The sequence below is a fragment of the Bradyrhizobium sp. USDA 372 genome (genome assembly GCF_053629095.1).
Genome location: NZ_JBRJHR010000001.1, coordinates 3,323,386 through 3,379,247, shown reverse-complemented (window position 1 = coordinate 3,379,247; position 55,862 = coordinate 3,323,386). Strand labels below are relative to the sequence as shown.

General features: G+C 65.3%; 55 protein-coding genes and 1 pseudogene (2 of these 56 only partly in view). 25 read left to right on the top strand and 31 right to left on the bottom strand.

Annotated features, from left to right (window positions below):
- The 4 genes from AB7M16_RS16070 to AB7M16_RS16055 form a co-directional block, all read right to left on the bottom strand.
- Positions 1–97: the 5' portion of a nucleotidyltransferase family protein gene (locus tag AB7M16_RS16070; protein ID WP_453944451.1), read on the bottom strand. 470 nt of this gene lie to the left of the window's left edge; the window shows 97 of its 567 coding nt (coding positions 1–97); the start codon lies at positions 95–97; its stop codon lies beyond the left edge, outside the window.
- A 121-nt stretch (positions 98–218) separates the two neighbouring features.
- Positions 219–995, bottom strand: a complete 777-nt coding sequence (lepB, locus tag AB7M16_RS16065) for a signal peptidase I (protein WP_172786072.1) — start codon at positions 993–995, stop codon at positions 219–221.
- Positions 992–2,419 carry a metalloprotease TldD gene (tldD, locus tag AB7M16_RS16060; RefSeq protein WP_275516303.1) on the bottom strand — a complete coding sequence of 476 codons (1,428 nt, stop codon included), beginning with the start codon at positions 2,417–2,419 and terminating at the stop codon, positions 992–994. Before tldD ends, lepB begins: the two co-directional genes overlap by 4 nt.
- Before the next feature lie 112 nt (positions 2,420–2,531).
- The gene (locus tag AB7M16_RS16055; protein WP_172786070.1) at positions 2,532–3,065 is read right to left on the bottom strand and encodes an invasion associated locus B family protein; all 534 of its coding nucleotides are present in this window, start codon (positions 3,063–3,065) and stop codon (positions 2,532–2,534) included.
- Positions 3,066–3,524: 459 nt separating this feature from the next.
- On the opposite strand from AB7M16_RS16055, the gene coxB reads away from it, so the two are divergent.
- The 9 genes from coxB to AB7M16_RS16010 all read left to right on the top strand — a co-directional run bounded on the left by coxB (position 3,525) and on the right by AB7M16_RS16010 (position 10,642).
- Positions 3,525–4,379, top strand: a complete 855-nt coding sequence (gene coxB, locus AB7M16_RS16050; RefSeq protein ID WP_172786069.1) for a cytochrome c oxidase subunit II — start codon at positions 3,525–3,527, stop codon at positions 4,377–4,379.
- Between the two features lie 87 nt (positions 4,380–4,466).
- Positions 4,467–6,092 carry a cytochrome c oxidase subunit I gene (gene ctaD, locus AB7M16_RS16045; protein ID WP_453944450.1) on the top strand — a complete coding sequence of 542 codons (1,626 nt, stop codon included), beginning with the start codon at positions 4,467–4,469 and terminating at the stop codon, positions 6,090–6,092.
- Positions 6,093–6,154: 62 nt separating this feature from the next.
- Positions 6,155–7,099: a heme o synthase gene (locus AB7M16_RS16040; protein WP_172786067.1), complete on the top strand. Its 945-nt coding sequence runs from the start codon at positions 6,155–6,157 to the stop codon at positions 7,097–7,099.
- On the top strand, positions 7,096–7,272 hold the full coding sequence (locus AB7M16_RS16035; RefSeq protein WP_212256145.1) for a CoxF protein: 177 nt from the start codon (positions 7,096–7,098) through the stop codon (positions 7,270–7,272). Before AB7M16_RS16040 ends, AB7M16_RS16035 begins: the two co-directional genes overlap by 4 nt.
- Positions 7,273–7,277: 5 nt before the next feature.
- Positions 7,278–7,931, top strand: coding sequence for a cytochrome c oxidase assembly protein (locus AB7M16_RS16030; protein ID WP_453944449.1), 654 nt, complete (start codon positions 7,278–7,280; stop codon positions 7,929–7,931).
- Between the two features lie 79 nt (positions 7,932–8,010).
- The gene (locus AB7M16_RS16025) at positions 8,011–8,907 is read left to right on the top strand and encodes a cytochrome c oxidase subunit 3 (RefSeq protein WP_172786065.1); all 897 of its coding nucleotides are present in this window, start codon (positions 8,011–8,013) and stop codon (positions 8,905–8,907) included.
- A 97-nt stretch (positions 8,908–9,004) separates the two neighbouring features.
- On the top strand, positions 9,005–9,406 hold the full coding sequence (locus AB7M16_RS16020) for a DUF983 domain-containing protein (protein WP_172786064.1): 402 nt from the start codon (positions 9,005–9,007) through the stop codon (positions 9,404–9,406).
- Positions 9,403–10,167, top strand: a complete 765-nt coding sequence (locus tag AB7M16_RS16015) for an SURF1 family protein (protein WP_212256147.1) — start codon at positions 9,403–9,405, stop codon at positions 10,165–10,167. The genes AB7M16_RS16020 and AB7M16_RS16015 overlap by 4 nt, the downstream gene beginning before the upstream one ends.
- Positions 10,168–10,276: 109 nt before the next feature.
- Positions 10,277–10,642: a nuclear transport factor 2 family protein gene (locus AB7M16_RS16010; protein ID WP_172786062.1), complete on the top strand. Its 366-nt coding sequence runs from the start codon at positions 10,277–10,279 to the stop codon at positions 10,640–10,642.
- A 1-nt stretch (position 10,643) separates the two neighbouring features.
- On the opposite strand, the gene AB7M16_RS16005 is transcribed toward AB7M16_RS16010, so the two are convergent.
- A complete protein-coding gene (locus tag AB7M16_RS16005) occupies positions 10,644–11,984 on the bottom strand; it encodes a histidine kinase (protein ID WP_453944448.1) in 1,341 nt (446 codons plus the stop codon).
- An 86-nt stretch (positions 11,985–12,070) separates the two neighbouring features.
- On the opposite strand from AB7M16_RS16005, the gene AB7M16_RS16000 reads away from it, so the two are divergent.
- The 5 genes from AB7M16_RS16000 (at position 12,071) to AB7M16_RS15980 (ending at position 17,355) form a co-directional block, all read left to right on the top strand.
- On the top strand, positions 12,071–12,715 hold the full coding sequence (locus AB7M16_RS16000; RefSeq protein ID WP_453944447.1) for a response regulator transcription factor: 645 nt from the start codon (positions 12,071–12,073) through the stop codon (positions 12,713–12,715).
- 539 nt (positions 12,716–13,254) lie between these two features.
- Positions 13,255–14,673, top strand: coding sequence for a threonine synthase (gene thrC, locus AB7M16_RS15995; RefSeq protein ID WP_453944446.1), 1,419 nt, complete (start codon positions 13,255–13,257; stop codon positions 14,671–14,673).
- The gene (locus AB7M16_RS15990) at positions 14,670–15,959 is read left to right on the top strand and encodes a M16 family metallopeptidase (RefSeq protein ID WP_172786058.1); all 1,290 of its coding nucleotides are present in this window, start codon (positions 14,670–14,672) and stop codon (positions 15,957–15,959) included. Before thrC ends, AB7M16_RS15990 begins: the two co-directional genes overlap by 4 nt.
- Positions 15,960–15,998: 39 nt before the next feature.
- Positions 15,999–16,586, top strand: coding sequence for a GNAT family N-acetyltransferase (locus tag AB7M16_RS15985; protein WP_035996611.1), 588 nt, complete (start codon positions 15,999–16,001; stop codon positions 16,584–16,586).
- 118 nt (positions 16,587–16,704) lie between these two features.
- On the top strand, positions 16,705–17,355 hold the full coding sequence (locus AB7M16_RS15980; protein WP_172786057.1) for a hypothetical protein: 651 nt from the start codon (positions 16,705–16,707) through the stop codon (positions 17,353–17,355).
- 212 nt (positions 17,356–17,567) lie between these two features.
- On the opposite strand, the gene gspM is transcribed toward AB7M16_RS15980, so the two are convergent.
- The 6 genes from gspM to AB7M16_RS15950 all read right to left on the bottom strand — a co-directional run bounded on the left by gspM (position 17,568) and on the right by AB7M16_RS15950 (position 20,582).
- A complete protein-coding gene (gspM, locus tag AB7M16_RS15975; RefSeq protein ID WP_172786056.1) occupies positions 17,568–18,053 on the bottom strand; it encodes a type II secretion system protein GspM in 486 nt (161 codons plus the stop codon).
- Between the two features lie 5 nt (positions 18,054–18,058).
- On the bottom strand, positions 18,059–18,625 hold the full coding sequence (locus AB7M16_RS15970) for a F0F1 ATP synthase subunit B (protein WP_172786055.1): 567 nt from the start codon (positions 18,623–18,625) through the stop codon (positions 18,059–18,061).
- 62 nt (positions 18,626–18,687) lie between these two features.
- Positions 18,688–18,915 carry a F0F1 ATP synthase subunit C gene (locus tag AB7M16_RS15965; RefSeq protein WP_018643436.1) on the bottom strand — a complete coding sequence of 76 codons (228 nt, stop codon included), beginning with the start codon at positions 18,913–18,915 and terminating at the stop codon, positions 18,688–18,690.
- A 53-nt stretch (positions 18,916–18,968) separates the two neighbouring features.
- Complete coding sequence (locus AB7M16_RS15960; protein WP_439364827.1) at positions 18,969–19,718, bottom strand: F0F1 ATP synthase subunit A; 750 nt, start codon at positions 19,716–19,718, stop codon at positions 18,969–18,971.
- A 111-nt stretch (positions 19,719–19,829) separates the two neighbouring features.
- Positions 19,830–20,204 (bottom strand): AtpZ/AtpI family protein, encoded by a 375-nt coding sequence (locus tag AB7M16_RS15955; protein WP_025033499.1) that lies wholly within the window; start codon positions 20,202–20,204, stop codon positions 19,830–19,832.
- 45 nt (positions 20,205–20,249) lie between these two features.
- Positions 20,250–20,582, bottom strand: coding sequence for a hypothetical protein (locus tag AB7M16_RS15950; protein WP_172786053.1), 333 nt, complete (start codon positions 20,580–20,582; stop codon positions 20,250–20,252).
- On the opposite strand from AB7M16_RS15950, the gene AB7M16_RS15945 reads away from it, so the two are divergent.
- The gene (locus tag AB7M16_RS15945; protein ID WP_409241877.1) at positions 20,557–21,075 is read left to right on the top strand and encodes a hypothetical protein; all 519 of its coding nucleotides are present in this window, start codon (positions 20,557–20,559) and stop codon (positions 21,073–21,075) included. The two genes, AB7M16_RS15950 and AB7M16_RS15945, sit on opposite strands and share 26 nt — an antisense overlap.
- Positions 21,076–21,241: 166 nt before the next feature.
- A complete protein-coding gene (locus AB7M16_RS15940) occupies positions 21,242–21,715 on the top strand; it encodes a secondary thiamine-phosphate synthase enzyme YjbQ (protein ID WP_212256163.1) in 474 nt (157 codons plus the stop codon).
- A 64-nt stretch (positions 21,716–21,779) separates the two neighbouring features.
- Here the strand turns inward: AB7M16_RS15940 and AB7M16_RS15935 are convergent, their stop codons facing one another.
- Positions 21,780–23,405: an MFS transporter gene (locus AB7M16_RS15935; RefSeq protein ID WP_172786051.1), complete on the bottom strand. Its 1,626-nt coding sequence runs from the start codon at positions 23,403–23,405 to the stop codon at positions 21,780–21,782.
- 333 nt (positions 23,406–23,738) lie between these two features.
- Here AB7M16_RS15935 and AB7M16_RS15930 point away from each other — a divergent pair, with 333 nt between their 5' ends.
- Positions 23,739–24,410, top strand: a complete 672-nt coding sequence (locus tag AB7M16_RS15930; RefSeq protein ID WP_172786050.1) for a response regulator transcription factor — start codon at positions 23,739–23,741, stop codon at positions 24,408–24,410.
- Positions 24,411–24,414: 4 nt separating this feature from the next.
- On the opposite strand, the gene AB7M16_RS15925 is transcribed toward AB7M16_RS15930, so the two are convergent.
- On the bottom strand, positions 24,415–27,246 hold the full coding sequence (locus AB7M16_RS15925) for an ATP-binding protein (RefSeq protein WP_453944445.1): 2,832 nt from the start codon (positions 27,244–27,246) through the stop codon (positions 24,415–24,417).
- Between the two features lie 194 nt (positions 27,247–27,440).
- Here AB7M16_RS15925 and AB7M16_RS15920 point away from each other — a divergent pair, with 194 nt between their 5' ends.
- The 3 genes from AB7M16_RS15920 to AB7M16_RS15910 all read left to right on the top strand — a co-directional run bounded on the left by AB7M16_RS15920 (position 27,441) and on the right by AB7M16_RS15910 (position 29,555).
- Positions 27,441–27,860, top strand: coding sequence for an organic hydroperoxide resistance protein (locus AB7M16_RS15920; protein ID WP_453944444.1), 420 nt, complete (start codon positions 27,441–27,443; stop codon positions 27,858–27,860).
- Positions 27,861–27,895: 35 nt separating this feature from the next.
- Positions 27,896–28,924, top strand: a complete 1,029-nt coding sequence (locus AB7M16_RS15915; protein WP_453944443.1) for an alpha/beta fold hydrolase — start codon at positions 27,896–27,898, stop codon at positions 28,922–28,924.
- Positions 28,925–28,994: 70 nt separating this feature from the next.
- Positions 28,995–29,555, top strand: a complete 561-nt coding sequence (locus AB7M16_RS15910) for a cytochrome P460 family protein (protein WP_453944442.1) — start codon at positions 28,995–28,997, stop codon at positions 29,553–29,555.
- A 594-nt stretch (positions 29,556–30,149) separates the two neighbouring features.
- On the opposite strand, the gene AB7M16_RS15905 is transcribed toward AB7M16_RS15910, so the two are convergent.
- Positions 30,150–33,659, bottom strand: a complete 3,510-nt coding sequence (locus tag AB7M16_RS15905; RefSeq protein ID WP_453944441.1) for a PAS domain-containing hybrid sensor histidine kinase/response regulator — start codon at positions 33,657–33,659, stop codon at positions 30,150–30,152.
- Between the two features lie 405 nt (positions 33,660–34,064).
- Positions 34,065–35,294: a 5-aminolevulinate synthase gene (gene hemA, locus AB7M16_RS15900; protein WP_212256174.1), complete on the bottom strand. Its 1,230-nt coding sequence runs from the start codon at positions 35,292–35,294 to the stop codon at positions 34,065–34,067.
- Positions 35,295–35,573: 279 nt separating this feature from the next.
- Here hemA and aroQ point away from each other — a divergent pair, with 279 nt between their 5' ends.
- Complete coding sequence (gene aroQ / locus AB7M16_RS15895; protein WP_011084019.1) at positions 35,574–36,005, top strand: type II 3-dehydroquinate dehydratase; 432 nt, start codon at positions 35,574–35,576, stop codon at positions 36,003–36,005.
- A 169-nt stretch (positions 36,006–36,174) separates the two neighbouring features.
- Here aroQ and AB7M16_RS15890 read toward each other — a convergent pair whose 3' ends face one another.
- The 4 genes from AB7M16_RS15890 to AB7M16_RS15875 all read right to left on the bottom strand — a co-directional run bounded on the left by AB7M16_RS15890 (position 36,175) and on the right by AB7M16_RS15875 (position 41,116).
- On the bottom strand, positions 36,175–37,236 hold the full coding sequence (locus tag AB7M16_RS15890) for an MBL fold metallo-hydrolase (RefSeq protein ID WP_453944440.1): 1,062 nt from the start codon (positions 37,234–37,236) through the stop codon (positions 36,175–36,177).
- Positions 37,237–37,525: 289 nt separating this feature from the next.
- Positions 37,526–39,670 carry a methyl-accepting chemotaxis protein gene (locus AB7M16_RS15885; RefSeq protein ID WP_453944439.1) on the bottom strand — a complete coding sequence of 715 codons (2,145 nt, stop codon included), beginning with the start codon at positions 39,668–39,670 and terminating at the stop codon, positions 37,526–37,528.
- Between the two features lie 163 nt (positions 39,671–39,833).
- Positions 39,834–40,559: an outer membrane beta-barrel protein gene (locus tag AB7M16_RS15880; protein WP_439401677.1), complete on the bottom strand. Its 726-nt coding sequence runs from the start codon at positions 40,557–40,559 to the stop codon at positions 39,834–39,836.
- A gap of 224 nt (positions 40,560–40,783) precedes the next feature.
- A complete protein-coding gene (locus AB7M16_RS15875; RefSeq protein WP_453947195.1) occupies positions 40,784–41,116 on the bottom strand; it encodes a hypothetical protein in 333 nt (110 codons plus the stop codon).
- A 175-nt stretch (positions 41,117–41,291) separates the two neighbouring features.
- Here AB7M16_RS15875 and AB7M16_RS15870 point away from each other — a divergent pair, with 175 nt between their 5' ends.
- Positions 41,292–41,576, top strand: a complete 285-nt coding sequence (locus AB7M16_RS15870; protein ID WP_453944438.1) for a hypothetical protein — start codon at positions 41,292–41,294, stop codon at positions 41,574–41,576.
- Positions 41,577–41,611: 35 nt separating this feature from the next.
- Here the strand turns inward: AB7M16_RS15870 and AB7M16_RS15865 are convergent, their stop codons facing one another.
- The 8 genes from AB7M16_RS15865 to AB7M16_RS15830 all read right to left on the bottom strand — a co-directional run bounded on the left by AB7M16_RS15865 (position 41,612) and on the right by AB7M16_RS15830 (position 50,550).
- The gene (locus tag AB7M16_RS15865; RefSeq protein WP_453944437.1) at positions 41,612–42,415 is read right to left on the bottom strand and encodes an AEC family transporter; all 804 of its coding nucleotides are present in this window, start codon (positions 42,413–42,415) and stop codon (positions 41,612–41,614) included.
- Between the two features lie 302 nt (positions 42,416–42,717).
- Positions 42,718–42,927, bottom strand: coding sequence for a hypothetical protein (locus AB7M16_RS15860; RefSeq protein ID WP_080133401.1), 210 nt, complete (start codon positions 42,925–42,927; stop codon positions 42,718–42,720).
- A complete protein-coding gene (locus AB7M16_RS15855; protein ID WP_453944436.1) occupies positions 42,924–43,100 on the bottom strand; it encodes a hypothetical protein in 177 nt (58 codons plus the stop codon). Before AB7M16_RS15855 ends, AB7M16_RS15860 begins: the two co-directional genes overlap by 4 nt.
- Positions 43,101–43,468: 368 nt before the next feature.
- A complete protein-coding gene (locus AB7M16_RS15850; protein WP_453944435.1) occupies positions 43,469–45,088 on the bottom strand; it encodes an ABC transporter ATP-binding protein in 1,620 nt (539 codons plus the stop codon).
- 2 nt (positions 45,089–45,090) lie between these two features.
- The gene (locus AB7M16_RS15845; RefSeq protein WP_260372967.1) at positions 45,091–45,930 is read right to left on the bottom strand and encodes an ABC transporter permease; all 840 of its coding nucleotides are present in this window, start codon (positions 45,928–45,930) and stop codon (positions 45,091–45,093) included.
- Positions 45,927–46,898, bottom strand: a complete 972-nt coding sequence (locus tag AB7M16_RS15840) for an ABC transporter permease (RefSeq protein ID WP_453944434.1) — start codon at positions 46,896–46,898, stop codon at positions 45,927–45,929. Before AB7M16_RS15840 ends, AB7M16_RS15845 begins: the two co-directional genes overlap by 4 nt.
- 239 nt (positions 46,899–47,137) lie before the next feature.
- Positions 47,138–48,688, bottom strand: coding sequence for an ABC transporter substrate-binding protein (locus AB7M16_RS15835; protein ID WP_439364816.1), 1,551 nt, complete (start codon positions 48,686–48,688; stop codon positions 47,138–47,140).
- Positions 48,689–49,002: 314 nt separating this feature from the next.
- Complete coding sequence (locus AB7M16_RS15830; RefSeq protein WP_453944433.1) at positions 49,003–50,550, bottom strand: winged helix-turn-helix domain-containing protein; 1,548 nt, start codon at positions 50,548–50,550, stop codon at positions 49,003–49,005.
- Between the two features lie 133 nt (positions 50,551–50,683).
- Here AB7M16_RS15830 and mddA point away from each other — a divergent pair.
- Both mddA and AB7M16_RS15820 read left to right on the top strand, forming a co-directional pair.
- Positions 50,684–51,471, top strand: a pseudogene (mddA, locus tag AB7M16_RS15825) (methanethiol S-methyltransferase).
- A 92-nt stretch (positions 51,472–51,563) separates the two neighbouring features.
- Positions 51,564–51,986 (top strand): GFA family protein, encoded by a 423-nt coding sequence (locus tag AB7M16_RS15820; protein ID WP_453944432.1) that lies wholly within the window; start codon positions 51,564–51,566, stop codon positions 51,984–51,986.
- Between the two features lie 79 nt (positions 51,987–52,065).
- On the opposite strand, the gene AB7M16_RS15815 is transcribed toward AB7M16_RS15820, so the two are convergent.
- On the bottom strand, positions 52,066–52,290 hold the full coding sequence (locus tag AB7M16_RS15815) for a hypothetical protein (protein ID WP_036020653.1): 225 nt from the start codon (positions 52,288–52,290) through the stop codon (positions 52,066–52,068).
- Between the two features lie 236 nt (positions 52,291–52,526).
- Here AB7M16_RS15815 and AB7M16_RS15810 point away from each other — a divergent pair, with 236 nt between their 5' ends.
- On the top strand, positions 52,527–52,826 hold the full coding sequence (locus tag AB7M16_RS15810) for a hypothetical protein (RefSeq protein WP_453944431.1): 300 nt from the start codon (positions 52,527–52,529) through the stop codon (positions 52,824–52,826).
- A 141-nt stretch (positions 52,827–52,967) separates the two neighbouring features.
- Here AB7M16_RS15810 and AB7M16_RS15805 read toward each other — a convergent pair whose 3' ends face one another.
- The 3 genes from AB7M16_RS15805 to AB7M16_RS15795 form a co-directional block, all read right to left on the bottom strand.
- Complete coding sequence (locus AB7M16_RS15805) at positions 52,968–54,914, bottom strand: sensor histidine kinase (RefSeq protein ID WP_453944430.1); 1,947 nt, start codon at positions 54,912–54,914, stop codon at positions 52,968–52,970.
- On the bottom strand, positions 54,911–55,594 hold the full coding sequence (locus AB7M16_RS15800; RefSeq protein WP_453944429.1) for a response regulator: 684 nt from the start codon (positions 55,592–55,594) through the stop codon (positions 54,911–54,913). The genes AB7M16_RS15805 and AB7M16_RS15800 overlap by 4 nt, the downstream gene beginning before the upstream one ends.
- A 264-nt stretch (positions 55,595–55,858) precedes the next feature.
- Positions 55,859–55,862: the 3' end of an ABC transporter substrate-binding protein gene (locus tag AB7M16_RS15795; protein ID WP_172786027.1), read on the bottom strand. 851 nt of this gene lie beyond the right edge of the window; only the last 4 of its 855 coding nucleotides appear in the window; the start codon falls outside the window, past its right edge; its stop codon occupies positions 55,859–55,861.

Below are 55,862 nucleotides of genomic sequence, written 5' to 3'. Positions count from 1 at the left end.
GCCACGCATCCGCTAGTGCAAGCCGGTGCAGCTCGTCGAGGATCGCGGCGTTGACCGGATTGCGTAAGGCGAGCGCGAGGAATTCGTCGCGGGTCATCGGAAATCGTAGGGTGGGCAAAGGCGCGCTCTTCGCGCGTCGTGCCCACCATCTCTCCACGTTACGACAGATGTGGTGGGCACGCTTCCGCTTTGCCCACCCTACCGATCTACGTTACCGCTCAGTGCACGGCGGTGAAGAACCGCGCCAGCCTGAATCCGGACAGCCAGGTCCACACCGGCTGGCTACGCATGCCGAGATCCCAGGAGCCGACCACTGCGTCCGCACGGCCGATCAGATTGTCGATCGGCAACAGGCCGACGCCGCCGGAGCGCAGCGGCACGCGGCTGTCGGCCGAATTGTCGCGGTTGTCGCCGAGCACGAACAGATGCCCTGCCGGCACCGTCACCTCGGGCGTGTTGTCGAGCGGACCGCTGTCGCGCATCTTGAAGATCAGATGCGAGACGCCGTTCGGCAGCGTCTCGACATAGCGATAGGCGGGCTCGCTGCCGCCATGGTCGTCCTCGGCGGCGCCGACGCCATCGGGCTTCAGCTCGGCCGGACGGTCGTTGATGAAAAGCTGGCCCTGCCGCATCTGGATGCGGTCGCCGGGCAGACCCACGACGCGCTTGACCCAGGCCTGCGAGCGATCGCCGGGCCAGCGGAACACGACGACGTCGCCGAGCTTCGGCGTCTCCGCGAAGACGCGGCCGCTCTCGGGCAGGCTGATCTGAATCGGCAGCGACGAGGTGCCGTAGCCATAGGGGAATTTCGAGGCGAGCAGCGCATCGCCGATCAGAAGCGTCGGCTCCATCGAGCCCGACGGCACGTAGAACGGCTCGGCGAGCGCGCCCTTGGCGATGAACACGGCGGCGACGATGCCGGCGAGCTGCACGAGTTGGCCACCCCAGCCGCTAGTCTTCCGCTTCGGGGTGACCGTTGCCTTTTCAATGCTCATGCGCCCGTTCCACCCACCGTGATGCGCTCCATCAGCAGCGACGGCTGGCCGACGCCGACAGGCACGCCCTGGCCATTCTTGCCGCAGGTGCCGATGCCGGTATCTAGCGCGAGGTCGTTGCCGATCATGCGGATGCGATGCAGGTCGGTCGGCCCGTTGCCGATCAGCATGGCGCCTTTGAGCGGCGCTCCGATCTTGCCGTTCTCGATCTTGTAGGCCTCGGTGCACTGGAACACGTACTTGCCCGAGGTGATGTCGACCTGACCGCCGCCAAAATTCGCGGCGAACACGCCGTTCTTCACCGAGGCGATGATCTCGGCCGGGTCGCGGTCGCCCGCGAGCATGTAGGTGTTGGTCATGCGCGGCATCGGCACATGGGCATAGCCCTGGCGGCGGCCGTTGCCGGTCGGCTTCATGTTCATCAGCCGCGCGTTCTGGCGGTCCTGCATGTAGCCGACCAGGATGCCGTCCTCGATCAGCACGGTGCGGTTGGTCGGCGTGCCCTCGTCATCGATCGAGAGCGAGCCGCGGCGCGAGGCAATGGTGCCGTCATCGACCACGGTGACGCCCTTGGCCGCGACCTGCTGGCCCATCAGGCCGGCAAACGCAGACGTCTTCTTGCGGTTGAAGTCGCCTTCGAGGCCATGGCCGACGGCTTCATGCAGCATCACGCCGGGCCAGCCGGCGCCCAGCACGACGTCCATCTCGCCGGCGGGAGCCGGAATCGATTCCAGATTGACCAGCGCCTCGCGCAGCGCGCCGTCGGCGGCCTCGCGCCAGTTCTTGCTCTCGATGAATTCGGCATAGCCGGCGCGGCCGCCATAACCCTTGCTGCCGCTCTCCTGGCGATCGCCCTGGCCGGCGACGACGGAGATGTTGACGCGTACCAGCGGACGAATGTCGCGATAGCTCTCGCCGTCGGGCCGCAGGATCTCGACGACCTGCCAGGTCGCGCCCAGGCTGACGCTGACCTGCCGTACCCGCGGATCCTTGTCGCGCAGGTAAGCGTCGATCTCGGCGAGCAGTTTTACTTTGGTCTCGAAGCCCGGCGCGTCCAGCGGATTGTCGTCGCCATAGAGGCGGACATTGGTATGCGGGGGCGGCGCCGAGAAGCTGCCGGAGTAGCCGCCGCGCACGGCCGCAACCGCGTCCGCCGCGCGAATCAGCGCCGGCAGCGACACGTCCGAGGAATGCGCGTAACCGACCGCGTCATCCTTGACCGCGCGTAAGCCAAAACCCTGCGAGGTGTCGTAGGTCGCCTGCTTCAGCCGCCCATTGTCGAACATCAGCGCTTCGGTCTGGCTGTATTCCAGGAACAGTTCGCCGTCGTCAGCGCCCGAGAGCCCGCGCGCGACCTCGCTGCGAACCTGGTCGCGGTCGAGATTGGCGCGGTCGAGCAGGGAGGTCGTGGCAGGATTGGTCATGCGTCCGTCCATTATCGGAAGATGTGGGGCAAGATAATGGTTTTGGATCGGTTCCGCGAGGGCGCGAAGCCTCACATTACGGAAACAAAAGGGTTGCCAAGACTAGCCGCCCCTACGGCAGCTTGTCATAGCCCTCGCCGAGCCCGTTCAGGCTGAGCGGGAAGCCGATGCCTTCTTCCGGGGTCTCGAAGATGATGAAGGTCGCGGTCTTGGCGCCGCGGAGCTGGCCGAGCAGCTTGTCCTCCAGGACGACCTCGGCGACGCAGCCGTTGGGCAGGCAGCGGACGAAGCCGGCGCGGCCGACGTCCTGGTTGTCGAGCTTGAGCCCGAGGCCGGAGGGCAACAGCACCCCGAGCGGGGCGACCACGCGCATCAGGCGGCTCTTCTGGTCGGCGGTCTTGAGCACGATCACGGTCAGGCCGGCATTGGAGCGGTCTTCGGCCACCACGCTCTGGATCAGGGCGCATTGCTCGGTCTGGGCGCCCGGCGGGGTGTCGCAGCGGATCTGCCAGTCGCCATGGACGGAGCGCACCGCGCCCTGCGCATGGGCGAGCCCCGGAAGCGCCAGCAGGACGATCGCAGCCAGGAGGGCGGCGAGCGCCGGGAGGCCGTTCGCCGGCCTTGCCATCGATCTCGAAAGCCCCATCGGGTCGGTCCCTCTGCTCGCCTGGGTTGCTCGCGCTTGGCGGACTGATCTGGCGGACTGATACGGAAATGACGGCGTCTTGAAGGCGATTCCCAAGCAAATTCCGCGCCGCCCACACCGCCATTGCCGGCACGAATCAGGTTCCTGCCTGGCTGTCTGCAAGTGCCTACCGCGGGCAATTCCGCTGTCAAGCCGCAGCGTCCCGGGAAACGGTATTTTTGTCTGATCTTGCTGGGAAATATCTTGCCGGTGATGCCTGGCAGACGGGGCTCAAGACTGCATTGCGATAGATCAAGAATTATGGTTTGAGAGGCTTGATTTCGCGTTCTAGCGATCTGGCCCCGATTCCTCTTAGAGGTATTCTTGCGTGGCGGTTTGTCGGACTGGCGGATCGAATAAGCGTTTCCCGGAAGCAGGGGAATGCACTTGGGGTGATTTCGGAAGGGGAGCGCGAACGACATGAGGATGTCGATGGGTCGGGTGGGCCGGCAATTGCTGGGATTGGCCACCATCGCCGTGGTGGCGGCTGGCGTCACGTTGGCGACGGGTGGTGCGGCATTGGCCGAGCTCGGGCAGCCGGCACCGTGGGAGTGGACGCTCCAGCAGTCCGGTTCCCCGGTGATGGACAACATCGTCTGGTTCCACAACTTCCTCTTCGTGCTGATCACCCTGATCACGCTGTTCGTTCTCGCGCTGCTCGTGATCGTGGTCGTCAAGTTCAACGCGAAGGCCAATCCGGTGCCGTCGCGGACCACCCACAACACGCTGATCGAGGTAGCCTGGACCCTCGTTCCGGTGCTGATCCTGGTCGGCATCTCGGTGCCGTCGTTCCGGCTTCTGTTCCTGGAGCTCGACGTGCCGAAGGCGGATCTGACCATCAAGGCGACCGGCAAGCAGTGGTACTGGTCCTATGCCTATCCGGATAACGGCAAGTTCGAGTTCGACTCGCTGATGGCGCAGGACAAGCAGCCCCGCCTGCTCGGTGTCGACAACGAGATGGTGGTGCCGGTCAACAAGGTGATTCGTGTCCAGACCACTGGCGCCGACGTCATCCATGCATTCGCGGTGCCGGCTTTCGGCATCAAGATCGACGCCATCCCGGGCCGGCTGAACGAGACCTGGTTCAAGGCCACCAAGACCGGCATGTACTACGGTCAGTGCTCTGAACTCTGCGGCAAGGACCACGCTTTCATGCCGATCGCCGTGCGTGTGGTGAGCGACCAGGAATTCGCCTCCTGGGTCGAGACGGCGAAGAAGAAATATGCGAGCGGCGGCACCAGCACCTACGCCTCCGCGGCCGGCCCGACGCAGTAGGCGACGGGTGACGGCTTTCAGGGACTGAAAGCGATAAAAGGGCGGGACCTCCAAAGGTCCGAATGGGACGCAAGGCAGGATTTGAAAATGGCAACGAGCGCAGCGGCACACGGCGATCACGCGCAAGCCCACGGACATGACGAGCACGCCCATCCGACCGGGTGGCGGCGCTACGTCTATTCGACCAACCACAAGGACATCGGCACGATGTACCTGGTCTTCGCGGTCATCGCCGGCATCATCGGTGCCGCGATGTCGATCGCGATCCGGGCCGAGCTGATGTATCCGGGCGTGCAGGTCTTCCACGAGACCCACACCTACAATGTGTTCGTGACCTCGCATGGCCTGATCATGATCTTCTTCATGGTCATGCCTGCGATGATCGGCGGCTTCGGCAATTGGTTCGTGCCGCTAATGATCGGCGCGCCGGATATGGCGTTCCCGCGCATGAACAACATCTCGTTCTGGCTGCTGCCGGCGTCCTTCGCGCTGCTGCTGATGTCGACCTTCGTGGAGGGCGAGCCCGGCGCCAACGGCGTCGGCGCCGGCTGGACCATGTACGTGCCGCTGTCGAGCTCCGGCCATCCGGGGCCGGCCGTCGACTTCGCGATCCTGTCGCTGCATCTCGCCGGCGCCTCGTCGATCCTCGGCGCCATCAACTTCATCACCACGATCTTCAACATGCGCGCGCCGGGCATGACCCTGCACAAGATGCCGCTGTTCGTGTGGTCGATCCTGGTGACCGTGTTCCTGCTGCTGTTGTCGCTGCCGGTGCTCGCCGGTGCGATCACCATGCTGCTCACCGACCGCAATTTCGGCACGACCTTCTTCGCGCCCGACGGCGGCGGCGACCCCGTGCTGTTCCAGCATCTGTTCTGGTTCTTCGGCCACCCCGAGGTCTACATCCTGATCCTGCCCGCCTTCGGCATGATCAGCCAGATCGTCTCGACCTTCTCGCGCAAGCCCGTGTTCGGCTATCTCGGCATGGCCTACGCCATGGTCGCGATCGGCGGCATCGGCTTCGTGGTGTGGGCGCACCACATGTACACGGTCGGCATGTCCTCGGCGACGCAGGCCTATTTCGTCGCGGCGACGATGGTCATCGCGGTTCCGACCGGCGTGAAGATATTCTCCTGGATCGCCACGATGTGGGGCGGCTCGATCGAGTTCCGGGCACCGATGATCTGGGCGGTGGGCTTCATCTTCCTGTTCACGATCGGCGGCGTGACCGGCGTCGTGCTGGCGAACGCCGGCGTCGACCGCGTGCTGCAGGAGACCTACTACGTCGTCGCGCACTTCCATTACGTGCTGTCGCTCGGCGCGGTGTTCGGAATCTTCGCCGGCTGGTACTACTGGTTCCCGAAGATGTCGGGCTACATGTACAATGAAGCGCTCGCGAAGGCGCACTTCTGGGTCACCTTCATCGGCGTCAACCTGGTGTTCTTCCCGCAGCACTTCCTCGGCCTGTCGGGCATGCCGCGCCGCTACGTCGACTATCCCGATGCCTTCGCGGGCTGGAACCTGGTCTCATCGATCGGCTCCTACATCTCCGGCTTCGGCGTGCTGATCTTCCTCTACTGCGTGCTCGACGCCTACATGAAGAAGGTGCCGGCGGGCGACAATCCGTGGGGTGCCGGCGCGACCACGCTGGAGTGGACGTTGTCCTCGCCGCCGCCGTTCCACCAGTTCGAAGTGTTGCCCCGCGTGCAGTAAGCAATCCCACGCGGCGCCCGTGACGGGCGCCGCGGCGCTATAACGAAGCGAGTTGAATTTAAGTGTCCGTCCTCGACCACCACGCCGCCGACATCAATCCCCGCATCTCCGAAGCGGAGGTGGGCGACTACATCGCGTTGCTCAAGCCGCGGGTGATGTCGCTGGTGATCTTCACCGCGCTGGTCGGGATGGCGATGGCGCCGGGGCATTTCCATCCCGTGCTGGCAATCACCTCGCTGCTCTGCATCGCGGTCGGCGCCGGCGCCTCCGGGGCGCTCAACATGGCGCTCGAAGGCGACATCGATTCCAAGATGTCGCGGACGGCGAACCGGCCGATCCCGCGCGGCCGCATCACCCGCCCTGAAGCGATGGCGTTCGGCATGACGCTCGCCTTCTTCTCGGTGATGACGCTCGGCATTCTCGTCAACTGGGTCGCGGGCGCGCTGCTCGCCTTCACCATCTTCTTCTACGTCGTGATCTACACGATGTGGCTGAAGCGCTGGACCGCGCAGAACATCGTGATCGGCGGCGCCGCCGGCGCGCTGCCGCCGGTGGTGGCCTGGGCCGCGGTGACGGGTACGGTCGACGTCGAGCCGCTGCTGCTGTTCGCGATCATCTTCTTCTGGACCCCGCCGCATTTCTGGGCGCTGGCGCTGTTCCGCTCCGACGATTACGCGCGCGCCGGCATTCCGATGCTGCCCAACGTCGCCGGTCCCGATGCGACGCGCCTGCAGATCCTGCTCTACACCATCGTGCTGATCGCGGTCGCGGCCGCGCCCTGGGCGCTCGGCTATTTCGACGCCGTCTACGGCGTGGTCTCGCTGATCCTCGGTGCCGGCATGCTGGTGCTCGCCATCAACGTCTATCTGCGCCGCGAGCGCAGCCAATCGCTGCGCGCGACGCGCAAGCTGTTTGCCTTCTCGATCCTGTATCTGTTCGCGCTGTTCGCGACCCTGCTGGCCGAGGTCGTGTTCCGCGCGCTGGCTCCGATGGTTGGGGGCGCATGATCACCGCGATGGCCGACAAACGCGAGCCAGAAGGAATCGTCCTCACCGAGGCGCAGCAGAAGAGCCGCCGTCATCGCTCCATCGCCATCGCTTTGGCGCTCGGCGTGCTGGTGGTGCTGTTCTTCGCCGTCACCATGGTCAAGGGGCCGGCAGTGCTCGTGCGGCCGATGTAGGAAACATGGATCACGAGCGGACCATATCGCAGGACGTCAGCGCCAAGCCGGGCCCTCGCAAGCCGGGCAAGACACGCGGGCTGGGCCGCGATGTGGTGGTTGCTTCGATCTGCGGCGGCGTGGTCGCGCTGATGGTCGGCGCCTCCTACGCGGCGGTGCCGTTCTACAACTGGTTCTGCCGCGCCACCGGCTTCAACGGCACGACGCAAGTGGCGACCTCCGCGCCGGCCACGGGCCCGATCGCGCGGAAGATCTCGGTGCGCTTCGATTCCAACGTCGCGCCCGGCCTGCCCTGGAAGTTCGAGCCGGAGCAGAGCGAGATCGAGGTCAATATCGGCCAGGTCGTGACCGTCTTCTACACCGTGACCAACCAGGCGGCGCGCACCACTGCGGGCCAGGCCGCCTACAACGTCGCGCCGCTGACGGTCGGCGCTTATTTCCAGAAGATCAACTGCTTCTGCTTCACCGAGCAGACCATGGCGCCCGGTGAGAAGCGCGAGATGCCGGTCGTGTTCTACGTCGATCCGTCGATCGCCGACGACCGCGAGAACGACGGGCTGAACACGATCACGCTGTCCTACACGTTCTATCCGGTGCGCGATCCGGTGGTGAAGCCGCTGGCATCGGGCGAGGGCGACAAGCGCAAGGGAAATCTTTGACCGCAGGGCTCAACGCTCAGGCGGTCGGACACAAGGGGATAAGTGCCTGATAGGCACGGGATTGAGGAGAGAGACGGAAATGGCCACGGCGCACACCAAGCATCACGACTATCATCTGGTCGATCCCTCGCCCTGGCCGGCGGTCGGCTCGCTCTCGGCTTTCATCATGGCGGTCGGCGCCATCGCCTGGATGCACCACATGTTCTCCGCGGCGCCGATCGTGTTCGGCGTCGGCACTGTGGGCGTGCTCTACACCATGGCGAGCTGGTGGGCCGACGTGATCAAGGAAGCCCAGTACAAGGGCGACCATACCCGCGTCGTGCAGCTGCATCACCGCTACGGCATGATCCTGTTCATCGCCTCCGAGGTGATGTTCTTCGTCGCCTGGTTCTGGGCTTACTTCAACGCGGCGCTGTTTCCGGCCGATGCCGTTCACGCCACCCGTGACGCCGTGTTCGGCTGCGGCCTCGGCACGCAGCCCGGCGCTTGCGCGGTCCCCGGCACCTGGCCGCCGAAGGGCATCGAGACCTTCGATCCCTGGCACCTGCCCCTGCTGAATACGCTGATCCTGCTCACCTCAGGCACCACCGTGACCTGGGCGCACCATGCGCTGCTCGAGAACGACCGGCAGGGCCTGAAATACGGCCTGATCCTCACCGTCGTGCTCGGCGCGCTCTTCACCTGCGTGCAGGCCTATGAGTACAGCCACGCGGCGTTCTCCTTCGCCGGCAACGTCTACGGCGCGACGTTCTTCATGGCGACCGGCTTCCACGGCTTCCACGTGCTGGTCGGCACCGTCTTCCTGCTGGTCTGCCTGTTCCGCGCCTATGCCGGCCATTTCACGCCGAAGCAGCATCTCGGCTTCGAGTTCGCCGCCTGGTACTGGCACTTCGTCGACGTGGTCTGGCTGTTCCTGTTCCTCTGCATCTACGTCTGGGGACGCGGCGCCGAGACCATGGCCCACGCCGCGCACTGAGCCGTATCGAACCGATCGGGAAGGGCGGCCGCAGGGCCGCCCTTTCGTTTTCCGGCCGCCGGAAGCTTCTCCGGAAACTGTGATAGAGTCCGTCCTCATGAACGACAGTGCCGGCACACCCCAGTCCGAAACCACGGTCCTGCAAAGCGCGCTGCGCGGGCTTGCCTGCAGATGCCCGCGCTGTGGCCAGGGCAAGCTCTACGCGGGCTTTCTGACGCTCGCGCCCGCTTGCGACCGTTGCGGGCTCGACTATGCCTTCATCGATTCCGGCGACGGTCCGGCGATCTTCATCATCATGCTGGCCGGCGGCATCGTCGTCGCCTGCGCACTCATCGTCGAAGTCAAATACCAGCCGCCATACTGGCTGCATGCCGTGCTCTGGCTGCCGCTGATCCTCGCCACCACGCTGTTGCCGCTGCGCTCGATGAAGTCGCTGCTGATCGCGCTGCAATTCCATCACAAGGCGGCGCCGGGCCGGTTGGTCGATCGCGCGAAATGACCGAGCCTGCGCGCAAGGCCCGCGTGACCGGCTTCGCGCTGTTCACGCTGTTCCTGACGGCCGTGTTCGTCGCCCTCGGTGTCTGGCAGCTGCAGCGCCGCACGGCCAAGCACGAGCTGATTGCGGCACTCACCGAGCGGATTGCGGCGGCGCCCGTCGCGCTGCCGCCGTCCGCGCAATGGGCCGCGCTCAATCCCGCCCGCGATGAATTCCGCCGCGTCAGCTTCACCGCGACTTACGCAGCCCTGCCCGATGCGATGGTCTATTCCTCCGGCTCGGCAGTGCGCAAGGACGCCTCCGGCCCGGGCACCTGGGCGTTCCTGCCGGCGCGGCTTCCCGGCGGCGAGATGCTCGTGATCGACGCCGGCTTCGTCGAGAATACGATGCAGGACCGCGGCGTCGAGGATCGCGCGGTGAAGAAGCTCGTCACGGGCGAACCGGTGTCGCTTACCGGCTATCTGCGCTTTCCCGAGGCGCCAAGCTGGCTGACACCGGCGGAGAATCGCGACAAGCGGCTCTGGTTCGTGCGCGATCATCTGGCAATCGCAAGCGCGCTGGGCTGGGGTGCGGTTGCGCCGTTCTATATCGATCTCGAGCAGCCCGCGCCGGCGAACGGCATTCCGCGCCCGGGGCCGCTCGTGGTGAATCTCAAGGACGACCACCTGCAATACGCGATCACCTGGTTCACGCTCGCGGGGGCGGTGTTGATCGCATTCGCGGTCTGGCTGCGAGGACGGCGGCAGAGTTCCGTCACTCCGTAGATTCCCTGATGTGGAACCCGGAATCGCCCGGACTTTATTATTCAGCGGACATTCACGAGTGTGGTCCTAAGCCGGCTTCAAGATTTCTCGCGGCAGACAGGATTTCGGCGTGAGCGATTTCGATCAGATGGGAATTGTCGTCGACTGGGTGGATGCCTGTCGGAGAGGCGATCTTGCGACGCTGCTCGACCTCTATGCCGACGATGCCGAGCTCGAATGCACGTGCAACGGCACGGAACGCTATCGCGGCCGCAGCGAGCTTGAAATCTATTGGCAGCCGCGGCTCAGCACCTTCTCGCTGGCTGGCTTCGGGCTGGAAGAGATCCATCCCGCGTCCCACGGCGTCGACCTCGAATATTCCGTCGCCGGCGCGCTGCGCATTCAGGCCTCGTTCCGCTTCAGCCCGGATGGCAAGATCCGCAGCACGCTGTGCGAGCCGGCGCGACAGAATGCGCATCACGGCTGCGCGTGCTGAACTAGCCTGGTGCTGGCGCGTCCCGCATCGTCTCCGCCGGAAGGCGACAGCGCACGTAAGTTCGCTCATCCACGCGCAACAGCGATAGCGATCCGCTGAGCGCGCGCACGCGCTCGTGCATGCCGGTCAGGCCGCGGCCGAAGACATTGCCCGCAGGAAAACCGCCGCCGTCGTCGGAGATTTCGACGACGAGCGTTTTGTCGGCGACCGTCGCCTGTACATGGGCGTTGCCGGCGTTGGCATGTCGCAGCACGTTGGTCAGTGCCTCCTGGATCACCCGATAGACGGTCTGCGCCAGTGGCCCGCCGATCCCGCTGAGATCGGGATCAATCGCGTCCGTCAGGACGATATGAGGTGCCTGCTTGCGAAAATTCCGCAGCAGCGTCTGTACGCTGCTCGAAAGGCCGAGTTCCTCGATATAGAGCGGTCGCAGCTGGTCGAGGATGCGGCGGTTGGTCTGCTGCAGTGCCTCGACCGATTGCAGCAGGTCCTGTGCCGAATTGCCGAGATGTCCCTGTGGCTGGGAGGCCTCGCTCAGCGCGATCGTGCCGGCGCGGATGCTGAACAGCAGGGGGCCGAGCTCGTCATGCAGCTCGCGGGCGAGATCGCGCCGCTCGTCATCCTGGAGCGACACCAGGCGGTGCATCAGATCGCGATTATCCTGGCTCAAATGCGCCAGCGTTGCAGCCAGCGCATTCGCCTCCTCGCAGCTTTGCCGGATTTCCGGCGGGCCCCCGACCGGTATCGGCCTGGTGTAGTCGCCCCGTCGTATTCGCGTGAGACCGTCGCCGAGATCTTGCAGGGGGCGCAGCACCGATCCCGACAAGACATAGGCAATCGTGCCGATAAGAACCATCAGCGCGGCGAGCAGGCTGGCGAGCGCTAGAAGGCCAATCCATTTCTCGAACAGATCGGCCGACAGGTCCTGCAGAAATACGATGTCGCCAACGCGCTTACCGTTGATCATCACCGGAAATGCCGTGTCCATGTTGGGAACAGCGAGAAGGTCGATGAACCATTGCGGCACGCCATGCGGCTTGCGCAGGTCGTCCTTCGCCGGTGGCGCGGGACCTGCTCCCAGGCGGCGGAATTGGATATCGGAGGAGGTGTCCAAAGAATGGACAAAGGCGTCGAGGGTCTGCCGCGGATTGTCCGAAGCGCTCAAGGCGTTGTTGAGCGCGGCGGCGACCGCCTCCGTCGAACGCCGTCGCGGCTCGCTCTCCTCCGCCAACTGGCCCGTCGCGAAAACCTGGAGCAGCACGCCGCCCAGGACCAGCGCCGCGAGAAAACTGGCGCCGAGCGGGAGAAACAATTGTGTCCGGAACGAAAGTCGGTGCCACATTAGGTCAATTCTAACGCGCATCGGCGGAATTTGCTCTTTCCATTTATTCCCGCCGGTCTAAGAGTCGAGAAAACAGAGAGTGCGCGATGCAAGATACCGCCAAGCTGGCGACAAGGGTCCTGATCGTCGACGACCATCCCGTGGTGTTGTCCGGCTGCCGCACCCTGTTCGCAACCGACCATTCAATCCGCATCGACGAGGCGACCGACGCCAAATCCGGGCATCGCGCCTATGTCAGCAAGCGGCCCGACGTCACCGTGATCGACATCAGCCTGCCCGACGTCTCCGGCTTCGAGCTAATGCGACGCATCCGCAAGGATGATCCCGACGCCAAGATCATCATGTTCAGCATGAACGACGATCCGGCCTTCGTGGTGCGGGCCGTCGAGCTCGGGGCGCAAGGCTATGTCTCCAAGGGCGACGACCCCAGGATCCTGCTGAAAGCGGTGCGCAAGGTGGTGGCGGGCGACAATTTCATCTCACCGCAGCTTGCGGAAGCCGTGACGTTTTCCGGCGCGGCGATCAAGGCCAACCCGGCTTCGCAGATGACGCCGCGGGAACTCGAAATTCTCCGCTTGCTCGGACGCGGCGACAAGATCGTCGAGGTCGCCGAGGCGCTCGGCATCTCCTACAAGACCGTCGCCAACACCACGTCCCTGCTCAAGCAGAAGCTGGGCGCCAAGAACCATTCCGACCTGATCCGGATCGCAGTGGAAATCGGGTTGAACTGACCTTTGCCAGCGACCGAACCGGCTGCTTCAGGATGCAGCGGTTCGGCCGACGGATCGACGCCGCCGCTGGCCGGGCAATGCATGGACCACGGGCTGACACCCATCCGCCGACACAATGGGCCGAGGCTGTATTCGTTCCCATGGCTCATGCGGGAAAAAGCGGAATTCATTGCCGAGATTGGGCTGTGCCTGCATCGGACGAGCCTGAGCCGGGTCGGGAAGAATAGGAACATTTTCGAGGCGTGCGGGTTTTGGCCTTGACGATTTCGTGACAGGCGACGAAAGCTTGCCGGAACAGTTTTTGAGGGGCGACGACCCCGACGAAGCAAACCGGTCTGCACACAACGACAGACCTTCCAAGAGAAGGGCTGCGGCAATGCCGCAGCCCTTTTTCATTGGGCGAGGGGAAGGCCGGAAGCGGTTTCCCGATGCCGCAAAACACTCTATGGTGGCTCAAAGCCTCTGGCTGTTGACAAGTAACTACGTAAAATCAAAGGCTTAAGGGTCGGGCTTCGGCCGGCCGGCCTTTGGAGGGCAGTTTGACTCGTTATATCTCGACCCGGGGCGAAGCCCCCGAACTCGGCTTTTGTGACGTGATGCTGACCGGGCTTGCCCGCGACGGTGGCCTGTATGTGCCGGCGGTGTGGCCGCAGCTTCCGAGCGAGACGATCGCCGGCTTCTTCGGCCGTCCCTATTGGGAAGTCGCGGTCGACGTGATTCGTCCCTTTGCCGGCGGCGAGATTTCGGACGCCGAGCTCGGGCGCATGGCGAACGAGGCCTACGCCACCTTCCGCCATCCTGCGGTGGTGCCGCTGCGCCAGATGTCGCCACACCAGTTCGTGCTTGAGCTGTTCCACGGTCCGACGCTCGCCTTCAAGGACGTGGCGATGCAGCTGATCTCGCGGCTGATGGACCACGTGCTCGAAAAGCGCGGCCAGCGCACCACCATCGTGGTCGCGACGTCAGGCGATACCGGCGGCGCCGCGGTCGAAGCCTTTGCCGGCCTCGAGAACGTCGATCTCATCGTGCTGTTTCCGCACGGCCGCATCTCAGAGGTGCAGCGGCGGATGATGACGACGACGGGCGCGGCCAACGTCCATGCGCTCGCCATCGAAGGTACCTTCGACGACTGCCAGGCGCTCGTGAAGGGGATGTTCAACAACCATCGCTTCCGCGATGCGACCTCGCTTTCCGGCGTCAATTCCATCAACTGGGCGCGCATCGTCGCCCAGGTGGTCTACTATTTCACCTCCGCCGTCGCGGTCGGTGCGCCGGCGCGCGCGGTCGATTTCGTCGTGCCCACCGGCAATTTCGGCGACATCTTCGCCGGCTACGTCGCCAAGCGCATGGGGCTGCCGGTGCGCACCCTGCGCATCGCCGCCAACGTCAACGACATCCTGGCGCGCACGCTGAAGACCGGCATCTACGAGGTGCGCGAGGTGCACGCGACGGCATCGCCGTCGATGGACATCCAGATCTCCTCGAACTTCGAACGGCTGCTGTTCGAGGCCGGCCGGCGCGATGCCGCCGGCGTGCGCCGCCTGATGGAACAGCTGAAGCAGTCCGGTCGCTTCGTGCTGCCCGATGCGACGCTCGCTGCGATCCGCGAGGAGTTCGATGCCGGGCGCGCCGACGAGACCGAGACTGCGGCTGCGATTCGCGCCGCCTGGCGCGAAGCCGGCGAGCTGGTCGATCCCCATACCGCCGTGGCGCTCGCCGTCGCGGACCGTGACACCACCGATACGAGGGTGCCGAGCATCGTGCTCTCCACCGCGCATCCGGCCAAATTCCCCGACGCCGTCGAGGCGGCCTGCGGCCAGCGGCCGCAACTGCCGGCCTGGCTCGACGGCCTGATGACCAAATCCGAACACATGAGGGTGATGAAGAACGATCAGGCCGAGGTCGAGCGGTTCGTGCTGTCCGCCAGCCGCGCCGCAAAGCAGGGAGTTGCCGGATGAGCGTCGAGATGTCCAAGCTTGCCTCCGGCCTCACCGTCGTCACCGACGAGATGCCCCACCTCGAGACGGCGGCGCTCGGTGTCTGGGCCGGGGTCGGCGGACGCGACGAGAAGCCGAACGAGCACGGCATCTCGCATCTCTTGGAGCACATGGCGTTCAAGGGCACGACCAAGCGCTCCTCGCGCGAGATCGTCGAGGAGATCGAGGCGGTCGGCGGCGACCTCAATGCCGGCACCTCGACCGAGACCACGTCCTATTATGCGCGGGTGCTGAAGGCCGACGTGCCGCTCGCGCTCGACGTGCTCGCCGACATCCTCGCCAATCCCGCCTTCGAGCCCGACGAGCTGGAGCGCGAGAAGAACGTCATCGTGCAGGAGATCGGCGCCGCCCAGGACACGCCCGACGACGTCGTGTTCGAGCATCTGAACGAGCTCTGCTATCCCGACCAGCCGATGGGTCGCTCGCTGCTCGGCACCGCCAAGACGCTGCGCGCCTTCAACCGCGACATGCTGCGCGGCTATCTCTCGACGCATTATCGCGGGCCGGACATGGTGGTGGCGGCGGCCGGCGCGGTCAATCACGCCCAAGTCGTCGCCGAGGTCGAAAAGCGTTTTGCGAGCTTCGAGGGGACGCCGGGGCCGAAGCCGCAGGCCGCTCAATTCGGCCAGGGCGGCACCAAGGTGGTGCATCGCGAGCTCGAGCAGGCGCATCTGACGCTGGCGCTCGAGGGCGTGCCGCAGTCCGATCCGTCGCTGTTCTCGCTCCAGGTCTTCACCAACATCCTCGGCGGCGGAATGTCGTCGCGCCTGTTCCAGGAGGTGCGCGAGAAGCGCGGCCTCTGCTACTCCATCTACACCTTCCACGCGCCCTACACCGACACCGGCTTCTTCGGCCTCTACACCGGCACCGATCCCGCCGACGCTCCGGAGATGATGGAGGTCGTGGTCGACATCATGAACGATTCGGTGGAGACGCTGACCGAGGCCGAGATCGCCCGGGCCAAGGCGCAGATGAAGGCGGGTCTGCTGATGGCGCTGGAGAGCTGCTCCTCCCGCGCCGAGCAGCTTGCCCGGCATGTGCTGGCCTATGGACGGCCGCAGACGGTGCAGGAACTGGTCGCCCGGATCGATGCCGTCAGCATCGAATCGGCGCGGGACGCGGCCCGTGCGCTGCTGTCGCGCAGCCGGCCAGCGGTTGTCGCTTTGGGCAGCGGCAGGGGTCTGGACACGGCGGTGTCTTTTGCGGAAGGATTGACCCGGGCACGCGCCAAGGCGCGGCTGCATTAGGAGCCGCGCGCGGGCTGCCTCGCCCCGGGAAGCATCACCATGGCCCTCTTTCGCCTGCCATCCAGTGGACCCGCCGCCCTCGCGCCGCGCGGCAACGGGCTGCTCCTGCGTGCGCCGCAAATGTCCGACTTCCTGCAATGGGCGCATTTGCGCGAGACCAGCCGCGACTATCTCACGCCTTGGGAGCCGATCTGGCCGTCTGACGATCTCACCCGGTCCGGTTTCCGCCGCCGCCTGCGCCGCTATGCCGAGGACATCGCCGCGGACCGCTCCTATCCCTTTCTGATCTTCCGCGAGCTCGACGGTGCCCTGGTCGGCGGCATCACGCTCGCCAATGTCCGGCGAGGCATCGTGCAGGCCGGTACCATCGGCTATTGGGTCGGCCAGCCCTATGCCCATCGCGGCTACATGACGGCCGCACTGCGGGTGTTGCTGCCGACGCTGTTTGGCGAGCTCAACCTGCACCGGGTCGAGGCCGCCTGCATCCCCACCAACGCGCCGTCGATCCGGGTGCTGGAGAAGTGCGGCTTCTCGCGCGAGGGCCTGGCGCGCCGTTATCTCTGCATCAACGGGGTCTGGCAGGATCACCTGCTGTTCGGCCTGCTGCACGAGGATTTTCGCGGCTGAGCGGCCGTCTGGCGGCCGCGTCCCCCTTTTTGCTGCCTTGGGTTCGCCGATTTTGGCGATATAACCGCGTGCCGCGGCCGGCGATCGGCCGGGCAATTGTCATGGAGTACGGGCGTCGATGGTGCAGGAGCTTCGGTCATCGCGGAATGCGTTGCGACTGGGAACGGGGATCGCACTGGCGTTGTCGGTTGCGCTGGCGTCTGTCTCGCCTGCGGCGGCGCAGTCATTGACCGACCGCTTCAAGAGCCTGTTCGGCGGCAAGTCCGACGAGCCGGCCGAGCCGAAGCCGGCGCCTGCGCCCGGGCAGCCGGCCGAAGACGATCTCGATTGCCCGCAGGTCACGGTGCGCGCGGGGGCCTCGACCTACGCGGTCGGCGCCAGTGGCAAGCCGGCCGTCGGCAATGACATCCGCTTCCAGGCCTCGATCACCAAGATGGCGCGCGAATGCTCCCGCAGCAGCGCTGGCATCACGGCCCGGATCGGCATCCAGGGCCGCGTCATCGCCGGCCCCGCCGGTGCGCCTGCCTCCGTCGAGGTGCCGCTGCGCATCGCCGTCGTGCAGGGCGGCGTCGGCGAGAAGGTGATCGCCTCGAAAGCCTACCGGACCACGGTCGCGATGTCGGAAGGCGGCAGCGTGCCCTTCACCTTTGTCGCCGAGGATCTGGCCTATCCGACACCGGCGCCCGCCGTCGCCGATAACTACATCTTCTATGTCGGTTTCGACCCGCAGGCGCTCTCGCCCGAACCGAAGGCGCGGAAGAAGAAGTAACCTGAGGTCTTGCGGCAATCTCAGCTGTCATTGCCCGCGAAGGCGGGCAATCCAGTATTCCAGAGGCCGCGGTGCTTGAACCGAGAAACCTCGGCGTACTGGATCACCCGCCTCCGCGGGTGATGACACCGCGATTGTGGATGCTGTTACCCGACAAACAAAAAAAGCCGGCGCTCATCGCGCCGGCTTTTTGATTGGGTGAGGCAAATCCCTCAGTTCAGCTTCTGCCGGACTTCGTTGATGCCCTTGGCGAGCAGGTCGTCGGCAACTTGGCCCTTGACCGATTGCGACAGGATGGTCGAGGCAGCCTGGACGGCGGCTTCAGCGGCTGCGGCGCGGACGTCGGCCAGCGCCTGGGCCTCGGCCAGCGCGATCTTGCTCTCCGCGGTCTTGGTGCGGCGGGCGACGAAGTCCTCCATCTTCGCCTTGGCGTCGGCAGCGATGCGCTCGGCTTCGGCCTTGGCGTTGGCGATGATGTCGGCAGCCTCGCGCTCGGCCGTGGCACTGCGCGCCTTGTAGTCGGCGAGCACCTTGGCCGCCTCCTGCTTCAGGCGCGCGGCGTCGTCGAGCTCGGCCTTGATGCGGGCGGCGCGATGATCGAGCGCGGTCATCGCCGACTTGAAGACGCCGAGATAGCCGAACACGATCATCAGGATCACGAAGGCGACGGCGACCCAGGTTTCAGGATCGAAGAACATCTCGACTAACCCTTCAAGGACGCGTCAACGGCGGCATTGACCGAGGCGGCATCCGGAATGACCCCGGTGAGCTGTTGCACGATCTGGCCTGCCGCGTCGGCCGCGATGCCGCGGACGTTGCTCATGGCGGCCGTGCGAGTCGAGGCGATTGTCTTCTCCGCCTCGGCGAGCTTGGCCGTCAGCTGCTCTTCCAATGCCTTGCGTTCGGCGTCCGCCTGCGCATTCGCCTTGTCGCGGGATTCGTTGCCGATCGCCTGCGCCCGCGAACGCGCCGAGGCGAGCTCGCTTTCATAGGCCTTCAGCGCAGCTTCGGACTGGTCCTTCAGCTTCTGCGCCTCGCCGAGGTCGCCCTCGATCTTGTTCTGGCGTGCTTCGATCGCACCGCCGACCTTCGGCAGCGCGAGCTTGGACACGATCACGTAAAGCAGGACGAAGAAGATCGCGAGCGACACCAGCTGTGAAGCAAAGGTGCTGCTCTCGAACGGCGGAAAGCCGCCGCTGTGATGACCGCCATCGGCTTCGGTGTGGGCACCCGCCGCCGGTCCTTTTGCCCCGCCATGACTCTCGGCCATGGAGTACTCCTGTTGCTGTCACGCGCCGCTTCGGATGAAGCGGCGCGGAAGAAGTCGTTCCTTTAGAAAACGAACAGCAGAAGCAGCGCGATCAGCAGCGAGAAGATGCCGAGCGCTTCGGTCACGGCGAAGCCGAAGATCAGGTTGCCGAACTGGCCCTGAGCGGCCGAGGGGTTGCGAACGGCCGCGGCGAGGTAGTTGCCGAAGATCACGCCCACGCCGACGCCCGCACCGCCCATGCCGATGCACGCGATGCCCGCGCCGATAAGTTTTGCTGCTGCCGGATCCATTTTAGACTCCTTGGAAGAAAGATTGGGTTGTGGGTGGAAATTCCCCGGACCGCTCAGTGTCCCGGATGAATGGCGTCGTTGAGGTAGATGCAGGTCAGGATCGCGAACACGTAAGCCTGCAGGAACGCGACCAGGATCTCGAGAGCGTACAGCGCGACCGTGAGCGCCAGCGGCAGCACGCCGCCGACCCAGCCGATGGCTCCGAGCGAGAAGCCCAGCATGGCGACGAAGCCCGCGAACACCTTCAGCGCGATGTGGCCGGCCAGCATATTGGCGAACAGACGAATGCTGTGCGAGACCGGCCGCAGGAAGAACGACAGGACCTCGATGAACATGACCAGCGGCAGGACGTAGCCGGGGACGCCGTGGGGAACGAAAATCTTGAAGAACTTCATGCCGTTCTTGGCGACGCCGTAGATCAGCACGGTGAAGAAGACCAGCAGCGCCAGTCCGGCGGTGACGATCAGGTGGCTCGAGACCGTGAAGGTGTAGGGGATGATGCCGACCAGGTTCGAGACGCAGATGAACATGAACAGCGAGAAGATCAGCGGGAAGAACTTCATGCCTTCCGCGCCGGCCGTCGAACGGATGGTCGAGGCCACGAACTCGTAGGAGATCTCGGCGACCGACTGCAGGCGCCCGGGAACCAGCTGCGAGCCGCTGGCGAGCATCAGGATCGAGATGATCGCAACCGCGACCAGCATGTAGAGCGACGAATTGGTGAAGGCGATCGTGTGATTGCCGATATGGCCCAGGGTGAAGAGAGGCTCGATGTTGAACTGGTGGATCGGATCGATTTTCATCGGCGCGGCATCTCTTGGTCTGCCGGGCATGCCGGCGGGTCTCGGTCTGCCGGCCGGGCCGGCCCGTACCGGCGAGGCCGGCACGATCATTCCTCTCCTGGTGGGACCAGCTTACGAACCACCGCGCCTGTTTTGACCCGCGCCTGCCGATCTCACCACATTCACCACGCCGGCAACGAAGCCCAGCAGCAGGAACACGATGAATCCGAAAGGCGACGTCGACAGCAAACGGTCGAACCCCCAGCCAATCCCCGCTCCGACAGCGACACCGGCGACCAACTCGGAGGATAACCGAAAACCAAGCGCCATCGCCGAGGCTCTGGCCGCTTTGTCTCCATCGTCACCTGCGGGTTGCTCGGTCTTGGCCCTGCGGTCGCGAAATTCGGACAACCGCTGATCAAGATTTCCGAGCCGATCGGAAAGCGCGGCTTCCTCGGACGATCTATCGCGATCTCCATCTTCGCCGTGTCCCGTGCCCTGTGTCATGCAACGAAGACCCGAAACGCTGAATGGAAATTACGCCCGTCACCCTCAAAAGCCGCGCGGACCATACTGATGGCCCATAATCAAGTCAAGCCAAGTCACGATTGCGTCGCTTTCAATTATGTCTTTGATTTTCTTGACGATATTGACGCGCGCAGCAGCGCTGCACACAGCGTGACGCCGCACCGCAGCAGGTCTGCTCATGATCTGCGAATGCAGCCGTGCTTTCGCCGCGCTGGTGGGATCAAAGAAGCCGTCGCGTTCGTTGATTTCAGGGGCGGGTTTTTTGGCGGCGGATTGCCGGCTCAAGGGTGTAGACTTGCACAGCAGCCGCAGCACCGCCGGGGCGGAGACAATGAAGAGACCTGCGACGACATCCACGACATCATGGCTCGCGGCGGCGGCCGCGGGGATGGTCGTCAGCGGCGGCCTCGTGGCCGCGCAATCGGCGCCCGACGGCGAAAATGGCCGCTACAGCATGACGCCCATTCCCGAGGGCGTGCTGCGGCTCGACACGCGCACCGGCACGGTATCGACCTGCACCAAGAACGGCGCCGGCTGGGCCTGCTATGCAGTTCCTGACGAGCGGACGGCACTCGATGCCGAGATCGGCAGGCTCCAGGCCGAGGTCGAGAAGCTGAAGGGACAGCTCGCGGCGGGACCGCCGGTGTCGGGCAAGATCGACGAGGCGCTGCCGAAATCCGATCAGCTCAAGAAAGCCGAGCCCAAGGTCGCCGAGGGCGAGCGCAAGATCGAGATCCCGCTGCCGAGCGACAAGGACGTCGACCGCGTGATGTCGTTCCTGGAAAAGGCCTGGCGGCGGCTGATCGACATGGCCAACCGCGTGCAGAAGGACGTGTCAGGGAAGATTTGACGCGTGACGAGCTGCCGTAGGGTGGGCAAAGGCGCAAAGCGCCGTGCCCACCACCTTGACATCGTCACGCGGAATGGTGGGCACGCTTCCGCCTTCGCTCTTCGATCTACTGCGGACAAGCCGCTTTGCCCACCCTACGGCAGCTTCCCGAGTTGAGAGACCCGCCATGACATCAGCCAGATCCGTCACACGCTCCGCACCGTCGTCGGTGCAGGCTACCACCGTCACATCGTCGCTGCTCACCGTGCAGACGCCCGGCCGCGGCTTCACCGATCTGACCAGCGAGGCCGCGAAATTCATCGCCGAGGCGCACGCAGGTGAGGGCGCGTTGACGCTGTTCATCCGCCACACCTCGGCCTCGCTGACGATCCAGGAGAACGCCGACCCTTCCGTGCTCGTCGATCTCACCACGGCCCTGTCACGGCTCGCACCGGAGAATGCCGGGTGGACCCATGACACCGAGGGACCCGACGACATGCCGGCCCACATCAAGACCATGCTGACGCAGACCTCGCTCCAGGTCCCGGTCCTGGACGGCAGGCTCGCGCTCGGCACCTGGCAGGCAATCTATCTGATCGAGCATCGCAGCCGCCCGCATCGCCGTGAGATCGTGCTGCAATTCATCGGCAGCAACCGCTAACCAGACAAAGCAAAACCGGCCGCGGAGACCGCGGCCGGTTTCGTGTCGTCGATCTCTGCTTCGATCAGGTCGCCTTGATGTCGACGTCCTTGGTCTCCGGCAGGAACAGGAAGCCGATCACCACGGTAATCGAGGCGAAGATGATCGGGTACCAGAGGCCGGCATAGATGTCGCCGGTCGAGGCCACGATGGCGAAGGCGGTGGCGGGCAGGAGGCCGCCGAACCAGCCGTTGCCGATGTGGTAGGGCAGCGACATCGAGGTGTAGCGGATGCGGGTCGGGAACAATTCGACCAGCATCGCGGCGATCGGGCCGTACACCATGGTGACGAACAGGACCAGGATGAACAGCAGGCCGATGATGGCCGCCACCTGCGGACGGAAGATGTCGAGCGGATGCGACATCTTCACGATGCCGGCGTCACCCGCCTTGGGATAGCCAGCCGCCTGCACCGCGGCGAGAACCGCCGGGTTGCTGTCCTTGGCGTTGGCGTAGGGCACGTCCTTGCCGTTGACCACGACCTTCACGCCCGAGCCGGCCGGACCCGGCGTCGTCGCATACTTGACCGACGATTGCGACAGGTAGGCGCGCGCGGTGTCGCAAGGCGCGGTGAAGACGCGGGTGCCGACCGGGTTGAACAGGTCGCCGCAGCCGGCGGGATCGGCCACCACCTCGACCTTGACCGACTCGATCGCCTTTTCCAGCGCCGGATTGGCGTTGGTGGTGATCATCTTGAAGATCGGGAAGAAGGTCAGCGCCGCGATCAGACAGCCGCCGAGGATGATCGGCTTGCGGCCGATCTTGTCGGACAGCATGCCGAACACGATGAAGAAGCCGGTGCCGAGCAGCAGCGACCAGGCGATCAGCAGGTTGGCGGTATAGCCGTCGACCTTCAGGATCGATTGCAGGAAGAACAGCGCGTAGAACTGGCCGGTGTACCAGACCACGCCCTGGCCCATCACGCCGCCGAGCAGGGCGAGCAGCACGAGCTTGCCGTTCTGCCAGTTGCCGAAGGCCTCCGTCAGCGGCGCCTTCGAGCCCTTCCCTTCCTCCTTCATCTTCTGGAAGATCGGCGATTCGTTCAGGCGAAGCCGGATCCAGACCGAGATGCCGAGCAGCAGCACCGACACCAGGAACGGAATGCGCCAGCCCCACGCCGCGAAGTCGGCCTCGCCGAGCGCGGTGCGGGTGAACAGGATCACCAGCAGCGACAGGAACAGGCCGAGCGTCGCCGTGGTCTGGATGAAGGAGGTGTAGAAGCCGCGCTTGCCGTTCGGCGCATGCTCCGCGACGTAGGTCGCCGCACCGCCATATTCGCCGCCGAGCGCCAGGCCCTGGGCGAGGCGCAGCGCGATCAGGATGATCGGAGCCGCGATGCCGATGGTGGCCGCGTTGGGCAACAGGCCGACGATGAAGGTCGACAGGCCCATGATCAGGATGGTGACGAGGAAGGTGTATTTGCGGCCGACGATGTCGCCGACGCGGCCGAACACGATGGCGCCGAACGGACGCACCAGAAAGCCCGCGGCAAACGCCAGCAGCGCGAAGATATCGCGGGTTGCCGGCGGATAGGCCGAGAAGAACTGCGCGCCGATGATCGAGGCGAGCGAACCGTAGAGATAGAAGTCGTACCACTCGAACACGGTACCGAGCGAGGAGGCGAGAATGACGAACCGTTCGTCCTTCGTCATCCCTCCCGCGCCTGCTTGAGACACAGCCATTGTCGACATGTTGAGTCGCTCCCCGAAAATACGTTTCCTCGCGCCCCCAGAATGTCCGGACGTGCCGGATCAGCCCAGGTCTTGACCACAAGGTAACATCGGCGTGAAACCCGCCCCAATACGACTTTCGGCCTTGCGCACGGGCGCTGTGGTATCCGGCGCCGGTGCGCAAGCGCCGAGACCAGGGATTAACCCCTTTGCAGCAAAGGGATAATGTGCACTTGCATGCCACGGCCGCTCGGGGAAGAATTGACCCGCCCGGGATCTGTTCGCCGACCCGGCGCGAACGACAGCAAGAGAACGATGAACGCTCCTTCGACTCACCTCGTCATCGCCGATGATCATCCCCTGTTCCGCGATGCGCTGCGGCAGGCGGTGGCAGGCGTCCTCCCCTCGGCCCGGATCGACGAGGCCGGATCCTTCGAGGACCTGACCAAGCTCCTGGAACAGAACTCCGAGGTCGACCTCGTCCTGCTCGACCTCTCCATGCCCGGGATCTCCGGCTTTTCCGGCCTGATCTATCTGCGCGCGCAATATCCGGCGATTCCGGTCGTCATCGTCTCGGCTTCCGACGACAGCGCCACGATCCGCCGCTCGCTCGATTTCGGCGCGTCCGGCTTCATCCCCAAGCGGTTCGGGGTCGAGACCCTGCGTGACGCCATCCTCAAGGTGATGGAAGGCGACATCTGGGTTCCCGCCGACACCGACCTCTCCGCCGCCGCCGACCCCGACATGACGCGCCTGCGCGACCGCCTGGTGACGCTGACGCCGCAGCAGGTTCGCGTCCTCATGATGCTGTCGGAAGGTCTCCTCAACAAGCAGATCGCCTACGAGCTCGGCGTCTCCGAGGCCACCATCAAGGCCCATGTCTCGGCGATCCTGCAAAAGCTCGGCGTCGAGAGTCGGACGCAAGCGGTGATTGCCGCCGCGAAGATCGCCGGCGGCCAATGGAAGCAGGGCACGCCGACGGGGTGAGCCGCTACAGCGTGGTCAGAAGCAGGTTGGCCGCTCTGATATCCGCCGTCTCGGAGCCCTCGGCAAAGCCCTCGAGCGCCGATTGGAGCCATCGCTTCGCCTCGTCGCGCTGCCCGCGTTCGGCAAACAGCCCGGCGAGATCGATCGCGGCGCGCAGCTCCCACGCTGTGGCGCCTTGGCGGCGACTCAGATCCAGGGATTGCATCAAGTAGGCCTCTGGTTGCTCGGCTCTCGGCTCTGGCAGGTGCAACAGGACCTTGGCCTTCATCCGCAGCAATTCAGGCATGTAGAGATGATCGCCGCTCTGATCGACGAGGCGGATCGCATCGGCGATCAGGCGCGCGCTCTGCTCGATCTGTCCAAGCGCCAGCAAGCCTTGAACCAGCGCGATGTTGAAGGTGGTGGTGAGCAATTCGTAGCCGGCCTCGTGGAGCTCGCATAGGCAAGCCTTGATCGTCGCGACGCCGTACGCGGCGTCTCCCCGAAGGATCGCCAGTTCGCCTTTCACGCCGCGGCCCACCACGAGATAGGGACCCATCGATCGAGATTCGGCATGCGCGATGAACTGGTCGATGCGCTGTTCCGCGCCGTCGAGATCACCGTCCCAGAGCGACATCGAGACCGCCCAGATCAGCGCGATGCAGAGCGTGATCGGATGCTCCATCTGCGCGGCTTCAGTCACCGTCTGTTGCGCCAGCTGCCGCGCGTCCGCGGGCCGGCCCTGCAACCAGAGTTCGCGCGCCAGCGTGATGCCGGCCCGGTTGCGATGGTCGAAGCCATGGATGGTGCTGATTCGTTCCGCGCCCGGCCCTTGCCATGCGACCTCAAGCATCCTCAGCGCGTCGCGGTGCTCGCCGGCCAGATGAAGCGAGACCCCGAGCAGCGAATGGGCGAGGACGATCGAGCCGGGATCGCCGAGCGGCTGCGCGACCGCAAGGCTCTGCCGCGCATAGCCAAGCGCGGCGTCGAACTGCCCCATCCGTTCGTGAAAGATATGCATGCGGCCGAGCAGTTGGAGCTGGTTCGGCGCGTCGCCGCGCGCCTCGGCGATCGCAAGGCTCCGGCTCAAGGCCACGCGCGCCGCCTCGCTGCCGCCGCGCGTGAACATCAGGGTCAGTCCGAGGGCGGCCTGGATGTGCATTTCAGCGGCGCTGCCGCGCGCGGACGGGGTCATCGCAAGCAGTGCCCGTTCCGACCAGCGCCGGCATTCGATCAAGAGCGACATCGCGAGGAAGATCGGCGCTGCCGCGGCGGCGAGCGCAATGCCGGCATTGGCGTCGCCGCCCGCGCCAAAACACCAGTCCAGCGCGGCACGCACGTTGTGGAGCGCGGAGAAGTGGATCGCCCGTTCGTCGGCGTTCGGTGTTGCCGCCCATGTGCTGCCGGCCTGCTCCAGCCATCGCCGGTAGTAGGTCGCGTGGCGGGCGGCGAGCGCGGCGTCGTTCGGCTCGATCTCGAGCAGATAGGCGCGGGTGGTATCGAGCAGACGGTAGCGCATCATGGCGCCGATCGGCCGCGGCGCGACCATCGATTTGGCGACGAGACTGTCGATGGCATCGAACAAGCGGGAGCGGTCGGCACGTTCATCCGGGACGACCTCGAGGGCCGCGTCGATGGTGAAGTGACCCACGAAGACCGCCAGCCTCCGCAGCACGAGGCGCTCGATGTCGGACAGCAGCCCATAGCTCCAGTCCAGCGTCGCCCGCAACGTCTTCTGCCGCGGCGGCGCGGTGCGCTGGCCCTGCCAGAGCAGATTGAGACGCTCGTCGAGCAGCGCGGCCGTCTGCTGCAGGCCGTAAGCTTCGACGCGGCCGGCGGCGAGCTCGATCGCCAGGGCCATGCCATCGAGATTGCGGCAAATCCTCGCGATAGTCGCGGCGTTGGTATCGTCCAGCGTGATCTGCGCGCCGCCGGCCGTAGCACGTTCGAGGAAGAGCTGAAGTGCGGAATAGGTCTGCGCAGCCGCCGCGGTCAGCCCGGCACTGTCAGGCGGAACGGCGAGCGGCGCCAATCGATAGACCTGCTCGCCCTCGACGCGCAGGGCTTCGCGGCTGGTGGCGAGAATGTGGACATCCGGCGCAGCGTGGAAGATCGCCGAAGCCAGCGGTGCCGCCGCGGCGATGACATGCTCGCAATTGTCGAGGATGAGCAGCATCCGCTTGTCCCGGAGATGCGCGAGCAGCGCGGGCAGGGGATCGTCGGTCTCGGCCGGCAAGCCGAGCATCAGCAGGATCGAGGTGATCACGAGATCGGGATCGCTGAGCGCGGCAAGGTCGACGAAATGCGCGGCGTCGGAGAACGCCGCGAGCAGGTCGTGGGCGATCGCGACCGCGACGGCAGTCTTGCCAACGCCGCCCGGACCGACGATCGCGACGAAGCGGGAGGTGAGAAGCTTGTCGGAGATGGCGGCGACCGCCTGGTCGCGTCCGACCATCCGCTGCAGCCGGTTCGGCAGCTTGACCGGCGGCAATTCCATGGACGGGGGCGAGCGCCGCGCTTCCGGAAGCTCCGTCTGGGAGATCGGCGCCACGAAGCAATAGCCGCGCCCGGAAAGCGTGGCGATGTATCGCGCGCCGTCCTTGCCGTCCCCCAGCGCCTTGCGCAGAGCGGCGATGTGAAAGCGCAGATTGGCCTCTTCGACGGTGATGCCGGGCCACACCAGCGCCATCAGATCCCATTTGCTGACGACCTCGTTCGGCCGCGACATCAGCGCGATCAGCGCGTCGAAGGCCTTCGCGCCCAGCGGCACCGCGACACCGTCGCGCGTCACGAGCCTTTCATGTGGCGCTACGGTGAATGGTCCGAACGAGAGCCTTGGCCCGGCCGGCGTGGTCATCGCGAAATCTTGCTCATTTGCGAACCGGATAGCCAGAGGGCAGCCATCCGGCAAGGCCTGCGTTGCATCGGCATCAGACCACGTTTGCAGGCCTCGCAACAGCTTCTGCGCCGGCCTCACAATTTCTCACAAGTCCAAACGGGTTTCCGGAGCACGTCGCTGCTAGTCAGGTGCGCGACGGCAAGGAGCTCTCCATGACAGAAACGGCAAAACTGCTCTACACGGCCCGGACGCACACCAACGGCGGCCGCCACGACGGCATGTCGCGCAGTTCCGACGGTCGCCTCGACGTCAAGCTGTCGCCGCCGGGCGGGGCCGGCATCGGCACCAATCCCGAGCAGTTGTTTGCGGCCGGCTGGTCGGCCTGCTTCGAAGGCGCGATGGAACTCGTCGCGCGCAAGCGGAAGGTGATGCTTCCCAGGAAAAGCGCGATCGATGCGGAGATCGATCTCGTGCTCGACGAGGGCGCCTACTCGCTGAGGGCGCGCCTCAATGTCAGCCTGCCGGGGCTCGACCCCGAGATCGCACGCGGCATCATCGATGAAGCGCATCAAACCTGCCCCTACTCCAAGGCCGTCCGCGGCAACATCGACGTCACGATCGCGCTGATCTGACGCACCATCATCAACCACGACGAGGTCACACCATCATGAAGCAGATCATCGATCAGCACCGCCGCCAGTTTCTCGGCATTGCCACGGGAGCCGCCGCCGTCGGTCTCGGCATGGTCGCGTTCGCTCGTGCCGAGACGGAACCGCAGCGATCCTCTGCATCGGATGCGTCCTTCGGCGCGATCAAGCAGATCGATGCCGGCGTTCTCAACGTCGGCTATGCCGAGGTGGGGCCCTCGAACGGTCCGGTGGCGATCCTGCTGCACGGCTGGCCCTACGACATTCACGCCTTCATCGACGTCGCGCCGCTCCTGGCCAAGGCCGGCTATCGCGTGATCATCCCATACTTGCGTGGCTACGGCGCGACGCACTTCCTCTCCAGCGAAACGCCGCGCAACGGCGAGCCTGCGGCCATGGCCGTGGACATCATCGCGCTGATGGACAAGCTCGAGATCAAGAAGGCCGTGGTCGCCGGCTTCGACTGGGGTGCGCGCACCGCCGACATTATCGCCGCGCTGTGGCCGGACCGTTGCCGCGCGCTGGTATCGGTCAGCGGCTATCTGATCTCCAGCCAGGCTGCCCGCAGCGCGCCGTTGCCGCCGCAGGCGGAGCTGCAATGGTGGTACCAGTTCTACTTCGCGACCGAGCGCGGCCGCGCCGGATACGAGAAGTACACGCACGATTTCGCCAAGCTGATCTGGAAGCTGGCCTCGCCGCAGTGGAAGTTCGACGACGCCACCTTCAACAGGAGCGCGGCGGCGTTCGACAACGGGGATCATGTCGCGATCACCATCCACAATTACCGCTGGCGGCTCGGGCTCGCCCAGGGCGAGGCGAAATACGAGCATCTCGAAAAGAAGCTGGCCGCAGCTCCGCAGATCGAGGTGCCGACGATCACGATGGAGGGCGATGCCAACGGCGCGCCCCATCCCGACCCCAGCGCCTATGCCAAGAAGTTCTCAGGCCGATACGAGTTTCGCCTGATCACCGGCGGCGTCGGCCACAATCTGCCGCAAGAAGCGCCACAAGCCTTCGCCAAAGCCGTCATCGACGCCGACGGCGCCTGATCGTTCATGCAATGCCTCGGTCCAGCTTGGCTGGACCGGGAAGTGCCGCGATCCAACTAGAAGAAACCTCATGCCATCTATCGAAGCTGAAAAGAAAGAGCGCTCCTACGTCACGGCGATCACGCTGGCCGTGCTCCTCCTGGTCGTTCTCCTGACTTGCGTGCCGTATCTGGTCTCGATCGCTCTTGCCGAGGGGCCTCCGCAAAATACCGCGGACGCCTCGCCGATCTTCGGCGTCACCATTCCGCGCGGATACAAGCAGTGGGAGCTGGTCGCGCCGGCCGAGGAGGCGGCGCCGCTCGACGAGCTTCGCGCTGTTGTGGGCAACCAGACCGCCATCAACGCCTATCAAGCCGGCAAACTCCCATTCCCGGACGGCACCATCCTGGTCAAGCGCGCCTGGAAGCGCAAACAGTCGCCGGAGTTTGCGTCCGCGACCATTCCCGGGGCCGCCACAACGGTCCAGGTGATGGTCAAGGATTCCAAGAAATATGCCGCAACGGGCGGCTGGGGCTTTGGCCGCTTCATCGACGGCAAACCGGTCGACGAGGCCCAGCACCGCACGTGCTGGGGCTGTCACGAAGCCCGCGCGAGGAGCCGCGACTACGTCTTCACGCGGCTTGCGCCCTGAGCGCAGCTTGGCCGCGCAAATCGTTCCGCCGCCACCGTCTTGTGCCATCATCCACTCTCTTCCTTGCTCGGTTCGGGCTCGAAGCCCATGCAACTGTTCGGGTTGAGGAAGACACCGGATCTGTCCCACGCTCCCGGACAGGCTCTCAAGGCCTTTGAGCACGGTCGGGCTCAGATCCAGCGACGGGCGGTTGGTCAGAACCGCCCGTTCGCGTTTTTTGGCATAATTTGCAGACACAAGAGCACGGCATAAGCCGTCCGACCATCGCGCAGGAAGGCCGTGTGTTCGGCTTCACCTGTATGCTGCTGTGCGGTTCTTCCTGCGTGTGCATTTCGCGCAGCGGACCGCGGGTGCCAGCCAGCACCCGGCCTTCCCTGCGCCCTTTCTCCAGGAGGGCGCGACGAGAAGCGCAAAACTGGGCGAAACGCGCCGCGAGAAGGCGAAGCCATGTCTGCGAGTCGAGATGCTGGTTTGAGGACGACAACGGTTGCTCCGTCATTGCGAGCGCAGCGAAGCAATCCAGACTGTCTCCGCGGAGGGATTCTGGATTGCTTCGCTGCGCTCGCAATGACGATCTCGAGAGAGCAGTGCGTCTCACTCCGCCGCCACCATCTGCTGCGTGCGCCACTGCCCAAGGAGAGCACGCAGCGAAGCCGGCTTCACCGGCTTGTTGAGCACCGCGATCTTCTCGTCGCGCGCGGCGACCTGCACGGCGGGGCTGCGATCGGCGGTGATCAGGATCCCGGGGATGCCGTCGCCGAAGCGGCGGCGGATCTCGCGGATGGCGGCGATGCCGTTGCCGCGATCGAGGTGATAGTCGACCAGGAGGCCGGTGACGCGCCGTCCGGCGGTTTCGATGGCGGCGATCGCCCCTTCGGGATCGGCGACCGCGATCACCTCGGCGTCCCAGGCCTTGAGCAGCGTGCGCATGCCGTCGAGGATCGCCGCATCGTTCTCGATGCAGACGATCAGCGCGCCCGAGATCGGCGTGCGCGCCAGCGGCGTCGCGCTGGTCACGGCCGCGGTGTGGGTCACCGCCTTCGCCGTCGGCACCGTCACGGAGAACACCGAGCCGCCGCCGGCATTGGCCTCGATGGCGATGCCGTGATTGAGCACGCGTGCCAACCGTTCCACGATCGAGAGCCCGAGGCCGAGACCGCGCGCGATCCGCGCGCCCTGCTCCAGGCGATGGAATTCCTTGAAAATCTCGCCGCGCTTGACCGGGGGGATGCCGACGCCGGTGTCGTAGACGCAGATCTTGAGCGAGGCGCCGCGGCGGCGGCAGCCGACCAGCACGCGGCCGCGCGGGGTGTATTTGATCGCGTTCGAGATCAGGTTCTGCAGCAGCCGCCGCAGCAGCAGGCGGTCCGACTGCACCGGCAGCGAGCAGGGCACGAAGGCGAGTTCCAGGCCCTTGGCGCGCGCGATCGGCGCGAACTCGATTTCCAGCGAGCGCATCAGATCGGCCATCTTGAAGCTCGAGATCGAGGTCGTCATCGCGCCGGCATCGAGCCTGGAGATGTCGAGCAGCGCGCCGAGGATTTCCTCGATCGCCTGCAGCGATTCGTCGATGTTCTCGACCAGCCGCGTCTCTTCGCCATTGTGCTGGCGTTCGACGAGGCTCGTGACGTAGAGCCGCGCCGCGTTCAGCGGCTGCAGGATGTCGTGGCTGGCGGCGGCGAGGAAACGCGTCTTGGAGATGCTGGCGTCCTCCGCCGCGCTCTTGGCGAGGGCCAGCTCGGAGTTCAGCCGCGTCAGCTCTTCGGTGCGGTCGCGCACGCGCTTTTCCAGCGTCGCATTGGCGCGCTCCAGCGCTTCCGCGGCTTCGAAGGTGGGCGTGACGTCGGTGAAGGTGATGACGAAGCCGCCGCCGGGCATGCGGTTGGTGAGCACTTCGATCACCATGTGGCGCTCCGGCAGGCGCTCGAGATAAGGCTCGCTGTCGGTGGTGTAGGCGGCAAGGCGCCGCTTCAGCAGGGCCTCGCGCTCGAGCGGATCGTTCGGATCGCCGAGGCCGATGAACTCCAGGATCTCGTGCAAGGGCGTGCCGAACTGGATCAGATGCAGTGGCACATTGAGGAGATCGCCGAACTGCCGGTTGGAGCAGATCAGTTGCAGATCGGCGTCGAACACCGCGATGCCCTGGCGCACATGGTTGAGCGCGGTCTGCAGGATCTCGCGGTTGAAATGCAGCGCCGCGTGGGAATCGTCGAGCAGCTTCAGTGCGGCCTTGGCGGAGACCGTTCGCTTGCGCAACAGCAGCGACATCACGAGGCGGGAGGAGGCCGCGCCGATCGAGGAGGCAATCAGGTGCTCGGCGTGTTGCAGCAGCTCGAAATCGGCGGGCGCACCGGGCTCCAGCCGCACGTTGCGCCGGGCCGAGAAGGCCTCGAAGGATTGCCGCGCGCGGTCGGGCCCGAGATATTGCGCCACCGTGGTCTGGATGTCCTGCACGGTGACCGTGGTGCGCCAGCGCCGGAAGCTCGGCGAGATCGGTGCGAGCGTGTTGGGCACGAACAGATCGGCCTGCAGCAGCTCGATGGAGGACGGCCGGCGCGCCAGCGACAGCAGCACATAGGTCAGGATGTTGAGCGACAGCGACCAGATCACGCCGTGCATGAGGGGCGGCAGGTCGGCGCCGAACAGTGCCTGCGGCCGCAGCGCCTCGATCCCGAACGGGCCGTGCTGCAGCAGCAGGATGCCTGATGTCGAGGAATCCATGAAGCTCGGCATGAACAGCGTGTAGAGCCACACCGCAAAGCCGACCAGCATGCCGCCGATCGCCCCGCGCGCGGTCGCGCGCCGCCAGAGCAGCCCGCCGAAGAAGCTCGGGGCAAGCTGGGCAATGGCGGCAAAGGAGAGCAGGCCGATCGCCGCGAGCTGGGTGTTGCCGAGCGCGCGATAGTAGAAATAGGCCATCACCATGATGGCGAAGATCGCGAGCCGGCGCGAGCGCAGCAGGAAGTTGCTGAAATCGGCTCCGCCGGCGCGCCCCTCCGGCCGACGTTTCAGCACCAGGGGCACCACGAGGTCGTTGGAAACCATGATGGAGAGCGCAACGCATTCGACGATCACCATGGCGGTCGCCGCCGACAGTCCGCCGACGAAGACGGCGACGCTGAGCAGGTCCGCGTCGCCCTCGATCGGCAGGGCAAGCACGTACATGTCAGGGTCGGCCGCGCCGAACGGGAAGGTCACGAGGCCGGCGAGCGCGATCGGGATCACGAACAGGTTGATGGCAACGAGGTAGAGCGGGAACAGCCAGCGCGCGCGGCCGACCTCGGCATCGCTGGAATTCTCCACCACGCTGACGTGAAACTGGCGCGGCAGCAGCATGATCGCGCACAACGACAGCAACGTCATGGTCAGGAAGTTGCCGATCGACGGGGAATAGTTGATGGCGCGCACCGCTTCCGGCGTCCTCATCGCACGCTCGATCAGTTCATGCGGCGAGAACATCCAGAAGGTGACGAAAATGCCGGCGGCGAGAAAGGCGACCAGCTTGACGATGGATTCGGTCGCCACCGCCAGCATCAGGCCGTGCTGGTGCTCGGTCGCGTCGGTCTGCCGCGTGCCGAACAGCACCGCGAAGGCCGCCATCGCCAGCGTCACCATCAGCGCCATGTCGCCGAGGATCGGGATGTGCGAGAAAGCCTGGTCTTCGCTCAGGATCGTGCCCAGCGAGGAGGCCACCGCCTTGAGCTGAAGCGCGATATAGGGCACCGAGCCGATGATCGCGATTGCGGCGACGGTCGCCGCCACCGCCTGGCTCTTGCCGTAGCGGGCACCGATGAAGTCGGCGATCGAGGTGATGTTGTGGGCCTTGGCGAGCTGGATCACGCGGCGGAGCACGCCGGCCCCTAGCCCGATCATCAGGATCGGACCGACATAGATCGCGAGGAAGTCGGTCGAGGTGCGGGTGGCGAAGCCGACCGAGCCGAAGAAGGTCCAGGACGTGCAGTAGATCGCCAGCGACAGCGGGTAGATCAGCCCGGAGGCGCGGCCGCGCCCCGCCGGCGAACGGCGGTCGCCATGGCTCGCCACCAGGAACAGGAAGCCGATATAGCCGAAGGCGGCGGCGATCACGCCCCAATCGTGCAGCATGGGTCGGGGGGCTTTCTCCCTGGGCGCCGGCGGCGCGCGAGCTCATTTTCCCCGTAAATCTAGCGCGTTGAGCGGACGCAAGCGACAGCGAAATGCCCGGCGCGCGCGGGAACTGCGGGCGTCGTTAAGCCGTAGGATGAGCTGCCCGCTCTTACCCTCCCCTGGAGGGGGAGGGCTATCGCATTTGAGAGCCCTTCCCGCGGCCATCCTTCGAGACGCCCGCTTGAGGCGGGCTCCTCAGGATGAGGACGGAGTGCGTGGCTACGGTTCAAGAGGCACTGACGCTGATGAGCCTCATCCTGAGGAGGGCGCCAGCGCCGTCTCGAAGGACGAGGCGTGCGCACCGGCCGCCGCGAGAAGTCATATGCGATAGGCCTGCCCTCCAGGGGAGGGTAAGGGAGGACCCTATTCCGCTGCCAGCGACTTGGCGCGCAGCGGCAGGCCGAGGCGGTCCCACACTTGCAACAGCGCTTCGGCAAGCTGATCGATCAGGCCGTCGTCATGATAGGGCGAGGGCGTGATGCGCAGGCGCTCGGTGCCCTTGGCGACGGTCGGATAGTTGATCGGCTGGATGTAGATCCCGTGCTCTTCCAGCAGCAGGTCGGAGGCCTGCTTGCACTTCTCGGGATCGCCGACGAACAGCGGTACGATGTGGGTGTCGCTCGACATCACCGGCAGGCCGGCGGCATTGAGGATCGCCTTGACGCGGGCGGCGCGGTCCTGGTGACGCTCGCGCTCCCAGCTCGACGTCTTCAGGTGCTTGATCGCGGCGGTCGCGGCCGAGCAGACTGCCGGCGGCAGCGCGGTGGTGAAGATGAAGCCCGGCGCATAGGAGCGCACGGCGTCGATGATCTGGCCGTTGGCGGCGATGTAGCCGCCGAGACAGCCGAACGCCTTGGCCAGCGTGCCCTCGAGAATGTCGATGCGATGCATCACGCCGTCGCGCTCGGCGATGCCGCCGCCGCGCGGGCCGTACATGCCGACGGCGTGGACTTCGTCGACATAGGTCATCGCGCCATACTTCTCGGCGAGATCGCAGATCCTGGCGAGCGGCGCGACATCGCCGTCCATGGAATAGAGGCTCTCGCAGACGATCAGCTTCGGCCGATCGGGACCGGCCGCTTTCAACAGCTCTTCGAGATGCGCAACGTCGTTGTGGCGGAACACGATCCGCTCGCAGCCGGACTGGCGGATGCCCTCGATCATCGAATTGTGGTTGAGCTCGTCCGACAGGATGAGGCAGTTCGGAATGAGCTTTGCGATGGTCGGGATGCCGGTCTGGTTCGAGACATAGCCCGAGGTGAACAGCAGCGCGGCTTCCTTGCCGTGGAGATCGGCGAGCTCGGCTTCGAGCTGCACCAGCGGATGATGCGTGCCGGCGATGTTGCGGGTGCCGCCGGCGCCGGTGCCCACGCGCGTGGCGGTCTCGACCATGGCGCCGACCACCTTCGGGTGCTGGCCCATGCCGAGATAATCGTTGGAGCACCAGATCACGACGTCGCGCTTGCCCTTGGGCGAGTGCCAGACCGCGTGCGGGAACCGGCCGGCCGTGCGTTCGAGGTCGGCGAACACGCGATAACGCCGCTCGGTATGGAGGCGATCGAGGGCGGAATCGAAGAATTGGGCGTAATCCATCGGCAAAACCTGCAACGGAACCTGACCAAGGGGACGCATCTACTTAGAGCTTTTCCAGCTCTAATGTCTATGCGCTATCCCACATTTGGATCTGTGGAGCATTTGGGCAAAATGCCCTATCCGGCGCGTCGCAGTTTGATCCCGATCAACCCTACGCGACATATAATGCTGCTCTGCACCATCTGCCCGGGCGAGGGTTCGGCCCCTCGGCCTCTCGTCTTCCGTCGCGGCCCGGCACGCGCTTTCCTTGCTCAACCAGGTCTTCGAAAGGGCCCTTCCATGAAGCGCGTGATGATCCTCAACGGTCCCAACCTCAACATGCTCGGTATCCGCGAGCCGCACATCTACGGCACGACGACGCTCGCGGAGGTCAACGCGAGCTGCGAGGAAGCGGCTGCCAAGCTCGGCCTCAAGCTTGCCTTCCACCAGTCCAACCATGAAGGCGTGCTGGTCGATCTGATCCAGTCGGCGCGGCAGGACGCCGATGCCATCGTCATCAATCCGGCCGGCCTGTCCTTCACCTCGGTCTCGATCATGGATGCGATCAAGACGTTCGAGGGCCCGGTGCTGGAGGTCCACATCTCCAACATCCACGCCCGTGACGAATATCACCGGCACTCCAAGATCTCATTCGTGGCGACCGGCGTGATCTGCGGGCTCGGGCCGTTCGGCTACATCGCGGCGCTGCACGCGATCGCGAATATGAAGTGAGGTTCTGACGCGGCAGCGGTCTGCTCCCTCGCCCCGCTTGCGGGGAGAGGGTTGGGGTGAGGGGCTGCTTCCGCAATCACGGTGAGAGTTGGACTCGCGGAGACTCCCCCTCACCCGGTCGCTTCGCGACCGACCTCTCCCCGCAAGCGGGGCGAGGTGAAGAAAGAACTCACGTCGTCCGAAACTGCAGCACGCCGTCCTGCATCTCGGCCGTGAGGCGGCCCTCGACGATCATGTAGTTGACGTGGGCGACGAGCTCGCCGGCGGCAAAGCCCATCTGGTGCTCGTCGAGCACGTGCTTGTTGAACACGACAGGCACCAGGGCGCGCGAGGTTTGCGGCACCTCGTGGCAGGCTTCCGCGATCAGGCGGCAGCGCTCCTCGTGGTGGTCGGCGAGCTGCTTGATGCGGGTCTTCAATCCGTAGAACGGCACGCCGTGGCCGGGCAGCACCAGCACGTCATAGGGCAGCGTCGTGGTGAGGCTGGCGAGCGAGGCCAGATATTCGCCGAGCGAGTTCTGGTCGGGCTCGACCGCCCAGACGCTGACATTCGGCGAGATCTTGCTCAGCACCTGGTCGGCGGAGAGGAACAGCTTGTCGTCGGCGCAATACAGCATCACCTGGTCGAGCGCGTGGCCGCCGCCGGTGATGACCTTGAAGCGGCGCGTGCCAATCACGACGTCGTCGCCATGCGAGATGCGGCGGTAGGACGGCGGCAGCACCGAGACGCGCTTGAGATAGTCCTGGCCGCGGCCGAGCAGCTTTTCCGTGAGCGACTCGTCCATGCCATGGCGGCGGAAGAACAGCCGCTGCGCCTCGCGCCGCTCCTCGGTGCCGCGGTTCTGGTGATAGACCGATTGCAGATATTCGACCTGCGACATCACCAGCGGGCAGTTGAAGCGCTCCACGATCCATCCGGCGAGACCGACATGGTCGGGGTGCGAGTGGGTGACGATCAGGCGCGTGATGGTGACGCCCTTCAGCGGGCCGTCGAACAGCTTCGTCCAGGCCTCGATCGTCTCCTCGTTGCCGAAGCCGGCATCGATCATCGCATAGCCGTCGCCATCGGCGAGCAGGTAGATGTTCACGTGGTTGAGGCGAAACGGCAGCTTCAGCCGCGCCCACAACACGCCGGGCCTGACCTCGACCACCTGTTCGGGGCCGGGATGCTGTTCCCAGGGGTAGCGCAGGGCCTCGGCCGAGGACGGCGCGGTATCGGTTTTTGAGCTCATGCTACCGGCTTAAACCCAGCGCGCGCGGGGCGCCAGCCGAAAAAGGATGCTGGGCGACGACCGCATGGCGGTCATACCGAGGAGTGTTTTTCCGTGATGTGGGACGGTCGTGCCCAATACTCGCTGCACCTCTCCCGCTTGCGGGGGAGGTCGGCGCGTAGCGCCGGGTGGGGGCTCTCTCCCCACGGGGATAATTCTCGGGATGCCGCGAGTATCCCATTGTGGAGGCACCCTCACCCCAACCCTCTCCCTCAAGCGGGAGAGGGAGCGCAGCCTCAATGCCGCGTGCCTACGCGGCCCGCATGTCGTTGAGGAAGGCGTCGATCTCCCCGCGTAGCATATCGGCCTCGCGCCGCAGCGCGTCCGAGGCGCCCAGCACTTCGGTGGCCGCAGCGCCGGCTTCGGCGGACGCGGTGGAGACGCCGACGATGTTGCTGGAAACCTCGCTGGTGCCGCCGGCGGCATGCTGGATGTTGCGGGCGATTTCGCGCGTGGCGGCGCCCTGCTCCTCGACCGCGGCTGCGATCGTGGTGGTGACGTCGTTGATCTCGCCGATGATCCGGCCGATGCCCTGGATGGCGCCGACCGCGGAGGTCGTGACCTCCTGCATGCTGGCGATCTGGGTGCGGATCTCGTCCGTCGCCTTGGCGGTCTGGCTCGCCAGGCTCTTCACCTCGGAGGCGACCACCGCGAAGCCGCGGCCGGCCTCGCCCGCGCGCGCCGCCTCGATGGTGGCATTGAGTGCGAGCAGATTGGTTTGCGAGGCGATGGTCTGGATCAGGTCGACGACGACGCTGATGCGGCTTGCGCTGTCGGCAAGGCTCTGCACCGTGGCGTCGGTCGCTCCCGCTTCGTCGACCGCCTTCTTGGCGATCCCGGCGGAAGTCACGACCTGGCGGCTGATCTCCTGGATCGAGGAGGACAGCTGCTCGGTGCCGGCCGACACGGTCTGCACGTTCACCGACGTCTCTTCCGCGGCGGAGGCGACCGCGTTGACCAGCGCGTTGGACTGGTCGGCGGTGTTCGACATGCTCTGCGCGGTCGACTGCATCGAATTGGCCGATTGCGCCAGATTGTCGAGCGCGGAGCGCACCGTGCTTTCGAACTGGGCGATCTTCGCTTCCATGCGCGCGGCACGCTCGGCCTTGGCGATACGGTCCTTGTCCTGCTCGCTCGTCAGCGCGCGGGTCTCGATCATGCTCTCCCGGAACACCTGCAGCGTGTTCGCCATGACGGAGATTTCGTCGTTGTGATTCTTCGAGCGGTAGATCTCGGTCTCGAGATCGCCGTTGGCGAGCAGCTGCATCGACTGTTGCAGGGCGCCGATCCGGCGCAGGATGTTGCGGCCGACATAGAGCCAGACGAACAGCGCCGAGCCGACCAGCATCAGCGCGCCCAGCGCCAGCATGACGGAGGTCGCGAGCGAAATCTCCTGCCGCGCCTGGAAGGTCGAGGTGTTGGTCTCCTTCTGCACGCCGTCGACCAGCTGCTGCACGCTGATGCCGAGGCCGACATTGAGCTTGCGCGTCTCGTCCAGGATGGTCTGGCCGTAGTCGATGGAATCGAGCTCCTTTTCGCGCAGATTGAACACGCCGGTCTTGCCGGTGCCGAGCGCGAGCAGCTTTTCCGCGGTGTCGCGCAGCATCTTGTTGCCCTGGTTGTCCGGCAACAGATCGAGGTTCGACCGCAGGCGGCCCTGCGCCGTCTTGAATTCCTTCTGGATGTCGTCGAGCTTGTCGCTGGTGCTCGCCGAAAGCGCCGCGCTCATGTTGGCGGCCGCGAGATTGCCGCTGGCGACGACGTTGCCGAGCTGACCGACGGTCTGCGCGGCGTCGTTCGCATCGGCGGCGGACAGGTCGGCGGAACCGAGGATGGCATTGACTCGGGTCTGCGCGTCCAGCATCGCCGGGCTCGCTGCCCCGACGAAAGCGCCCTGCGCGTTGCGAAGCGCGTCATATTGCTTTTCGTGCAGGGCCGCGACGTCGAGCCGTTCGCGGGCGGCCTTGGTCAGGCTCTGAGCCGCCTCGTTGATGCTCTTCATCGTGTCGCTGAGTCCGGACACGACGCTCTTGTCGCCGCCGAGCTCGATGATCTCGTTGAGCTTCTGCTGCGTCTGCTCCTGCAATTCCCTGAGCTTCTTGGTGCGTTCGTTCAGGGCGTCTTCGCTTTGCGCCGCAAGCAGGGCCGGTCCCTGTGCCGCGAGGCTCGCACTCAGCGCCGACAATTGCAGGCTGGCGGAAAGGCGCGGAATGTCTCGTCCGCTCAGTTCAGAAATGCGTCCGCCGAGATTCTGCAGCGCAAGGCCTGCGCCGGCCGCGATCACGAGGCCCATGCCCGCGATGACCGCGAAGGCCGCGAACAGGCTGCCGCGCACGCCCCATCTCGGCATTTTGAAACGCGGCTTGAAACGGCCGAGACTGAAACGGATGCCCATCGAAATTCCCCCACGCCCTTGCTTATGTTTTGTGGCCGGGAGTATCGGGCGGGGCGGTTAAAAAATCGCAATTGCTGCAACCGGTTGCGCGCGTTCCGCAGAGCGAAAAAAGAAGGGCCGGCAACGTCGCCGGCCCCTCATCGCGATAACGTCTTGCTAACGATCAGTAGCGCGCCACAGCCGGGCTTGCCCAGTTGAAGCGGTAGTTGACGCCCGCCTTGAAGGTATGGTCGTCGGTGGTGAAGCTGCCGGTGCCCGCGAGCGGACCGCCGGTGAAGCTCGCCTCGCCGAAATTGTAGTACTGGTACTCGGCCTTGGCCGACCAGTTCGGGGCGAACATGTATTCGAGGCCGGCGCCGACGGTGTAGCCGTTGCGGTGATCGCCCGTGATGACGAAGGCGGTCGGCACGCCGCCGACGGTGACCTTCTCGTTGTTGTCCGAATAGGCGTAGCCGCCCTTCACGTAGACCAGGCCGGGACCCCAGGTGTAGCCGACGCGGCCGGTGATCGAGCCGAGGCCGCGCTGGTCGTTGGTGTAGGCGATGCCGCCCGGGAACACCGCGCCGACGCTGCCGGAGAGCCAGGAATACTGGCCTTCGACGCCGACCACGAAGTTGGGGTTGAACTGCCAGTCCGCACCGACCTGCACGCCGCCGAGGAAGCGGCCGTTGCCGTTGTTGCCGGTGGAGAGGCCGTTGAAATTGTTGTCGCTGGAGAACGCACCGCCGACATGGGCGCCGAGATAGAAGCCCGTCCAATTGTAGATCGGCGCGGCGTAGGCCGGCGCGGGCGTCTTGTAATAATTGCGGTTGCCGAGATCGGCGCCGACGGCCGGCGCAGCCGCGCCCAGCACGAGCAGCGCCACGGTCGCAAACAGAATCTTCTTCATGGTCTTGAACTCCAACACGTAAGGTCCCCGGCAGGCGCGTTCTCTGCGCCGCATTGGTTTTGCAGATAGCTCGCTTTTGACGAAAATGCTGTCACATCCGTGGCACAGCGAGGCCCAACGTAACTTGTTGGGGTGCAAATGATTTTCGTGCTTAATGGCGACTTAAGAAGCGGTGAAGGAAGGCTTAACGGCGCGCCTTGTCGGTAACTTGCGCGCGTCTTGTGTTAACCAAGGCGCCGCAGCGCCTCATCGCGCATCTGCGCGCGAAAGGCGGCGCGCTTCGCCGGCCTGTCCTCCTCACGCACGTCGTGCCGATCGAAGATGTCGAACTTCTCCAGGATCGGATACCGCTCGCTCGCCATCGCGAGCACGCGCAAGATCCTGGTCGCCTCCGGCGTCGGGCCGCTGACCTCCCAGCGCCGGATGGTGTCGGCGCCGCTCGTTCCCGGCAAACCGCAAAGCTTGGCCATGTCGGCCGCGCTGAGCTTGCGCTCGAGGGCATCGGAGAGGTCGTTGCGAAGCTGCTTCAGTTCGGCGCCGGTCGTGCTTGCGTCCAGGGAAGTCACTGAAAGCAATGCACTAGCGCTGATCCGGGTCCATCCGAAGGCGGCGGAGTGCGCCGCGCTGCGGCACCTCCGTCCGCTCGCGGAGTTATGAAGGCAGACCCATGGAAATCTCCCGATGCATGACCACTTGGCATATCGGGGTGCGTAGCGTGCGAAAGGATCAGTCATGAAGACAGTCAGACTTGCCATCGCCGCGCTCATCACTACCGGACTTCTTGCCGCGCCTTTCGCGGCTGAAGCAAAAAAGATCCGGTCGAGCCGGCATTACAGCACTGGCGTGATGGCGCCGACCAATAGCGGAGCCGGAGCGCCGGCCGCACAGCCGGGGGCGTCGTATGGATCGTCCGGACAGACGGTCGGCACCGTCACCGCGCCGTCGGTCGGATCATATAATTGGCCCTCGGTCGGCGTGACCAACTCGGTTCCGACCTGGAGCAATACCACGAGATAGAGAGGGCTCCGGGTAAGGCGCAAGCCACTGGCGGATCAACGCATGCCGCTCGCCGATCCCGAGAGCAGGTAAAGCGCGATCAGTAATGTTGCGACCGACAGCATCGTCGTGATCGAGACCGTGGCGGCAACCAGCTTTTCCTCGACCTTGTGCTCATGCGCGAGGACGTACACGGTTTTCGCCGTCGGCACGGCCGCGCAGATGACGGCTGCAACCGTGTAGAGAGAGGTAAGGCCGATCATGACGGAAAGTCCGTAGACGATGAGCGGCATGACCACGAGCTTCACCGCTGCGAGTGCAAACGACGCTTTCAGGTTGGACCGCAGGCCTTCGACGGAGAGGCCAAGCCCGATGGCAAACAGCGCGCACGGCGTGAGCGCGGCAGCGATCATGTTGAGGTAGGCCGCGACCGGTGCCGGAATCGGCAGTCCCGTCACCGCCCAGGTGAGGCCGATGAGCGTCGACAGCACCATGGGATTGAGCAGGATTTGCCTTGCCAGTCCCGTGGAGTGCACGGAGGCTCCGCGTGCATCGTGCTTTTCCAGCAGGATCACCGTGATCGGAAACATCACCGCGGCAACGAACACCGTCGCGACTGCCGCGGGCAGCACGGCGGGTTGACCGTAGATCGCATGCAGGATCGGTAGCGCGACGAATCCGGTGTTGGTCATCGCCGCTGCCATCCCATGGATGGTGCTGCTGGCAAGATCGTGTGTACCGCCTGCGCGGACCGGCAGGAACACGAGCGCGAAGCAGATCAGCGAGCCGCCGCCGAATGCGAGCAGAAAGCGCCATTCCAGGAGATTGCGCGCCGGCTCCTGGGCGATCGTGACGATCAACAGCGCCGGCCATCGCCACGTTGTAGGCAAAGTGGACCAGGGCATCGGCAAGCGAGCGGGAGAGATAGCCAAGCTCGCCTGCGAGCCAGCCGGTGACGATGATCGCGAAGACCGGAAGAACGAGACTGGCGACTTCCATCCGGCGTCCCCCTTGCTGCGAACGGCCGCAACGAGAGGTTACTCCGGAGATGGAGTGCCGTCACTGCCCAACGTTCAGCGAGGCGCAGGCGTGTCCCGGACGCGCGAACGTGAGCCGGGACCCATCGCGAACGGCTTACTGCGCCGAAGCGAGAGGTCCGGGCCTAGATCCCCCGGCCGGTCTGTTGACCAATCACGCAGCGCCATGCCGCTAGGCGCTCGGCCGGATGCTGGTTCATCCATTCGGCGAGCTGCGGCGCGCCCATCAGGCACGACTGCACCGAGACTTGCGCGAAGTCCGACGTGGTGACGATCTGTTCGTGACAATTGGAGGGAGAGGCGAGGCTGCAAAGCACGGCGATGATCTTGATCACGATACGTTACCCCCGTCGCGGCCGATGAACGGGCGGCCGATCGCCGGCTTTCCCTGGCCCGCGTTGGCCGGATCGGCCGGCGGGAAGATGCTGTCGTAGATCGCGCGTGCCTCCTCGATGAGGCGTGCTCGCTCGCGCTCGGATTTTGAGACAAATCGAATAACTTCGCCCATGTTGGCTCCGAATACAGTGTGAGTCCGTCATGAGATGACGTTGATCATTTCAATCGTCATCTATGGTGCCGCCTTCGGCTTTGAAGCGGCAGGCCCGGTCACGACCGGATAAAAAGCGCGTGACCGCGCTGTGCGATTCCCAGCATCCCGGTGTGTCTCATTTTCTGGGTTGTGAAGCTGCCCACCACGTCACGTTCGTTGTGCGGCGTCAGCCGCGACGAGCGAGTATTGGCGTCAACTCACCCCTTGCCGACATGAGCAAGGATGGTCTCACAAAAGCAAATGCTGCTGGATCGAATAGGTTTCTCCCGCTCAGCGTGCAAGTTTTTGGAACCATCACGGCGATCGATGAATGAAGACGAGCCGTCTCAGGCCGCCGGCGCGTGCTCCTTCCGTCCAGGCACGGCTGCGAGCAACTCGCGCGTATAGGCATGCTCGGGCGCGGCGAACAGTTGTGCAGTCGGCTTCAGCTCGACGATGGCGCCGCGCTGCATCACCGCGATGCGGTCGCAGATCTGGGCCGCGACCCGCAGATCGTGGGTGATGAACAGCATCGACAGGCCGAGGCGCGCCTTGAGGTCTTCCAGCAGCTTCAACACTTGCGCCTGCACGGAGACGTCGAGCGCGGAGACGGCCTCATCCGCGACGATGATCTCCGGCTCGAGCGCGAGCGCACGGGCAATGCCGATGCGCTGGCGCTGGCCGCCGGAGAATTCGTGCGGATAGCGTTCGAGCGCGCCGGCGTCCAAGCCCACCATCTTGAGGAGATCGCGGGCGCGGTCGAACGCAACTTTCGGATCGAGGCCGGCTGCAATCGGGCCGTCGGCGATGATGTGGCCGATCTTGCGCCGCGGATTGAGCGAGGCGAACGGATCCTGGAAGATCATCTGGATGCGATGGCGCTCGGCACGCAGCGCCTTGCCGGACAGAGACGTGAGGTCGGTCTCGCCGATCCGCACCGTGCCGCGGTCGGCTTCGATCAGCCGCATCACAAGGCGCGCCACCGACGATTTGCCCGAGCCGGATTCGCCGACCAGGCCGAGCGTCTCGCCCTTGAGGATGTTGAAATTGACCGCACGCGCCGCATCGACGCGGCGATCCTCGCGGAACCAACCGCCGGACGTGACATAGGTCTTGTCCAGCCCGATCACATCGACGGCCCTGGCCCGATCGTCGAGTGGCTCTCGCGGCGGCGGATCCATCGAGGGCACGGCGGCAAGCAATGCCTTGGTGTAGTCGTGCTGCGGCGCGTTGAAGACGACTGTGGCCGGTCCTTCCTCGACGACCTTGCCATGGCGGAGCACCACGACCTGGTCGGCGATATCGGCAACCACGCCGAAATCATGGGTGATGAACATCACCGCCATGTTGCGGCTCTGCTGGAGATTGCGGATCAGCTTCAGGATCTGGGCCTGCGTGGTGACGTCGAGCGCGGTGGTCGGCTCGTCGGCGACCAGCACCGCCGGCTCGAGCGCGAGCGCCATCGCGATCATGGCGCGCTGGCGCTGGCCGCCGGAGAGCTGGTGCGGATAGGCGCGGACGATGCGCTCGGGGTCGGGCAGGCCGACCTCGCGTGCCAGCGACAACGCCTTGGCGCGCCGCTCCTTCGGCGTGAGCAGGCCGTGGGCCTCGAACATCTCCGCCATCTGGTCGCCGATCCGCATCAACGGATTGAGCGCGGTCATCGGCTCCTGGAAGATCATCGCGAGCCGCCGGCCGCGCAGATCGCGCCAGCCGTCGTCATCGAGCTTGAGCAGGTCGCTTCCCTCGAACTGGATCTCGCCCGAGGCGACCGACACCGTATCCGGCAACAGGCCCATCAGCGCATGCGCGCACATCGACTTGCCGGAGCCGGACTCGCCGACGACGCAGACGATCCTGCCGGGCTGCAGATCGAGCGAGACGCCGTCGACCGCGAAGGGGCGCTCTGCGCCCTTGGGCAACGCGATCCGCAAGTTCTTGATGGAGACGGCGGGCGAGGCGGTCATCGTCAGCGGCCCTCCCGCGACAGGCGCGGATTGAGCGCATCGTTGAGGCCTTCGCCGATCAGGTTCAGCCCGAGCACCGAGATCAGGATGGCGACGCCCGGAAACACGGTGATCCACCAGGCCTGCCGGATCACGGTGCGGCCGGCGCCGACCATGTAGCCCCAGGAGATCAGATTGGGATCGCCGAGGCCGAGGAAGGACAGCGAGGATTCCAGCAGGATCGCGGTCGCCACCATCAGCGAGGCCAGCACGATCACGGGCGACAACGCGTTGGGGAGGATTTCGCGCAGGATGATCCAGCTGTTGCTCTGGCCGGTGACTACGGCGGCCTGGACATATTCGCGCGTCCGCAGCGACAGCACCTCGCCGCGCACGAGGCGGGCGACCGGCGGCCAACTCACCACTGCGATCGAGGCGACGATCGAATAGATCGAGGGCTGCAGGATCGCGACCAGCACGATCGCGAGCGCGAAGCTCGGAATGGTCTGGAAGAACTCGGTGAAGCGCATCAGGGCGTCGTCGACCTTGCCGCCGAAATAGCCGGCCATGGCGCCGATCGGCACGCCGACGATCAGCGCCACCAGCGTGGAGACGAGGCCGACCAGAAGCGAGACGCGGGCGCCGAAGATCATGCCGGCGAAGATGTCGCGGCCGAGCGCGTCGGTGCCGAGCGGCACGGTCGAGAGCGTGAACGGCGGCAGGAACGGCCGCTGCACCATGCGCCAGGGCGAGTTCGGGAACAGCATCGGCCCGAACACCGCGACGGAGACTGCGACCAGGAGGATGACGAGCCCGATGACGCCGCTCGGGCTCCTCAGCATCGATTTCCAGAACTGTTTCATGAGGCGTATTCGATGCGCGGATCGACCAGGCGATAGACGAGGTCGGTGACGAGGTTGAAGATCAGGACCATGGCGGAGCAGATCACGAACACGCCGAGCAGCAGATTGTAGTCGCGCTGCAGCAGGGCGTCGTACATCAACCGCCCGATCCCGGGCCAGGCGAACACGGTCTCGGTGATGACGGCGCCGCCGATCAGCGTGCCGGAATGCACGCCGGCGAGCGTCACCACCGGCAGCAGCGCATTGCGCAGCACGTGGCGGCGCTGGATCACGGCGTCGCTGAGGCCCTTGGCGCGCGCCGTCTTGACGAAGTCGAGCCGTTTCACCTCGAGCATCGAGGCGCGCGTCATGCGGGTGTAGGTCGCCATGAAGAACAGGCCGAGCGTCATCGCCGGCATGATCAGGTGCTTTGCGACATCGACCGCATGGGCAAGGCCGGTGAGGTTGGCGCCGACCGTCTCGTAGCCGAAGCTCGGCAGCCAGTCGAAGGTAACCGAGAACAAGAGGATGCCCATCAGCGCCACCCAGAAGATCGGCATGGCGTAGAAGATCAGCGCGAACACGGTGATGCCGGTGTCGAGAAAGGTTCCGGCAAAGCGCGCGGCGAACGTGCCGCAGAGGATGCCGAGCATCAGCGAGATCGCGAATGCCGTCAGGGTCAGGAGCAGCGTCGCCGGCAGCCGCTCGCCGATCAGCTTCGCAACCGGTGCCTGCTGGCGGAAGGAAAAGCCGAGGTCGAGGCCGACGACGCCCTTGACGTAGATGAAGAGCTGCTCGGGCAGCGGCTTGTCGAGGCCGAACTTCTCCCGGAGCTGCTTGACGAAGACCTGGTCGCTGGCCCCGGCTTCGCCCGCCATCACGATCGCGGGATCGCCGGGCGCCAGGCGGATCAGGAAGAAATTGAGGACGACGATCGCGAGCAGGACGATCACGCCCTTGAGGATACGCTGGACGACGAAGGAGAGCATCTTAGATGGCGATCGGATCAGGTTGAACGCAGCCAAAATCGCGGTGCGCCCCCTCTCCCGCTTGCGGGAGAGGGCAGGGGAGAGGGTATTTCCGCAAAGGGGACGCCAAGAGGAGAGAGCCCTCTCCCGCCGCGCTCTGCGAGCGCGTCGACCTCCCCCGCAAGCGGGGGAGGTGCAGCGAGCTTGTGGCGCGGTCGGAGTTCATTGGCGACAGAGCAGAAGGATCGGACGCGATCGGCTCACTTGTCGAGCCATGCGTCCTTGAAGCCATCGTTGACCCCGATCCCCGTGGTGATCAGGTTCTTGACCTTGCAGCGCATGATGGTCGGGAATTGCAGCTCGAGCATCCAGGCCACCGGCACGTCCTCGACCAGGATCTTCTGCGCCTTCTCGTAGATCTCCTTGCGCTTGGAGTCGGGCGTCGCCACCGCGCCGTCGGCGAACAGCTTGTCGATCTCAGGGTTGGAATAGCCCTCGACGTTGTTGAAGACCTGGCCCTTGGCGATGTTGCTGGAGATGTAGTTGCGCCCCACCCCCAGCGCGGGATCGCCGTACTGGTAGAGATAGGTGAAGGCGATGTCGTAATCCCAGTCGCTGATCTTCTGGTTGCCGCCGGCAACGTCGGTGGCGATCGTCTCGATGGTCATGCCGACGTCCTGGAGATTCTGCTTCACGGCTTCACCCCAGCGCTGCCAGGTCTCGCCATAGGCCAGCGGCAAAAGGCGGATCTTCTCGCCCTTGTAGCCGGCTTCCTTCAGCAGCGCCTTGGCCTTGGCCGGATCGTAGGGATACTTCTTCACGTCGTCGGTGTAGTACTTGATGGTCGAGGCCGACGGGCCGGTGGCGACCTTGCCGAGCCCGTTCCAGATCACGTCCTTGGCGAAGTCGCGATCGACCGCATACATGATCGCCTGCCGCACCCGCTTGTCGGCGAGCGGACCCTGGCGGTTGTTGAGCCACAGCCAGGCCAGCGGCGAGAAGAATTCCCAGCCGGCGCCGGTGACGCAGGTGTCCTTCAGCTTGGACAGGCGCGGCACGTCGAAATTCTCGACCGAGCCGCCGGGCAGCACGTCGACCTTGCCGGTCTCGTACGCCACCGAGCGCGCGGCGGCGTCGGGAATGATCTGCCAGTAGATCTCGTCGAGGTAGGGCTTGCCCTTCTCGTGGTAGTTCGGATTCTTGACCAGGCGGATGAACGAGCCCTTCTGCCATTCCTTGAACATGAAGGGCCCGGTGCCGATGGGCGCGTTGTTGTAGGGATTGGTCTTCCAGTCGGTGCCGTCGTAGAGATGCTTCGGCACCATCGGCATCGAGCCGACCTCGAAGATGCCGAGGAACGGGCCGAACGGCTGCTTCAGCGTGAACACCACCGTGTAATCGTCCGGCGTCTCGATCTTGTCGACCTGCGCCAAATTGGTGCGGGCGCGCGCATGGGTCTGCTTCAGCATCTCGATCGAGAACAGCACGTCGGCGGCGGTGAAGGGCTTGCCGTCATGCCAGGTCACGCCCTTCTTCAGCTTGAAGGCGTAGGTCTTGGCGTCCTCGCTGACGCTCCAGCTCTCGGCAAGCTCCGGCAGCGGGTCGAGCTTGGGGCTGTAGCGCAAGAGGCCTTCGAAGATGTTGCCCGAGACCATCTGGACCGGGCCGTTCTGGACCATCGCAAGCATCAGGCCCGGCGGCTCGGGTTGGATCACGGCATTGATCACACCGCCCGTCTTCGGTTCTTGTGCCAGCGCAGGGGCCGCAAGGCCGCAAGCCAGGAGGAGACCAAGCAACACTCGTTTTGGCATGTCGTATCTTTCTCAAGCGAGACCGGCCGCAAGCGCTTCGCAGGCGCCCTGGCGCGCAAAGCGACGGTCGGTCCATCCCAGTCCCCATCCGCCATCGAGGCTCACACAGTCCCGTTCGGCGCGGCAAGATGAAAGTCGCGACAGTGCACGCACAAAAAATATACAGCGCGTCCTGTTTTGATGAGTTGGGCTTGTATTGCTGGGCGTCCGTCACGTTCGTCGTGCGTCGACATGACGGCTGCGAATAGCGACACAGCGTCGCGGCATGGCGGCGGCGAGAGCGCCCTCGCGCTTACCCGCCAGGGCAAGACGTCTCACCGCAACCCGGCGCGGCGGAATCCCTCCAGATAGTGGTCGCGATCTCGCTCGTTGGCCCACGGCAGCTGCGTCGCGATCCAGTGCAGCGAGATGCCCGGTTGGGTGCGGCGGAGCTCTCCGAGTGCCATGTCCGCAAGCGCGCCATCGCCGGACATGCCGGCGGAGACGGCGAGCACGCGGTAGGCGCCGGTGAGGTCGCCGCGGTGCCGGATCGCCTCGCGCGCGAGCGCGATGGCCTCGCCATAGCGCCGCTCGGTGAAGCGCGCATAGGCGGCGATGCCGTGATAGATCGCCAGTGACGGATCGCGCGGTGACAGCCGGATCGCCTTTTGCGCGGCCTCGAACGAGTCGTTCGAGCGTCCGGCATAGGACAGCGCCAGCGCGTAATAGCCCTGCGCCAGCGAGAAGTTCGGATTGAGCGCGAGCGCCTGCTCGAATTCGGACAGCGCGTCTGTGAGCCTGCGGGTCGAGAAGCAGACGCTGCCGAGCGCGGCATGCGCCCAGGAATCCTCATGGTCGCAGCGCACCGCTTTGAGCGCGGCGGCTTCCGCGGCCGGCGCAACCGCGGCGAGCTCGACCCAGCCGAGATGCACGCCGAACATGTCGTTCACGGCCAGCAGCGACAGCGCCTGGCCGTAATTCGGATCGATCGCGATCGCGCGCGCGAGCAGCGCCTTCGCGGCCTCGTGATCCTGACGCGTCACGCGCCAATAATGCGACAGCGCGCGCATCAAGAGGTCCCAGGCGTCGAGGCTCGCCGGCGGCTTGCGATGGCTGCGGAAATTCTCGGCCGCGTGGATCTGCGGCTCGATCGCCGCGGCGATCGCGTTGGTGATCTCGTCCTGCACGGCGAAGACATCGACGAGCTCGCGGTCATAGCGCTCGGCCCAGAGATGGCTGCCCGAGACGGCGTCGTTGAGCTGTGCGGTGATGCGCACGCGGTTGTTTGCCTTGCGCACGCTGCCTTCGACGATGTAGCGGACACCGAGCTCCTCGGCGATCTGCCTGATATGGACCGCACGCCCCTTGTAGGTGAAGGAGGAGTTGCGGGCGATCACCATGAACCAGCGCTGCCTCGACAGCGCGGTGAGGATGTCCTCGCTGATCCCGTCGCCGAAATAGTCCTGCGCGGGATCGCCGCTCATGTTCTCGAAGGCGAGTACGGCGATCGCCGGGCGGTCCGCCGCGCGCGGGGGAGCGGGCTTGGCTTCCGTCCGCGCAGGCGACGCCGCCACCTCTTCCCGGACCTCGCCGACGAAACGAAAGCCCTTGCGCGGAATGGTCTTGATCAGGCGCTGCGTCGCACCGTCATCGCCCAGCGCCTTGCGCGCGGCGTTGATCCGGCTGTTCAGGGCGGAATCCGACACGATCCGGTCGTTCCAGATCTGGCTGATCAGGTCATCCTTGCTGACCACTCGCGCCCGTTGCGCGACCAGATAAAGCAGCAGATCGAACACTTGCGGCTGCAACGGAACGATCGTTCCCTCGCATGTGAGCTCCCGAAGGTCACCGTCCAGCACGTTGTTTTCAAAGCGAAATCGCACGTTTTTGTCGTCTCAAGCAAAAATCAAAGTCGTCTCAGGCGAAAATCAATCATCTGCAAAAGCCGCGGGACGTCCGATCCGGCACGGTGCGAAGACCAAACCGTGTCGATGCCTCGGCACAACGGAGCGTTCTATGACCCAACTCGATCACCAGGTTCATTCCATCGGCCCGGAGATTACGGGCTCTCGCATTTTCAGGTTCATTGCCTTTCTGTACGGAATTGCGGCGTATCTCGTGTTTTTCGTCACCATTCTCTATGCGATCGGCTTCGTCATGGGGGTGATGGTGCCCAAGACCATCGACACCGGAGCCGAAGCGCCCGTCGTCCGCGCGCTCCTCATCAATCTGCTGCTGATGTCGCTGTTCGCGGTTAACACAGCGTGATGGCGCGCCAGCAATTCAAGGATTGGTGGACGCAGTTCGTCCCCAAGCCGGTCGAGCGAAGCACCTACGTGCTGTTCGCGAGCCTGTCACTGCTCCTCCTGTTCTGGCAGTGGCGTCCGCTGCCGTCGGTCATATGGAGCGTGGAGAGCCCCGATCTTGCCGTGACACTGGTCACGTTGTCCTTCGCCGGCTGGGTGCTGGTGTTCACCTCGACCTTCATCATCAACCATTTCGAATTGTTCGGCCTGCATCAGGTGACCAATCATCTCGTCGGCAAGGAGATGGAGCCGCCGCGCTTCAAGACGCCGCTGCTCTACAAGTTCGTCCGCCATCCGATCTATCTCGGCTTCATCGTCGCGTTCTGGGCGGCGCCGGTCATGACCGCGGGTCATCTTTTGTTCGCGGCCGTGACCACGCTCTACATCTTCGTCGGCATCGCGCTGGAGGAGAGCGATCTCGTCGATCTCTTCGGCGACGAGTACCGGCAGTACAAACAACGCGTCTCGATGCTTATTCCCTGGCGCCGTTCAGTATAGTCTCGGCCAAGCCGCGCGCGTCCAATCGAAAGAAGGACGCGCGGGGCGCCGATACGCAATAACAATCCTTCAGAAAAACGGAGAGGTTCCAGATGAAACATGTCGGAAACTGCTTCTGCGGCGCGGTCACGGTCGAGGTCACGGGCGCGCCGGAGGCGATGGGCTATTGCCATTGCCGCTCCTGCCGCTCGTGGTCGGGCGGTCCGGTCAACGCGTTCAGCCTGTGGAAGCCAGAGGCCGTGCGCATCACCGAAGGCGCTCAGAATGTCGAGACCTTCGCCAAGACGCCGCTCAGCCAGCGCAAATTCTGCAAGCAGTGTGGCGGCCATCTCATGACCAACCATCCGCCGCTCGGTCTGGTCGACGTCTTCACCGCCACCATTCCCACGCTCGCGTTCACGCCCGGAGTTCACGTCAATTATGCCGAGACCGTGCTACCGATGCGCGACGGCCTGCCCAAGCTGAAGGATTTTCCGGCCGAGTTCGGCGGAAGCGGCGAGATGATGCAGGAATAGCGGCGCGCCTTCGGCATTTATCGAGAGGGCGGCAGAGCGCCGCCCTCTCTGTTTTCTCCCAAGTGAGAGGGGCGAACGACTAGCCGCCGCGCGATTCAACCACCTTGCGGCAGGAGTCCGAGAGCTTCGACTTGTTCTCGCGCAGGCAGGCATTCATCTGCGGCGGCTTGCCGATATGCTCGGCGCAGAATTTGCTGGCGTCGCCGCGGCAGGCCATTTGCTCCTGGACGGATGGACCGGACTGCGCCGCAGCGGGCAGGGCGGCAGCTGCGAGCAGCAGCGCGGCAAGAACCGAAATCTTCATGATGCACCTCTTTGCAATCGTCGTTGGTCCCGACCGGGATCAATCGGGCCGGACCATCTCGCAAAGCCCGGCCGCGGGTCCATGCCATGTTCATGGCACCGGCCAGTCCTCCCGCCCGCGGTACCCCCATCTTCATGGCATGTATCGTTGCGCCCACTTTTGTCATTCAGGCTGCACCTCGGCTGTGAAACCCGGTGATTGCATCGGGACGCCGAACGGGAAGCAGGAGAGCAAGAATGTCGATGAGAGCTGGAGCGCTGGGCGCAAGGCTGACGGTCATGGCGCTGACGGTCATGGCGCTGGCGGGCGCGGCGATGGTGTCGCTGGGCACGAGCCCGGCGCAGGCTGTGGTCTATTGCAAGACCGTCGGCGTGCCGAAGGGCTGCGTGGTGCGGCCGACTGGCGCCGTGGTGGTGGGAGCGCCGGTCGCGGCGGCGGCGGTCGCAACGCCCGGCGTCGGCGCGCCTGGCGTCGGCGTGCGCGCGGGAACGCCGATGAATCGCGGCGGCCCGGTCAATCGCGTCGGCGTGCGCTGATATTCTCCGTTCGATTGAATTGATTGGATCGCTTCGGGCCAACGGGGTCTGCGGACGAACACCCCCCGTCCTCCGCGGGAAATTTTAACCTGGCCCGTCCCCTCTCTCCGTGCGCCCCACACGTTCGGGGAGGGGGGCCTTTCAGCCCGCGGCCATGTCGCCATCGGGAAAGCGCTGCGGCAATTTCAGCCGCACGCGCGTGCCGGAGGAATCAGACGTCAGGTCGAGCACCGCGCCGCAGCGCGCGGCGCGGCTTTTCATGTTGCGCAGGCCGCGCGCGGTCTGGCCGGTGCCCGCGGCCTCGCCAGTGCCGGCCAGTGCAAAGCCGCTTCCGTCGTCCGTCACGCTGATCACGCCGTACGGCCCCTGGCCTGCGTCGAACGTGTCGATGGTCACTGCGATGCGGCGGGCCTGCGCGTGCTTGACCGCATTGGTCACGGCCTCGTCGAGGATGCGCACGATCTGGATGACGTGCCATGGCCTCAGCTCGGGATGCAGCGGCAGGCCCTGCGGCGTCGCCACGCGCCAGTCGAGTGCGATGTCGTGCGGCCGCAATTGGGCCGTCGCGCGCTCGCGCCAGGAGCCGAGCGCGAGCATCAGGTCGCCGCCAATGTCGTCCATGGAATCGATGACGAGGCGCAGATCCTTCAACGCCGCGCGCGCGGCGTCCGTGATGGTCGCGCCGGCGCTGCCACGCTCGGACAGCGCGACGATGCTCACGAGCTGGCCGCCGAGACCATCGTGCAGGTCTCGCATCAGGCGCGTGCGCTCATTGGCGAGCGCGGCGGCGCGGGCGCGCTCCTCCTCGCGGGCAAAGCTCGCCTTCAGCCGCTCCTCGGCTTCGCGCACGCGCGTCACCAGCTGGCCGGCAAAGCTGTCGACCTGGTTCAAGGCGCGGGCAAAGCGCCAGGTCAGCCCGGCGCCGATCGCGACCAGCATCGCCGAATAGGACAGGCGCGAGACGAAGATGCGATCATTGCTCGCGATCTCGAGCACCGTGAGCATGTCCTGGGCCCAGCAGACCAGCACGATGGTCACCGCGCAGCCGATCGTGAAGCTCGCCGCGTCCTGCCGCCGCACCACCGCCGTGGCCGTGACGCAGGCCATCAGGAACAGGCAAATGCCGACGGTGGGAATGCCGAGCACCAGGAACAGGATGCGCGGCAGCGGCGGGCCTCCGATCAGCCCGACCACGAACACGACGATTCCAGGCACGAACAGCAGCGTGGCGTAACGCGGCCAGCGCCAGCCGAAGAACAGCACGCCGAACGCGACGACCAGCGCGCTCTCGATCGGTGCGGAGGCCAGCAGCACCGCAGCCAGCCGCGAGACCGTGGCCGGCGGCACCGGCGGCGGCGCGAATGCCTGCGCCACGCCGAGCACCATCGCCGCGGCAAGCACGCCGTAGACCGGTTCGTGGCGCCGCATCAGCCACATGATCGCAAGGATGACGGCCAGGATCGCCTGCCAGGCGGAGAACACCACCGGCAGCGTGACGAACAGCAGCGTGCGCGTCTTATGGGCCGGGCGCAAGGCGGCATCCGGCCCGACATAGACGGTGTCGAGGAAGCCCTTGAGCGGTCCCCACACGAAAAGCCGCACCGTGATCTCGTTGGCGCCGTCGCGCAGCAGCAAGGCGGGGATGGCTGCGATCTGCGGCGTGTTGCGATCGGGCCGGTTGGCGTTGGCATCGCGCCGGGAGTCGAGCACGACGACGCCGTTGACGGCGACCTCCACGGCATTGCTGAAGCGCGGCAGGTACACCGACCAGCCCGAGGCCGCATCGCCGCTCCCGAATGTGAAGGTGCCGGTGTAGAATGGCGGGTCGGCCAACGAGTCGCGCGACGAGGTGAAATGCGGCAGCGTCACGGGCCGCGTCATACCGTCCTCCCGCGCCGAAAAATCGCTCACCGCGTAGTCTTCGGGATCGCTCGGCTGCAGCAGCCGAAGCCCCAGGATCGTGACGATGACGATCAACGCCTGCAGCAGCAGATATGGCACCAGACGCGACGCGATCAGGCGGCGCCGCGGGCGTGTCGGTGCCTTCGCAGGTGCTTTCGTGGGTGCTTTGGCCGCGATGTCGCTCACAGCTTGATCAGGCCCTGCTGCACCGCCTCGAACACCGCCTCGCTCCGCGTGTGCACCTCGAGCTTGCGATAGATGTTCTTGATATGGCCGGGCACAGTCTGCTTGGACAGGCCGAGATGGCTTGCGATCTCGGCATAGCTGAAGCCTTTGGCGATGCCCCAGAGAATGTCGATCTCGCGCGGGGTCAGCCTCGCCGTGTTGAGCGCGGGGCCGGGGGGCGGCTCCGTTGAACTCTGCGCGGCACCTTGTGTCCGGCGAACGATGAAGCGGGCGATCGAGGCCGAGATCGGCGAATGTCCGACGACCAGGTCGCGCACGGTGGTGGCGATGTCGGTGGGGAAGGCGTCCTTGAGCAGGTAGCCGGTGGCGCCGACCGTGATCGCGGAGATCACGCTCTCCTCGTCGCCGAGCGCGGAGATCACCATGATCTCGGTGTCGGGAAAGCGCTGCCGCATCTCGCGGATCAGCTCGATGCCGTGGCCGTCGGGCAGCCGCAGATCCGTCAGCAGCACGCGCGGCGCGCCGGCGGCGAGGGCCTGCCGCGCCTCCGCGAGCGTACCGGCGCTGCGCACCTCGTAACCGGCCTTGGCCAGCGCATCCTGCAGCCGCCAGCAGGTCGGCGCATCGTCCTCGACGAGGAGGATGGAGATGGCGTCACCCGTCTCGCCCTGTTCGGTCATGTCCATGGTCCCGCGACCCGCGTGTCCCCCGCGGCGCCAGGCAAGTCTAACCGCAGCGCGAAGGCCGCGACACCCATAATCATGGGGGCGGCGACAACTTGGTCCCGCGTCAGGCACGCATGGACGGTCCTAGGATTGCGCCTAAGCTAGAGCGCGGGCTCATAATCCGCGCTGGACTTGGGGTGCGTATGACGTCCGCTCTGCCTCCGGCACCGCCCCATTGCGGCATCTCACCAGATGTCCGAGTCGGGACAACAGGCGACATCAT

Excerpts from the sequence above, each read along its gene's own strand:
- lepB (WP_172786072.1), bottom strand. The coding sequence starts at position 995 with ATGAGCATTGAAAAGGCAACGGTCACCCCGAAGCGGAAGACTAGCGGC.
- tldD (WP_275516303.1), bottom strand. The coding sequence starts at position 2,419 with ATGACCAATCCTGCCACGACCTCCCTGCTCGACCGCGCCAATCTCGAC.
- AB7M16_RS16055 (WP_172786070.1), bottom strand. The coding sequence starts at position 3,065 with ATGGGGCTTTCGAGATCGATGGCAAGGCCGGCGAACGGCCTCCCGGCG.
- coxB (WP_172786069.1), top strand. The coding sequence starts at position 3,525 with ATGAGGATGTCGATGGGTCGGGTGGGCCGGCAATTGCTGGGATTGGCC.
- ctaD (WP_453944450.1), top strand. The coding sequence starts at position 4,467 with ATGGCAACGAGCGCAGCGGCACACGGCGATCACGCGCAAGCCCACGGA.
- AB7M16_RS16035 (WP_212256145.1), top strand. The coding sequence starts at position 7,096 with ATGATCACCGCGATGGCCGACAAACGCGAGCCAGAAGGAATCGTCCTC.
- AB7M16_RS16030 (WP_453944449.1), top strand. The coding sequence starts at position 7,278 with ATGGATCACGAGCGGACCATATCGCAGGACGTCAGCGCCAAGCCGGGC.
- AB7M16_RS16025 (WP_172786065.1), top strand. The coding sequence starts at position 8,011 with ATGGCCACGGCGCACACCAAGCATCACGACTATCATCTGGTCGATCCC.
- AB7M16_RS16020 (WP_172786064.1), top strand. The coding sequence starts at position 9,005 with ATGAACGACAGTGCCGGCACACCCCAGTCCGAAACCACGGTCCTGCAA.
- AB7M16_RS16015 (WP_212256147.1), top strand. The coding sequence starts at position 9,403 with ATGACCGAGCCTGCGCGCAAGGCCCGCGTGACCGGCTTCGCGCTGTTC.
- AB7M16_RS16005 (WP_453944448.1), bottom strand. The coding sequence starts at position 11,984 with ATGTGGCACCGACTTTCGTTCCGGACACAATTGTTTCTCCCGCTCGGC.
- AB7M16_RS16000 (WP_453944447.1), top strand. The coding sequence starts at position 12,071 with ATGCAAGATACCGCCAAGCTGGCGACAAGGGTCCTGATCGTCGACGAC.
- AB7M16_RS15990 (WP_172786058.1), top strand. The coding sequence starts at position 14,670 with ATGAGCGTCGAGATGTCCAAGCTTGCCTCCGGCCTCACCGTCGTCACC.
- AB7M16_RS15985 (WP_035996611.1), top strand. The coding sequence starts at position 15,999 with ATGGCCCTCTTTCGCCTGCCATCCAGTGGACCCGCCGCCCTCGCGCCG.
- AB7M16_RS15980 (WP_172786057.1), top strand. The coding sequence starts at position 16,705 with ATGGTGCAGGAGCTTCGGTCATCGCGGAATGCGTTGCGACTGGGAACG.
- gspM (WP_172786056.1), bottom strand. The coding sequence starts at position 18,053 with ATGTTCTTCGATCCTGAAACCTGGGTCGCCGTCGCCTTCGTGATCCTG.
- AB7M16_RS15970 (WP_172786055.1), bottom strand. The coding sequence starts at position 18,625 with ATGGCCGAGAGTCATGGCGGGGCAAAAGGACCGGCGGCGGGTGCCCAC.
- AB7M16_RS15965 (WP_018643436.1), bottom strand. The coding sequence starts at position 18,915 with ATGGATCCGGCAGCAGCAAAACTTATCGGCGCGGGCATCGCGTGCATC.
- AB7M16_RS15960 (WP_439364827.1), bottom strand. The coding sequence starts at position 19,718 with ATGAAAATCGATCCGATCCACCAGTTCAACATCGAGCCTCTCTTCACC.
- AB7M16_RS15955 (WP_025033499.1), bottom strand. The coding sequence starts at position 20,204 with ATGACACAGGGCACGGGACACGGCGAAGATGGAGATCGCGATAGATCG.
- AB7M16_RS15945 (WP_409241877.1), top strand. The coding sequence starts at position 20,557 with ATGAAGAGACCTGCGACGACATCCACGACATCATGGCTCGCGGCGGCG.
- AB7M16_RS15940 (WP_212256163.1), top strand. The coding sequence starts at position 21,242 with ATGACATCAGCCAGATCCGTCACACGCTCCGCACCGTCGTCGGTGCAG.
- AB7M16_RS15935 (WP_172786051.1), bottom strand. The coding sequence starts at position 23,405 with ATGACGAAGGACGAACGGTTCGTCATTCTCGCCTCCTCGCTCGGTACC.
- AB7M16_RS15930 (WP_172786050.1), top strand. The coding sequence starts at position 23,739 with ATGAACGCTCCTTCGACTCACCTCGTCATCGCCGATGATCATCCCCTG.
- AB7M16_RS15925 (WP_453944445.1), bottom strand. The coding sequence starts at position 27,246 with ATGACCACGCCGGCCGGGCCAAGGCTCTCGTTCGGACCATTCACCGTA.
- AB7M16_RS15920 (WP_453944444.1), top strand. The coding sequence starts at position 27,441 with ATGACAGAAACGGCAAAACTGCTCTACACGGCCCGGACGCACACCAAC.
- AB7M16_RS15915 (WP_453944443.1), top strand. The coding sequence starts at position 27,896 with ATGAAGCAGATCATCGATCAGCACCGCCGCCAGTTTCTCGGCATTGCC.
- AB7M16_RS15910 (WP_453944442.1), top strand. The coding sequence starts at position 28,995 with ATGCCATCTATCGAAGCTGAAAAGAAAGAGCGCTCCTACGTCACGGCG.
- AB7M16_RS15905 (WP_453944441.1), bottom strand. The coding sequence starts at position 33,659 with ATGCTGCACGATTGGGGCGTGATCGCCGCCGCCTTCGGCTATATCGGC.
- hemA (WP_212256174.1), bottom strand. The coding sequence starts at position 35,294 with ATGGATTACGCCCAATTCTTCGATTCCGCCCTCGATCGCCTCCATACC.
- aroQ (WP_011084019.1), top strand. The coding sequence starts at position 35,574 with ATGAAGCGCGTGATGATCCTCAACGGTCCCAACCTCAACATGCTCGGT.
- AB7M16_RS15890 (WP_453944440.1), bottom strand. The coding sequence starts at position 37,236 with ATGAGCTCAAAAACCGATACCGCGCCGTCCTCGGCCGAGGCCCTGCGC.
- AB7M16_RS15885 (WP_453944439.1), bottom strand. The coding sequence starts at position 39,670 with ATGGGCATCCGTTTCAGTCTCGGCCGTTTCAAGCCGCGTTTCAAAATG.
- AB7M16_RS15880 (WP_439401677.1), bottom strand. The coding sequence starts at position 40,559 with ATGAAGAAGATTCTGTTTGCGACCGTGGCGCTGCTCGTGCTGGGCGCG.
- AB7M16_RS15870 (WP_453944438.1), top strand. The coding sequence starts at position 41,292 with ATGAAGACAGTCAGACTTGCCATCGCCGCGCTCATCACTACCGGACTT.
- AB7M16_RS15855 (WP_453944436.1), bottom strand. The coding sequence starts at position 43,100 with ATGGGCGAAGTTATTCGATTTGTCTCAAAATCCGAGCGCGAGCGAGCA.
- AB7M16_RS15850 (WP_453944435.1), bottom strand. The coding sequence starts at position 45,088 with ATGACCGCCTCGCCCGCCGTCTCCATCAAGAACTTGCGGATCGCGTTG.
- AB7M16_RS15845 (WP_260372967.1), bottom strand. The coding sequence starts at position 45,930 with ATGAAACAGTTCTGGAAATCGATGCTGAGGAGCCCGAGCGGCGTCATC.
- AB7M16_RS15840 (WP_453944434.1), bottom strand. The coding sequence starts at position 46,898 with ATGCTCTCCTTCGTCGTCCAGCGTATCCTCAAGGGCGTGATCGTCCTG.
- AB7M16_RS15835 (WP_439364816.1), bottom strand. The coding sequence starts at position 48,688 with ATGCCAAAACGAGTGTTGCTTGGTCTCCTCCTGGCTTGCGGCCTTGCG.
- AB7M16_RS15820 (WP_453944432.1), top strand. The coding sequence starts at position 51,564 with ATGAAACATGTCGGAAACTGCTTCTGCGGCGCGGTCACGGTCGAGGTC.
- AB7M16_RS15815 (WP_036020653.1), bottom strand. The coding sequence starts at position 52,290 with ATGAAGATTTCGGTTCTTGCCGCGCTGCTGCTCGCAGCTGCCGCCCTG.
- AB7M16_RS15810 (WP_453944431.1), top strand. The coding sequence starts at position 52,527 with ATGTCGATGAGAGCTGGAGCGCTGGGCGCAAGGCTGACGGTCATGGCG.
- AB7M16_RS15800 (WP_453944429.1), bottom strand. The coding sequence starts at position 55,594 with ATGACCGAACAGGGCGAGACGGGTGACGCCATCTCCATCCTCCTCGTC.